Origin of the sequence: Siphonobacter sp. SORGH_AS_1065 (assembly GCF_030818595.1) — a bacterium.
Classification (GTDB): domain Bacteria; phylum Bacteroidota; class Bacteroidia; order Cytophagales; family Spirosomataceae; genus Siphonobacter.
Genome location: NZ_JAUTAM010000004.1, coordinates 461374 through 519044 on the forward strand (window position 1 = coordinate 461374; position 57671 = coordinate 519044).

A 57671-nucleotide genomic window follows, 5' to 3' on the forward strand; every position below is an offset into this window, starting at 1 on the left:
GGCCATGAGTACAATCAGAGCTGTTTGCCGGAGCAAGGCTGATTTACCGGCCATGTTTGGTCCCGTAATCATAATGATCTGTTGCTCTTCGTCATCCAGCCGTACGTCGTTAGGAACGTAACTTTCGCCAAGCGGTAACTGCTGTTCAATAACGGGGTGACGACCCGCCGTAATCTGAATCGCGTTTCCGTCATTTACTGATGGTTTGACGTAGTTATTTTTTCGGGCCGTTTTAGAAAAACTTAACAACGCATCCAGCACGGCCAATACCTGAGCATTCTGCTGAATGGGACCCACGTATTCACTTGCCGTTTGTATTAACTCATTGAAAATCCTTTGTTCAATCACAAAGATTTTATCTTCTGCGTTCAGAATCTGATCTTCGTATTCCTTCAGCTCAGGCGTAATGTAACGTTCCGCATTTACCAAGGTTTGCTTTCGAATCCATTCCGCCGGAACCCGGTTTTTATGAGCATTCGTTACTTCTAGGTAATAACCAAAGACCTTGTTATAGGCAATTTTCAGGGAAGTAATTCCGGTATTAGCAACCTCCCGATTCTGAATATTGACCAGAAAATCCTTCCCGGCATAAGCAATCTGGTGTAATTCATCCAGTTTTTCATCAATACCGGATTTAATCATATTGCCCAGATTCGTTACCAATGGCGGATCTTCGCGTAATTCCTTTTCAATTTTATCCAGTAGGAATTCGCAGGGATTAAGCTGCTCAGCGTATTTTTTGAGTAGCGGCTGCGTCGCACTTTGTTGTAATAACCAGTTTCGAATCGGAGCGATGTGTGTTAAAGCCCGCTTGAGAGCCTGCATTTCGCGGGGATTAATCCGACGTACGGCTACTTTGGAAATGAGACGCTCCAGATCACCAATCTGTTTCAGATGAAGGTCCAGTGTTTCAGCTAACTCGTTGTCGTTCAATAACAGTTCGACCGTATTTAGCCGTTCCTGAATAGGTTTTAAATCCTTGAGCGGTAAGACCAGCCACTTGCGTAGCATCCGAGCACCCATCGGGGTGAGCGTCTGATCGAGGATATTGATCAGCGGAACGCCATTTTCCTGCTGGGCCGACACCAATTCCAGATTTCGAATGGTAAAGCGATCCAGCCAGACGTATTTTTCTTCTTCTAAGCGATTCAGTCTGGTAATGTGGCTGATTTCCCGGTGTTCGGTTTCGGCCAGGTAATGCAGAATAACACCCGCCGCCACAATCCCTTCGGACAGATTCTCAACGCCAAACCCTTTCAAGGTTGTAGTCTTGAAATGCCCGGTTAATAAAGGATAGGCAAAATCCTGAGTGAAGGCCCAGTCTTCAAGCTGATAAGTATTAAACTGGTCACCAAAATTTCCCTGAAATTCCGCTTTGTTTTTCTTGCAGAATAACACCTCCGCTGGACTAAAACTTTGCAGTAATTTCTCAATATAAGCTGCATTTCCCTGGGTCGTCAGGAACTCTCCCGTTGATACGTCAAGAAAGGCGATGCCAATGATATCTTTGTGAAAATGAACGGCAGCCAGGTAGTTATTCCGCCGAACATCCAGTACATTATCGTTGAAAGAAACACCGGGAGTAACCAGCTCCGTTACGCCCCGTTTCACAATACCCTTTACCGTTGCCGGGTCTTCCAATTGATCACAAATGGCTACCCGTTGCCCCGCCCGTACCAGTTTAGGTAAGTATGTATCGAGGGAATGATGCGGAAAACCGGCGAGTGGCGTCTCCCCTGAACCACCATTGTTTCGTTTAGTGAGGGTAATCCCTAAAATCTTGCTGGCTCGCACGGCATCCTCGCCAAACGTTTCGTAAAAATCACCCACCCGGAAAAGTAAAATAGCTCCCGGATACTGGGCTTTGATCTGATTATACTGACGATTCAGAGGGGTTTCTTTCTCCGGCTTCACGGTACCTTCCTTCGCTGGACGAGCCATAATAATGGGTAATTAAGAGCGTTCTAGCCGCATTACTTTTCCTAATAGAAGGGCAGTAACGGGCGAAATTAAAATGGGATAGAAAACAAAGATAGCTACTGATGACTATGCTTTACAAGGTCTTTTTTGTCTTATTCCCGCAAAATTTCCCCACTAATCCTCTTTCTGGGAAATACCCTATTCGTCCGATTTTTTTAGAAAAAGGGAACTTGTTGGGGAATAATATTGTAATTTTGCAACCAAGTTGCAGAAGCTATGAAATCGATTGTATATGCGTCCACGTCTTTAGTCACAATTATCGCTCACTGGTTATGCTGCCTATTGCCTTTGATGGCGGCAGTCATGGGCCTGAGCGGTTCTTCGTCGATTTTAAAGTGGGCTTTGGATTACCGATGGTATTTGGTGGGAGGGCAAGTCATTTTGATGAGTTGGTCTTTTTATCATTTATATTTTCAGCATAAATCAGATACGCGTCTGAAGTGGGAAAAGGCCACGTTCTGGATGTTACTGATTTTCTCCATTGCCGCCTGGAGTATCCCTCACGAATGGTTGATGTCTAACGATCAGAAAATGGCAACGGCCCAGGTGCAGCGGGTTTTCAATGCTCGTAAGCTTACTTTAGCTCTGGATGACGAAACTACGCCACAAATGGTAGAACAAAGCCTGGAAAACGTGACTGGTGTCCTGCAACTCAAACCTCTCAACGCAGGCGTCATTTCGGTACGTTATGATTTTCGGCAGATTAGTAAAGATGAATTACTCGAACAACTTCGCCGAAAAGGTTTGCAGTTGTCTGAAATAAGTTACCAATAATCGCGATCTCCGCGTAGCTTTGATTTTCGCTTGCTATACATCGTTCACTCATCCGAACTTCTGATTATGCGTAAACTTCTTCTCCCCCTTTCGGCCCTGACCATTGGGCTTATGATGGCTTCCTGCCAGGAAAAAGAAAATCCACAATTGAAAGAAGCCGCGGCCATTCACAATGAAGCCCATGAGATCATGGAAAGCATTGAGCCTGAAATCGCTTCGCTGGATAGTCTTCAATCACAGTTAGCTAACAAAAAAATAGCCGTTACGGATACTGCTGCGGTAGCTGCCAGTATCGCGTCCCTGAATAAGGTCAAAACTGATTTCAAGGAATGGGAGGAAAACCTAGTGACGGTTCCCGGCGTTGAGCATGAACACGAACATGAGCATAAAGACGGCGAGCACGAACACCATCACCACGAACACAAGAAAGCTCCTGATGCTACACCAGAGCAACACCTTGAAATTCAGAAAGAAATCAAGAAAAATATTGAGCAGATTCAAAGCGAACTGAAATCCGCGAAAAGTCAGGCGGAGGCTTTACTGAAACAATAGTTTGAGAATAGGATAATGTTTGAATGTTTGAATGTTTGAATGTTTGAATGTTTGAATGAAATAAAATTTTATCAAATCTTTCAAACGCCTCATTAATAAAACGCTGATTCCGTGGTTTTGCCATTGACTCAGCGTTTTTTCGTTTTATACTTTAGCTTCGTAGTGATTATTGATGATAAATCGGATGGACGAATTATACATGCAGCGAGCCCTCGAACTGGCTCAGTTAGGACAGGGATCGGTATCGCCAAATCCGATGGTAGGTTGCGTTGTGGTTCATAATAACCGGATTATTGGAGAAGGTTGGCATCAAAAATACGGTCAGGCTCACGCGGAAGTGAATGCCTTGAATGCTGTAGCGGAACGTCATTTACTACCCGAAGCAACGGTTTATGTCACCTTAGAACCCTGTTCCCATTTCGGAAAAACGCCTCCCTGTGCTGACCGGCTGGTAAATGAAGGGGTAAAAAGGGTGGTTATCTGTAATGATGATCCCAATCCGCTGGTCGCCGGACGAGGCATTCAAAAATTACGTGACGCTGGTATTGCAGTGACAACGGGCGTATTAGCCGCTCAGGGACGACTCATAAACCGTCGATTTTTCACGTATTTTGAGAAAAACAGACCGTATATTATTCTGAAATGGGCCGAAACCGCTGACGGTTTTCTGGCCGGGCCCGATTACCAGCCTCTGCACATTTCAAATGCTCTTTCCAGAAGGTTGCTTCACAAATGGCGAACGCAAGAGGATGCCTTTCTGGTCGGAACAAATACGGTTCGTTATGATAATCCGCAATTGAATGTTCGGCTCTGGAAAGGGAAAGATCCCGTTCGGGTTACGCTGGATCGAACCTTGAGTTTACCTCCCAATGCTCATTTTTTCGACGACTCTCAGTCCACGCTGATTTATAGCACTTCAGAGCGGCAGGCTACATCTACTACGGAGTGGGTTGTGCCAGAAGAATGGACGATTTCTTCCATCACGAAGGATCTTCGAAAACGTTCGATTCAAAGTCTGGTCGTTGAAGGCGGAACCCGACTATTGGAATCATTCATCAACGAAAATCTCTGGGATGAGATTCGAATTTTCCGTAGCTCCAATCGCATTCATGAAGGGATAGCAGCTCCCGCTTTTTCAGCCAAACCCGCCAGCCATGAGTTTCTACTGAAGGATGAGCTAACGGTTTATTTTCAGGATTCTTTCTAGGATAGAGCACTCGTAGTAGCTGGGCTCTGCCAAATGGTGGAAGTAAGGGATTCAAATCCATCTAACTAAACGAAAACCTCGGATTAAAATTCAGGTCCATCCAGACCGGGTCCATCCAGTAGGTAACCCCGATGCAACCCCGGGTTTTACCCGGGGCTATCTATGTTGAACCCCTCCGGGGTTATGGTTCTCATTTCCAGACCTCTCCCCACTACGCTCTTTCGGATTTGTAATCCGAAAGCCATCTGTTAGGGATTTATAATCCCTAAAGTAACATTGACCGTCTCTACTTCTGGCAGTCGCTTGCCCTTGTCGAGTAACTCAGATTCAAAACAATAAATATCTCAACAAGAAACCCCGGATTTTCATCCAGGGCTATTCAGGTTAAACCCCTCCGGGGTTAGTATTCTCATTTCCAAACGTCTCCCCTACCTTTACGGGTTTTCACTTTTCAACTGAAAACTGAAAACTGAAAACTGAAAACTGAAAACTCAAAACTCAAAACTCAAAACTCAAAACTCAAAACTCAAAACTCAAAACTCAAAACTCAAAACTGCAGCGGCGGCCACTCAAAACGCTAACTATTCCAGATTTCCCAGGATTTTTCTGCCTGTAACTCCAGCATTCGGTAGCCGTTATGCGTAGCAGCACCCTGCTCAGCTCCTTTTTTCATGAATAAGGTTTCTTCAGGGTTATAGACCAGGTCATACAAGAGATTTCGATCCGTTAATCCTTCGTAAGGCAAGTCTGGGCACGTGTCCACCTTTGGATACGTACCCAGCGGTGTTGAGTTAATGATCAACTGATACTCCGAAAGTAACCCTTCGTTTAAATCCGCGTAGTTGATAAATTCAATGGAATCTTTCCGGGAAACGGTCTTGTAGACAATTCCTAAATCTTCCAGTGCAACTCGAACCGCTTTGGTAGCACCCCCATCCCCCAAAATCAGGGCTTTGTGAGGCTGTAACTGCTGAAAAGGCTCCCATTGCTCCAGCGACTGCCGAAAACCCCAGTAATCAGAGTTGTAGCCCTTCAAATCGCCATTTGACAATACCTTGATTACATTCACCGCACCAATTCGCTCGGCTAAGGGATCCAATTCGGTTAAGAAAGGCAATACCTCTTTTTTATGCGGAATCGTTACGTTTAATCCTTTGAGTTCGGGCCATTGAGCCAGTAAGGCGGGTAAGCCATCTGCTTCAGGTAGCTCGAAAAGTTCGTAAACGTGAGTCTCCGAAAGTCCTTCCCGCTGGAATTTTTCAGTAAAGTAGCGTTTGGAAAACGAGTGTCCCAGCGGGTAACCAATCAAGGCGTATAAGTTCATCGTGCGTTTAGGGTTTTGCTTGCTAGTTAATAAAAAAGCGTAAAGTCGAATGAAACATCCGGCCTTTACGCTTTCAAATAGTGCTAATTAGGCAGCTTTCTTCGTCAGGAATTTTTCCTTCACAATACCCCAGAGGATGGGTAATACCGAAAGTCCAATGATTCCGAAAACCACAATTTCAAAGTTTTTCTTCACAAACTCCAGGTTGCCAAAGAAGTAACCCAGCAAACTAATACTCGTTACCCAAAGGACTGCTCCTGAGATACAGAAGAAAATATAACGGGCATACGTCATACTACCCGCTCCGGCTACGAAAGGAGCAATCGTCCGAACGATAGGTACAAAACGGGCAATGATCACCGTTTGTCCGCCGTACTTGGCATAGTATTCTTCAGTTTTGTACAGGTATTCCCGTTTGAAAAACAGAATTCGTTCGCGAGAACGGATGATGCCTGAAAAATACTTTCCAATGAAGTAATTGACGTTATCACCCAACAGAGCTGCTAAAATTAAAAGCGGAATAATTACCCAAACGGATAAATCGTTGGTATCACGGGCGGCCAAAGCTCCTGCGGCGAATAACAAAGAATCGCCGGGTAACAAAGGCATGACAATCAGGCCCGTTTCTACAAACACAATCAGGAAAAGAATTCCGTAAACTAGTAATCCGTACTCCTGAATCCAAACATCCAGGTATCGATCCAGGTGCAAAAGGAAGTCTAGCAGTCCTTTAATAAGTTCCATACAATAAAGTTGAAAGACAGATTTTAGTGAAATGGGAAATTAACAATCTTTATCCAGATTGAGAAAATGCGAGAAAGTATCTCCGCGTAAGCCCAAGCGAATGGTTTCTACTGAAATGACTTCATTAGGAGCAATGTTTCCCAGGTTAACGTTGGCTCCCAGCAATTGGACAAACCAAACTTGCTGAGCTTTTTGAGGAGCCTCCCAAATGACATTTTCAGCGGGAACCTGAGTCAGAATTTCTTCCACCAGCCCCTGACGAACTTCACCTGAAGAGCGGAATAAACCTACATTTCCCCCTTCACGAGCTTCTCCGATTACCTTCCAGGCACCGGCAGCCAGCTCAGCATTCATGAGCTGAATCCATTTATAAGGAGGAATAATTTTGGCTTCATCTTTAGACCCTACTTCTGAAAGAACCGTCACCTGCTTAGATAAGGTGCTGATATACTGAAGTTTTTCATCCTGAGGCATATCAATAGATCCATCAGAAACTTCGGCGTGAGATAAATCGAAGTTATCCAACAGACGGCGGTAGTCTTCAAATTGTCCCCGGATCACGAAAGCTTCGAAGAGGGTTCCACCAAAATAAACCGGAATACCTGCGTCCTTGTAAACTTTCAATTTCTCCTTGAGTTTCGGAGTAACGTATGAGGTTGCCCAACCCAGTTTTACAATATCTACGTGGTCGGCGGCAACGTCCAGGAAATCTTCTGTTTGTCTGATACTTAACCCTTTATCCATAGCCATAGTCAGGCCGTGCGTGCGGGGCTTCTGGGTGCGGTCAGGGATTTGATCTAAATGGTAATTCATACGGCAAAGATTGCTTTCACGAGAAAGTGCAAAAGTAGCCTTGTCCAAGCGATTGACAAGTAAACATGAATAATTCTATGGAAATGTTTTTTCTGGGTTGGCTTTATACTTAACGATTCAGCGAGTTTAGAGTTTTAGAAAATGTATTCTTTAACCTTTAGATAATAGCTAAATATCGTCCATATTATACTATTTATCAGCACTTTATCATAAATTAAAACCTTAATAACACCCCCTAAATGCAAGCTATAGAACTTGCTTATTAATTTTAAAATTCTACTTACAAAAATTAGAAAAAAGCATCGGTCATGCTCTCTCCTGTAAAGATCTATCAGGACAGACAGCACTTACACAAACGAAGAGAAGACGCATAAATTCGTCCTTTAATAGTCTGGTTATCAAAGCTTATACTGGATAAAAGCTACTCATTTCTACCTATTTTTTTCCTCAAACCTCCCCATTCTTACTTTTGGAATATTCTTTTTTCTATAGACTATACAACTCACGTTTAAAGTCATGAAAAAGAACATAATTGTACTCTCAACCGCCCTTGCCCTTATGGGTCTCAATGCCTGTCAAAGTAGTCGTTCAACACCTTCAGGCGATCGTCGTTCAGACTCGTTGTCCACTGCTTCAACGCAGATGAATAACATGAACAACAGCAGTAATTTCAGCACCGCACCGGGTGCCAGCACACCTGCTACTACGAATACGGGTGTAGTCGAACAAGCGGGAATGGTACCTAACAACTCTTTTGCCCGCTCCGATAACCGTGATCAAAAAACAACCGCGAGTCAGCCTAATGTTAATAACTCTACGAGTTCAAACTCGTCTATCGTGAGCAGTACGGCCATGAATCGTACAGCCGCTGTACCAGATCGGGTTGAATCGAATAGTGTTAGTAAAGAGTCGGCTCCGACAGTCAATAGTTACCTGAGTCAATCTTCGCGTTCAGGAAATACTTCGGGTAAATCACTACCTAATAATCCAGAAAATAGCGTAGCTCCTCCTACTGCTGATTCGTTGCAACGCTCGCAAGCCATGACGACACCCGGCCAACGAAATGGCGTAAATGCCACCGAAGCCATGACGGCCATGAACGTTAATACCGAACGCTCTATCGCTAATACTACTTCGGGCTCTGGTAATTTAATGACTAGAGTAAGTCAGCAATTAGACGCAGTGGATCGGGAATTAAAAAATTCGCCTTCACAGGCTCGCCGTATGGAGCTTAATAAAAAGCGTCAGATGTTGGTAGGAGCTTTAAATAAGCTTCAGGAAGTAGAGCAGACGCTCTCCAAAATGGAAGTAAAATCAGGAACCGCAAAAGAATAATTCTGCTCGTCAAAGCACCCCTGGACTTACACCTGAAGTATTTATGCAGGTGTAAGTCTTAAGTATTTATCCAACGGTTCACAGAATTTTATATTATGTGTAACAACAATTATATTATTTTTATAGCCTATTAATTCAATATCTTAGTATATAATGCTAATTATATACTAATAGTCAAAACAATATTCCGATAATAGTTCGATTAACAGAATCATAGTTATTTGCATACAACGTAATACACGTAAACATTATTTAATAAATTTATCTATTTTTGTAATGTTCGGATGTTTAACGACGTCTGAATGTCTGGTTGGATTTGAGAGCGATCTCAATTCAATCCAAAACAGACAAAGGTTGAAGGTTGAACGTTATTGGGCAGTGGCTTTGCAACTGCCCAATTTTTTTTAATCTAAAATCACTTGAAAAGTATACTTTACCGCTATGAAAGTTTTACTCATTCTCAGTCAGTTTGTTTTTACACTAGGTTTGACATCCCCTCCCAAACAAGAACCACTTGCCATTACGATTACCAATCTCAAGAATACGCGTGCTCCACTTAAAATTGCTGTATTCAGGAAGACTGATGAATTTCTGAAAAAGCCCTTCAAGTCCTACACGCTCGAACCGAACGGCGGCTCCTCTCCAACGCTTTTTGCCGACGATCTACCTTACGGCGAATACGCGGTGGCCATCTTTCAGGATGAAAATAAGGATGGAAAGCTTAACACCAATCTTCTGGGAATCCCCAAAGAACCCTACTGCTTTTCACAGAATTATCGTCCTAAGATTAAATCTCCTAAGTTTGAATCCTGTAAATTCATTTATTCAGCTAAGGACAACCGCATGTACTTACAGTTGTTATAATGCATTAACATTGAACCGTTAGTACGACAAACGGCTTTTCGTTTTCTACCTTTGTCTCATGAACTATTACGAACTACAGCTTCACGTTTCGCCGGGTTTTGCGGATATTTTTGTGGCTGAACTGGCAGAAATCGGTTTTGATTCCTTCGTAGAAGAGGATACGTATATTCTGGCGTACATTCCAGAAGAAGGTTTTCACCCTGAACCCATTCAGGAGATCATTCAGCGGTATGAATCCATTACCGGCCCGCTGGAGTATTCCATCAAGTTTATCGAAAAAGAAAACTGGAATGCGGAGTGGGAGAAAAACTACACGCCTATCGACGTCGAGGGCCGCGTGCTGGTTCGGGCCAGCTTCCACGAACTGGATGCCTCTAGTTTTGAGTATCAGATCGTTATTAATCCCAAAATGTCTTTCGGCACGGGTCATCACGAAACTACCTGGATGATGCTGGCTCATCAACTGGAAATTGATCAGGAAGATAAGCTGGTGCTGGACGTGGGTTCGGGCACGGGCATTCTGGCTATCATGGCCGGGTTACGCGGAGCGTCCTACGTTTCTGCCTTTGACATTGAAGAATGGGCTACCGAAAACGCCATTGAAAACGTAGCTCTCAACCATTTAAACGATATCGTTCACGTTCGTCAGGGCACTATTGAAGACGAACCCGCCGCCTTGTATGATGTTGTTCTGGCTAATATTAACCGGAATATTCTTTTACGGGAAATTCCCATCTACAAGGAGTTTATGAAACCCGGTGGGGTTTTGGTCGTCAGTGGTTTTTACGAACAGGATTTGCCTGAGATTGAAACCGTTGCACAGTCCGTTGGTCTGGAATTAGCCGTTACTAAAACCCGAAATGGCTGGGCAGCCGCTCGTTTCACGTATGTGGTTTAACCGTCCATTTTCAAACATAAGTCATTCATAATCAATACAAAAAAAGCTTCAATGGTATTATTGAAGCTTTTTTTGTTGCCTTCTTGGCGAAAACCCTTCAGTTTCACGTTTAAGAAAAGAATCGTACTGGAAACAGAAACAGCTTTCGACTGTTTTCCAGGGTATGGAAGGCCAACCCTTTAGTCTTATGCGAGTAGCACTACTTTTTATTTTTTGCCTGACGATGCATGTTTCATTGGCTCAGCAGGTTAAATTTTCCGATCAGCCCGAGCCTTTTGCTCAGGACGTTCAGACTGTTCTGACCTCGTTTGGGCAAGCTCAGTTGGGAGCCGACTTCAATACGGCCTGGGCCAGCATGAGTTCAGATCAGAAAACGCAGGTAATGGCTCTTACTAAAGCTATGATTGCGAAAAATATGAAGCAGCCGCCTTATTTGCTACCCTGGTTTCAGACTTTGAACGCAGCCGTGCAGACGCAGCAAATGAAGGGCACGGATTTAAGTAACTTCCTAACAGTCACCGAAAAAACCTTTAAGTCCAGCGATAGCAAAGGCTATCTTAGTTACCTCAATTTTTCGCGGCTGTTTTTAACTTCCCGACAACTTTTTACGTCAAACTTTAATAAGCTTTATACTTCAGGCGGCAAGTTTAATTTTCGTTTCATTGACCAGCCGCTCGATTATCGCACTTCAAAAACGGACGAGGCAGCCAAACCCACCACTCCTACCGAAAACAAACCCGCTGACGAGCCTACAGATGATGGCTGGGGCAATACTACTAGCTGGGATGATTCCAGTTGGGACACGCCCGTAGCCGTTACCGAGGCCGTTAAGGCTCTTCCACAGCCCCAAACGCTCGCTGCCGGGCCCGTACTTGATTTACAGGATGCTTCCTTTTCGATGGTCACCGCTCAGGATTCGTTTGTGGTTGACAAAGCGACACTGAGTTTAGGGATCAAAGAAGGATTAATCTATGGTAAGTCAGGTCATTATACCTGGAATATTGGTGAATTGAATCAGGCGGGCGTTGATCTGAAATCCTATAAAATTTTAGTAAAGACGCCACGATTATTCGCCAATGAAGCCACTCTGACCTATAAAGAACGGTTGAGTACCCCCGTGAAAGGAAACTTCCGATTTGAAAGCCGGAAGCGTCCCGCGAATGCACCTGTTACCCAGCCTCAGTTTCAGTCGGAAGAGGCGGATGTAGAAATCAAAAACCTGGGGAAAGACCTTACGTATCGCGGAGGCTTTGCTCTCATTGGGTCGAAAGCTTACGGTGCTGCCGCCAACGGGAAACGAGCTATTATTACCGTTCAGCAGGATGGGCAAGTAGCCTTCAAAGCACAGAGTAAAGGTTTTGAGTTAAGTGATTCACTGATTTACAGCCCCGCAGTGCAGTTTACGGGCTATTATCCCACGGGCGATACACTTACGCACCCTTCCATTCGCATGACGTATAACACCCAGACCAAACAGTTGCGTCTGGCTCGTCAGGAACGCGGGGGGTATCGCAGTGCATCCTTCAGCGATAGTTATCACGGATTTGCCATTCGGGCCGATGCGGCCAAATGGAGTTTACCCAGCAAACACCTGGAGTTTGATATTATTTCGGGACAAAATGCCGTCCCTGCCCGATTCGAATCGGTGGATTATTATGAATCCACCCAATACGAAAAACTGACCAGTCCGCAGGGGTTTCACCCCGTTACCATTCTGGCTAATTGCCTCAAGCAAAAAGGCATTTCGGCTATTACCGTGGACGAACTCGCGGCTCATTACAAACGCGATGGCAAGCTTATGCGGGACGCTTTGATTCCGCCCATTGAGCAAGGTTTTATTGACTATAATCCTGATACCGATCAGGTCAGGCTCAGTTCGAAAGGTCAACATTACTTGCAGGTAGCCTTGGCGAAAAAGGATTTTGATAACCTCGCCATTCTCTCCACACAGGCTGGTTCTGATCGGGATAGTTTAGCCAATGCTTCCATCAATTTCAAAGATAACTTCCTGACTATTCGCGGTGTAGCTCCCTTCAAAGTAAGTGATTCACTGAAGATTTTCATTCGTCCCGCCGACAAGGTAGTTCGGGTAGGTAAAAACCGCTCGTTTGTTTTCAATGGCGAAATGAAGCTGGATAATTTCCGCTTTAAAGGCCGCGATCTTAATTTTAATTACGAGCAGTTTTACGTAAATCTCGATAAACTTGATACCGTAACCTTCGTTCCTCAACAGATGAAAGGAAAGAAAAACTCGAAGGAAATTGGTCAGGATTTGAAATACGGTTCGGGTAAACTTTACCTCGGAAAGCCCAATAATAAATCCGGGAAAAAACCCAGTGCTCCGCGACTGGTTGTGCAGGATGGGGTTAACATCTACTTTGATGATACCACCCGACTCGCCGGAGCGTATAACCGAAAGGTTTACTTCAAAATTCCCAAAATTGATCAGGACAGCTTAACAAGTAAGGACATTGAGTTTTCAGGAACCTTCTACTCCGATGGGGTTCTGCCCCCCATTCAGACGAAGTTGATTACCATGCCCGATAACTCCCTCGGCTTTGCCTATAAAGTCCCCGAAGCGGGCCTGAAACTGTACGAAGGCAAGGGTAATCTGAAAGTAACCGGCACGCTGACAATGGACAATAATGGACTGAAAGCCGATGGCGTCTTAAGCACGTTGACGACCTCGCTGGAAGGCAAACAGTTTGTGTTAACCCCCGACTCGGTCGTTAGCTTTACGGGTACTTCCGGGCGTATCAAGGAAGGAACCGTTGGCAAAGCTTATTTCCCCGAAGTAGCTTTCAAATCCTACGAAATGAAATGGTTACCTAAGGTAGATAGCCTGGTTATTACAGAAAAAGAAAGTTCGCTGGACTTTTATAATGGAAGTTCACAACTGAAAGGAAGCTTGTTAGTGCGTTCTACCGGACTGTTTGGCGAAGGGGTAATGAAGCGAAAAGATTCGGAAATCAGCTCCGAAAATTTCTCCTTTAACAAAAACCAGTTCATAGCTCAACGGGCTCAGATTCAGATTGGCACTGGGGAGAAACCTGCCCTGTTGGGCCGGGCTGTAGACGTCACCTTCAATACAGCAGCTCAGAATGCCCTCATTCAAACGCCCAAAAACGCGACGCTGGAAGATTCGTCAAGTCTGTTTTTCCCTTACGCGGCTTACACTACTACCATTAACCGGGCCGACTGGGACATTGCCAAAAAGAAGATTACCATGAAAGGTAATGTAAACAGTTCGACTTTCATTTCGACGAATCCATCGCAGGAGGGGCTGGCCTTTAATGGAGCGGAAGCACTGTACGAAATTGATAAAATGACGTTGAATATTAAGGGGGTTCCTTACATCAAGTCAGCGGATGCCAAGATCATTCCTAACAAAGGGCTGGTATCCATCAAACAGGATGCAGAAATGATTCCGTTGAAAAAGGCTCGCGTAGTGGCGGATACAGTTAATGAATTCCACCATTTATCCGACGGAAATATTCAGATTCTTTCAGCTAAGAAATTCGAAGGGGATGCGATTTACCAATACATCCGTTCCAAAGGCGATACGACTAAGTTAAAAATTGATGCCTTCGAATTCCGGGAAGTCACTAACAGTCAGGCCGTTGCTTCGGCTAAACCAAGTCGTAAGAATAAAGCCGAAAAAACCGTTCATTCCGGTCTGAGCTATGGAACAGTGGCCCGCTCAGGAGTTAGCGAAGAGAATAACTTCCTGCTCACGCCCCGACTGGCTTACAAAGGCGATATCACGATGGTAGCTGCCAATCCGGGCCTCACCTTCAAGGGAGCCATTCAAACACGCCTGAAAAGTAAAATTGCCGAGCCCTCTTGGATTCCCTTCGAAGGTTCTACGGGCGACAGTCTGAGTTTGAGCGTGGATGGCCTGAAAGCCGAAGATGGTCAGACCCCTCTGTATACGGGTCTGCACTTTGGTGGCGAAGGTTTATACCTGAGTTTCCTTTCGCCAAAAGTTAATCCTCAGGATGCGGACATTTTCACCGCCAGTGGTCGTTTGCGGGATGATGTCAAGACGAATCAGTTAACAATTGCCAGCGACGTTCGGGCGAATGACGAAACACTGGAAGGTCCGAAATACGTTCTCAATGACAATAAAAAGATAATTACGTTTGAGGGGCCTATTCAGTTATTCTCGCCGGCTACAGCCGTACAGTCGGCAGGTTACGCACGGCTCGTTCCCGATTCCACCAAGTATCTTTTCAATACCTTATTAGTATTGAATACGTCCATTCCGGCGGCGGTAATGAACATTGCCGGAGACAAAATTGTCAAAACCAATCTGGACGAAAAGATCAGCGAGGAAGCCGCCGAGCCCGACTTTGATCGTTTATTACTGAAAATTGCAAACGTGGCAGGTGGCAAAACTGCCGAACAATTCACGCAGAAATCGACCAATGGAGCGAACGTTCCGCTGGCTTCCCTTTCGCCGAAATTTGCAGCTACAGCGGTGTTATCTAATCTGAGTATGCGGTACAATCCCGAGAATCAGGCCTTTTATAATGTTGGGAAAATCGGGGTATCTAACCTTGGTACCACCGACATTAACGGGCAGTTTGACGGAGCCTTGGAAATTCGGAAAAATCCAGGTGGTATGGATGACTTGTTCTTCTACCTTGAGCTAAATCCAGATGTCTGGTATTACCTGGCATTGGTTCAGGGCACTACGGAAGTGTATAGTTCGGATCAGGATTTCAACGGACAGTTACAGGCTAAAACGGGCAAGGATAATAAAATCAGAATCGCTTCGGAGGAAGATAAAAATAACTTCGTAGACCGTTTCAGCACCATGTATCGCCCTCGTTCGAGCAGTCAGCCCCGTAAACCGAAACCCGTAGTAGCGGCTCAGCCCAAAGAGGAAAAAGCAGAGCCGACAGAAGCCCCTCAACAGGTTACGGGCGAAAAACCCAAAGCAGCTAAAAAAGAAGCCGTTACCGAAGAGAAAGTAGCCGCAGAATCGGACGATCAGCCTGTAGAAGAAATTCTGGAAGACCCGAAAAGTAAAAAATCCAAAACGAAGAATAAAAAGGCAATCGTGCAGGCTCCGGTGAAAAAGCCGGTAGCCAGCGATTCTACCAAAACCAAAAAGATTACTTCGCTTTCAGAAACCGAAGAAGCCGCTCCGGTAAAAAAACCGGCAGAAAAGAAAACGGGTTTTTAGTTTGTAAAAGAGACGGGTGAACACTCGTCTCTTTTTATGATTACTTAGTTAAGGCTTTATCTTTACGAGCCGCTTTATACCTCTTTACACTATGAATGTTATTGTTACCGGAGCCGCTCAGGGCATTGGTTTTGAAATTTGTCGGCAAATGGCTCTTCGCGGAGCTTCCGTTTTGCTGAATGACATTGACGAAATCATGGCTCAGCATGCGGCGGCCCGAATTCGGTCAGAAGGCGGAAATTGTCAGATTCTAGCGGGCGACGCTTCCGATGTTGAATTCATCAAACGACTGGTTCAAACCGCAGTTACCCAGTTTGGATCGCTGGATATTTTAGTAGCCAACGCGGGAATCACTACCTTCGGCGACTTCTTTGAGTACCAGCCCGAATCCCTTCAAAAACTGCTGGATCTCAATATTCGGGGTAACTTTTTTCTCACGCAACAGGCCGCCTTACAAATGCGAAGCCAAGGTCAGGGGGGACGAATTTTATTGATGTCTTCGGTAACAGGACAGCAATCGCATGCGTATCTTGCGGCATATGGCATGACCAAAGCAGCCCTTCAAATGTTGGCGAAGTCACTGGTAACGGAGCTTTCGCCCTATGGTATCACGATCAACTGCGTAGCTCCCGGAGCAACCCTCACCGAACGAACACTCGATGACCCAGATTATACCTCCACCTGGTCGCGGATTACGCCTCTGAAAAAACCCGCTACGGTAGCAGACATTGCAGCAGCAGTCCTGTTCTTAACTTCGCCCGAAGCGGGGCATATTACGGGCCAGACACTCGTGGTAGACGGCGGCTGGACCAGCCTAAGTCCTTCTCCTTATTAAAAATACTTCGGCACTGTCTTTTTAGAATCGCCTATTCTTAACGTATCTTCTCCATCTATGCAATTTGACTTAAAGCAATTTCACGAACTCACTGTCCAGGAATTGTATGAAATTTTAGCACTTCGTTCCGAAGTGTTTGTGGTTGAACAGAATTGCCCTTATCAGGATATTGACGGAAACGACCCCAAAGCCTGGCATTGCCTGGGCAAGGATGACGACACCGGAAAGCTTATTGCTTACACCCGTCTGTTTGATCGCGACGTTTGTTTTAAAGGCTATACAGCCATTGGCCGCGTAGTTACCTCTCCTGCCGTTCGTAGTTCAGGTTTAGGCAAGCGTTTGATGGAAGCTTCCATTGCCTACTGCCGCCGCCTGTTTGGTCCACACATGATTAAAATTGGAGCTCAGACCCATCTGGTGAAGTTCTATACTTCTTTAGGCTTTATCTCTACAGGAATGGAATATATCGAAGACGGCATTCCTCATACTTACATGACCTATCAGCATCATTCGAAGATTTCGTAAGTACCTCCTGATCATACCCGTAATTTGATTGAATCAAAGTACGGGTATGATTGATCTATTTTCCTTTCAGAGACCGTCCAAGACCCTCGCAGTCGCTCGGCTCTAGCCGAGTGACAATCTAGCTTGGCAGGCCTCTGGCCGATGGTGGCAAGTCTGTTTTTGTTAGGGAAGTTGTTCTCTGACCCGCTACTCATTCGCATCCTACCGGCCAGAGGCCTAAAGCTAAGTGGTCACTCGGCTGGAGCCGAGCGACTGCGGGGGATCGGAGAAATTATTCACGTTTAGGCAGTCGCTCCGAAATCAACAAAAAATCCCGAAAGCTGAGCTTCCGGGATTTTAATTTTTACGTCAGTCTATGGTTATTCAGCCGAAGCGACAACCTGTATTTTTTGTGTATTGGTGAACGTACGACCATAGGCATCTTTTGCCCGAACCTCAATCGTATGATTGCCTTCCGCCATATTACCGGGCAGAGCTGCCTTCCATAAGTGCGTACAGGTTACCGGATTGGATGGACGCATCCCCTTCAAAGGTTCCGTAGCCTCATCCCAGCGTAAGCGAGTTTTCAACATGATGGGGTCGGGTTCTGCCACCTGAGTCATGGCTTTCCAGCTTCCATCATCCAGCCGATATTCCAGTTGATCTTTTTCACTGCCCTGAAAGAAGTTAGCATACACCTCGCCCTTTGCCGACTGGCGACGAGCAATCACTTTCGGAGCATGAATGCCAATCTTATAATCTTCCGGCTGTCCTGCTACGCGGTAATCAAAGGCATATTCATTCCCTTTGAATGAAAGGAACATATAACCTTTCGGGGTGCCATCCCGCATCATGGAAACGGGTACCCCTTTCTCGTTCATTTCACCGGAATACCAGTCGCCCGAGGTTGTTCCTACGTTGTACTCGTGGTGCGGTTTTTCACGGGTAAATCCTTCTTCCTTACCAAAGAAATGGTGTAACTGGAAGTGCGTATGTGCTGAAAGGGAGAGCGTATGAGGAAAATCCTTCAGAGCGTTAAACATCCGCTGACGGTCTTCCGGGCGAAACTCTTCAATGGGAGGAATGTGGTAACAGAAAACGATCAGTTTGTCTTTAGGAACTAGTTTCAGATCATTTTCAATAAAGTCTAACTGGTCGGGACGCAAACCGCCCAAATACCCTTTCCCGTCCCGAGGATCGGGATAGAGGATGTTATCCAGCACGACAAAGTGAACATCTCCGCTGTTGAAAGCGTAATTGTTCGGACCAAAAGCGGCTTCGAAGCTTTCATCCGACAAACTATCCGCCTGGGCATCGTAGTTCATGTCGTGATTACCCATGACATTGAACCAGGGCAGCCCCAACTGCTGGATGGCTTTCTTATAGGAAGGATATAGTTCAGGATTATCCCCTACTTCATCCCCCAGACTAATGCCGAAACGAACACCTTCGGTTTTGGTCTTTACTTCGTCGATAATTCCTTTCTTGAAAAAGCTTACCTGCTCTTCGGAATATACCTGAGGATCTCCGAAAACCAGAATTTTGAAATCAGTAGGTTCGTTTTGCTTCATTAACGCAAAATCCACTGACTTAGAAAGGGCTCCCGTGGCTACTACTCCCGCAAATTTCGTTTTGGGCGAGCCTTGCGGCTTGTGATGACGGTAAAACTGAGGCAGATTAAACTCATTCACCGGCAGACGATACCCGGAGGGCTTAATCACGAAAATGGTCTGATCCTGACCTAAGGGTAACTCGTATTTACCCTGAGCATCGGTCAAAACTACCTCACGACCATTAGATACGGCCACTTTCGCAAGTCCTGCTTCTTTTTTATCCTTCTTGCCGTTACCGTTCTGGTCTTCATACACAAAGCCTTTTACCTGGCCCTGAGCAAAAACTGAACCCCACAACAGCGTACCAATTCCGCACGCAATCAGTCGATTTAACATAGAATTTTATTCAGAAATCAGAGGAACGTGTTATTCAATCCAGTCTTCTTCGTCAGAAATAAAGTCGTACTCTTCAAGCAGAAACTCCATCATTTCTTCGAGAATCTCATCGAGCACACCCGACTGAGCAGGCTTGCTATCGTACCAGCGAACGATGGCTTTTTCGGTAAGAACGGGCTGATCTTCTTCGTTTTTTTCAACGCGAATCAAAAACGAAGGTTGTTCCGTGTGCAGGACGTAATCAACGTCTGTATCAGCGGGCATTGATAATAAAAACTTGGGAAGCATGGCGTAGTAATGCATGTGTTTACCCCACAAAATTGAAGCGTTAATCCAGGCTTAACCAAGTTATTTTTTCGTTAAGCGGCTTCATAATCTTTTAATATTGAAATACTTCTAACGAACGACACCAAAAAAATAGCCCCGGATTGTCATCCAGAGCTATTTGAAATGTGCAGACTTCCTCACCGTTGAGGCAGAGCGTTAAAACTCTACCACAATCCCCACCGAGGCGTAGTTAATCCAGTTAAACGTATACACACGATCTACATCCGCTCCTCCTTCTACCACCCGGTAACCCAGTTTCAGGTTTGCCTGCTCGCCTAACGCATAGGTAATACCACCAAAAATATCTTCCGCCCGTCCCTGTTTCGAACCCAAGGCATCGCCTTCAATCAGTAAGCCCCAGCGTTCGGTAGGTTTCCAGCCTGCATAAAAGTTAATGAGGGGGACAAAACCAAAATTATCAAAATACGTATCCTGTCCTTCGTTCTTAAAACGCACCTTCGCATCCCGAATTTTGGCCGTCAGACCCGCCCCTATTCGCCAGTGTTCATTGGCCACAAAATCATAGCGGTACGTCAGGCGGTAGGAATTGAATGTATAGTCAACCGTAACGGGACGATTAGCCGCAAAAGTGGTAGCATTAAAACGAACATCCTGCGAAAAATTCCCGTCATAACGAACGGTCAACGGTGCATATAAAGCTGAAATATGATGGCGGTTATCAATAATGTAATCGGCCCGGAGGCGGAAGAATACTTTAGGTTTTACATTCAGTTCTTTGGCAATATCCACTAGCGTACCGCCCTGATTGGGTATGCGAATCTTGTTATAATTTGTTCCTAAAACCAGCCCTGATTCTACATCCAGGCGGATCTGAGCATGGACCGTTGTCAGACCTAGTAAAGCGAAGCACAGCAAATAAATCTTTTTCATGACGAGAAGTAATAGTTTAGAATCAGTGAATTTATTTCCAAAAAATGCTAGCCAGAACGTTCATTCAGGGAGTTACCAGAACTAAAACCCCCGACAATGGATTGATATAACGCAAGAAGAAAAAGACGTAAAGCTGTCTCTCACCATTTTACGTAAATTTTAATCTTATCCTTAGTCGAGAAAATATGCAGTATACGGATGCGATATATGGTTCCTATGAAATTGAGGGCGTTTGTGCGGAAATCATTCAGAGTAAACTATTCCAGCGATTAAAAACCATTCATCAGGGCGGGGCTAATTTTCTGGTAGACAGCCGCTTACAGCATACCCGTTATGAGCATTCCATTGGTGTTATGTTACTAATCAGGAGGCTTGGTGGTGACGAAAAAGAACAGATTGCAGCCCTCTTGCACGACATTTCCCATACGGCTTTCTCGCACGTAATTGATTATGTCTTGGACATTAGGGACGAATCTTTTCACGAAGAATGGTACGAAACCTTTGTCTCTTATCCTGAAATTTCTTCTATTCTTCAAGCAAACGGGTATACTTCCCAGCAATTCATTCAAGAAAATTTTCCCTTACTGGAACAGCCTTTGCCCCGATTATGTGCCGACCGGGTGGACTATACTTTACGGGATTTGTATCACGCTGAGTTAATTAACTCGACTGAAATTGATTTTTTTCTTTCCCACTTATCAATTCATGAAAACCGAATGGTAGTAACTTCCAAAGAGTCTGCCCGTTGGATCAAAGCCAGCTACACTATTCTGAACGAAGATTATTTTCACAAAAAAGAAAACCTGTTTGCTAATCAGAAATTTGCGGAGTTATTAAGAGAAGGATTAGGTCGGAAATTATTACTGGAAAGTGATTTTTTTCAGGACGATCAGCACATCATTAATCTCCTCGAATTCGATATGTATACCAAAATAAAGCTGGAACGAATCAGAACTATGACCGATTTTGATCCAGCGATACCAAGCACTATTATCGTCAAGAAAAGAGAGTTAAATCCCGAAATAATTCAGGGAGGTAAGACTTATTTTCTTAACACGATTCCTTCCTGATGTAATACTATTTCGATTCGTAGCAGAAGTTCAACCTTCGCTTTTATCTAGTGTTTGTACTTGATTTACAGAAAGCTTACACCAGAAATGTGATTCATCACGTGCCTTATGAACCGTAAAGTACAACTTTTGCAACCCTAAACATTACTAGAGGTCTTTCAATGAAGATACCTGAGCACGTAGCAACGAGTCAGCGGCCATTTGCCTTTTAATTTCCTGAAGTAACTCCGGTGAAAGTTGGGGTTGCCGACTGATAATATCCACACCTTCGGGCGTGAATAAGGTCTTTGAAAAGTAAATCACGGCCCATTGCCCTTGAGGGTCGATTAACCGAACCTCCCATTTGCTTTTCAGTAAACCCAATAAGCCTTTTCCCCGCCAAATAAAGGCATTGGGTTTCTTCTCGTCAGGATAATCATAACCCGTAATCGTTTTTTTCTTTCCTTTTTTCTGATACTTCACCTCGTCGAGCAAGACGCCGGGCTTTTCAGGAACGGGGGTATAGGTGAAGGTGGGGTTATGCTTATTGCCTTTCAGCCACATGGGGAAATTGGTACTGCAAATGAACCAGGTTCCGACGATAACTTTTAGTAAAGAATCCATAGCTGATGGAATTGCGGATAAAACAGATTTAGATCGTAGATTCGCCTATCATTCAAACTTCCCTTATGAAAAAACGATACCTGACCCTTCTCCTCTTCGGTTCGGTTCTTACCAGCAAGGCTCAGACTTTATACCAGCCTCCGGTGTTTACGGACCCAGACCGTCTCGAAAAAATTAAAAGTGCTTTACCTGCCATCGAAAAACAGGTAGAGGAAGAATTTCGGAAAAATAACTTCCCAGGCTTAACCTACGGCATTGTTGTCGATGGGCAGTTGATAGACAGCCATAGTTTCGGTTTAACCAACCTCGCTCAGAAGACGGCAGCTAGCTCAAAATCGCTCTTCCGAATTGCCTCCATGACTAAAAGTATTACGGCCATGGCTATCATTAAGCTACGCGATGAAGGCAAGCTGCGTTTGGATGATCCGGTTCAGCAATATATTCCTGAAGTCAAAAAAACGCCTGCGTTAACCGTCGATGCTCCGGTTATTACGATTCGGCATTTGCTAACCCACGCGGCTGGTTTTCCCGAAGATAACCCCTGGGGTGATCGCCAGCTTGCCATTGCCGACGCGTATTTTCTGAAAATGCTGGGGAAAGGCGTTTCTTTGTCAAACCCTCCCGGTATAACGTACGAATACAGCAACATGGGTTTTGCCATGTTAGGCCGCATTATCACCGTCGTTACCCAAACGCCTTATCAGGAATACATTACTAAGGAAATTCTTAAACCCTTAGGTATGACCCATACCGTATGGGACTTTTCTAAAGTTGAGCCTGAGTTACTGGCTCACGGGTACCGCTGGGAAAACGAAAAATTTGTCGAAGAGAAACTATTACCGGATGGTGCCTACGGAGCCATGGGCGGTTTATTAACTTCGATAGAAGATTTCAGTAAGTATGTCTCTTTTCATTTGGCGGCCTGGCCCGCTCGCAGTGAAGCCGGCACCGGCCCGATCCGTCGGAGTTCGGTGCGGGAGATGCAGCAACCAGCCAATTTTGCTGGTTTAAGTACCTCTCTAAAAGCCAACGGCACGCCTTACTCCGTTTCCTCAGCTTACGCCTATGGCCTTCGCTGGACCCGGGATTCAGACGCGATTACTACCGTTGGGCACAGCGGAGGCTTACCCGGCTTTGGCAGCAACTGGCGGATTTTACCCGAATATGGCATCGGCGTCATTACCTACGCTAACCTTACCTACGCCAACGCGGGCCTGATTAATACCAAAATCATTGAAACGCTTCTGGCCTCGGCTGATTTGAAGAAGCGACAATTACCTGTTTCCAAAATCCTGAATCAGCGAAAAAAAGACCTGGTTTCGGTGCTGAAAGACTGGAATCAGGCCAGCCATTACCCCATTTTTGCCGAAAACTTCTTTCCTGACAAATCACTGGCTTTACGCAAAAAGGCTTCCGAAGAGTTATTCAGCAAAGTCGGAAAAATTGTAAAAGTAGGCGATTTGATTCCTGAAAATCAGCTACGGGGCACTTTCATCATGGAAGGTGAGCAAGGAAAAGTACTGGTGTATTTCACCCTATCCCCCGAAAACCCGGCCCTAATCCAGCAGTTGGATTTACGAGAAGTGAAATAAAGAGTTGTTGGAATAAAGTTTGAGTGTGTTTGATTATGGTTTGAATGCCTTTGGTCAATGGGTTTTAGAGTTATGTAAACTCTTTTACTGATGAATTTAATCATGAGATCAAACCTCCCGAAACAGTTCTAAAACATCATCAAACCATAATCAAACACACTCAAACCTTAAACTCCACACAACACGGCAATTTACATTTTCTCAAACCTTACTCCCCTTTGAAACGTTAAACCTCAAACTAATTCAAGTCACATGAAGTACAGAGAATTAGGCGAATCAGCCTTGCAGGTATCAGCTATAACGTTTGGTGCCTGGGCCATTGGCGGATGGATGTGGGGCGGAGCCGATCGAAAAGAAGCCGTAGAAGCCATTAAGGCCTCACTCGATGAAGGAGTTACCTCCATTGACACTGCTCCCGTATATGGTATGGGGGTTAGTGAAGAAATCGTTGCAGAAGCACTTCAGGGCGTTGCCCGTGATAAGGTTCAGATTCTGACCAAATTTGGCATGCGTTGGGACGTGAAGCAGGGCGATTTTGCTTTTCACACGCAGAACAACGATGGCCAGGAAATTGACGTCTATAAATACGCTGGCAAGGATAGCGTCATTCAGGAGTGCGAAAACAGCCTTCGTCGTCTGAAAACGGATTATATCGACCTGTACCAGATTCACTGGCCCGACAGCACCACACCGATCAGTGAAACGATGGAAGCCCTGGACATTTTACAAAAACAGGGAAAAATCCGGGCCGCCGGAGTTTGTAATTATTCCACGGCTCAGTTTATGGAAGCCGAAGAAACGCTCTCGCTGGCTTCTAATCAGGTACCTTACAGCATGGTAGAGCGTTCCATCGAAAAAGAACTGGTTCCTTATGCCATGGCTCGGCAGAAAGCAATTATTGCTTACAGCCCCCTGCAACGAGGCATTCTGACGGGTAAAATCAAGCCTGGGCATCAGTTTGGCGAAGGTGATACCCGCTCGGGATCAAGATTTTACCAGCCTGAGAACCTGACAAAAATCAACGCTTTTCTCGACGAAATTCGTCCAATGGCTCAAGAGAAAGGGGCTACTTTGTCTCAGTTAGTCATCCGCTGGACTATCGAACAACCCGGTATTACCGTTGCTTTGGTAGGTGCCCGCAATGCGGAACAAGCCATCCAGAATGCTCAGTCGATTCACATTTCATTATCGCCGGAAGAGATAGGTGTCATTAACAAGCACCTCTCCACTTTGAGCCTGATTTAGATAGAATTACGTTTCTACGCCGAAGTAGGCAAGTGCCCACTTCGGCTTTTTTTGCCTCCCTGAGCCATTTTCTGCGTTTAGTACAATTCTTATTTATATCCATTCTATTCTTACTCTTTTGCAAAAAAACTGTCCAATAAGCTCACAGAGCATTGCGACGGTTTGGGGAAAACTACTATTTTTGCCACATCACTATTCAAAGTGTAGTTATAACATTTCCAGTTTGTAACTTCTCATTGAGAAAAAACCTCTACCCGTTACAGCGTACGTAAAGAAGTGTTTCATAGCTTTCTACGCCGTAACCTCAATTAGCGAAGGCATGATCCCAGAAGTTGTCCAGAAAATTCCGCTTCAATATTACATTTACCTCGCTTCGGCCTTATTCATTATCGGCATTATTGGAGTGCTTACCCGTCGCAACGCCATCATTATTTTTATGTCGGTGGAGTTAATGCTGAATGCCGTTAATTTGTTACTCATCGCTTTCTCAACGTACCGTTCCGATCCGAATGGGCAGGTGTTTGTGTTTTTTATTATGGCCGTCGCCGCAGCGGAAGTGGCCGTTGGTCTGGCCATTATTGTTATGCTGTATCGAAACATCCGCTCGCTGGATGTGGGCTTGATGAATAAAATCAAGTGGTAAATCCTTTGTTTTCGGCCCCTCCACTAACGAGTAAGCAGGTACGTCTTTACCTCCACTGAACTATGAATTTAGCCTTATTCATTCCTTTATTACCCTTCCTCGGATTCCTAATTAATGGGTTAGGCTTCCGCCGGATACCTAAATCTCTGGTAGGCCTCATCGGAACCGGAGCTTCGCTGGCTTCTTTTGTGATCGTAGCAAGCCTATTCCTTAATTTTTCGGGCGAAGCTCAGACCATTCCTCTTTACGACTGGTTTACGGTTGGTAACCTGAATATTTCCTTTGCTTTTCAGATCGATCAGCTTTCGCTGATTATGATGCTGATTATCACCGGAATTGGCTCGCTCATTCATCTTTACAGCATCGGTTACATGCACCACGATGAAGGGTTTGGCAAGTTTTTCGCTTTCCTGAATCTCTTCCTTTTCTTCATGCTCCTGCTGGTGATGGGTTCTAATTACCTCATCATGTTCATTGGTTGGGAAGGCGTGGGCCTTTGCTCGTATTTACTCATTGGTTTCTGGAATCAGAATCCAAGCTATGGTTATGCCGCCCGCAAAGCCTTTGTGATGAACCGAATTGGGGACTTAGGCTTTCTGATTGGGATTTTTCTGATCATTAACCAATTCGGAAGTCTGGAATTTTCCAGTGTTTTCCCAGCCGCGGCTCAGTTAAGCATTGGCGATCAGGGAATTTTCTGGATTACCATCTGTCTGTTCATCGGAGCAATGGGTAAGTCCGCCCAGATTCCGCTGTATACCTGGTTACCCGATGCCATGGCAGGTCCAACGCCCGTGTCGGCACTGATCCACGCGGCCACGATGGTAACTGCCGGAATTTACATGATTGTTCGCTCCAATATTCTTTATACCCTCGCTCCTGATACGCTTCACCTCATTGCCTGGGTAGCTCTGGCGACGGCTCTATTAGCGGCTTCGATTGGCCTCTTCCAGAATGACATTAAGAAAGTACTGGCCTACTCTACCGTCTCTCAATTAGGATATATGTTCCTGGGTCTGGGCGTTGGAGCGTATAGCTCGGGCTTCTTCCACGTGATGACTCACGCGTTCTTCAAAGCTTTGTTATTCCTTGGTGCAGGCTCGGTTATTCACGCCATGAGCGACGAGCAGGACATTCGTTCCATGGGAGGCTTACGCAAGAAACTGCCCATTACTTTTCTGACGTTTTTATTAGGAACCATCGCTATTTCCGGCATTCCTCCTTTTGCGGGTTTCTTCTCGAAAGATGAGATTCTGGCTCATGTATTCGAACACAGTCCACTCATGTGGGGCCTGGCGGTATTTGGTTCCATGATGACGGCCTTTTATATGTTCCGTCTGCTTTTCCTGACGTTCTTCGGCGAGTTCAGGGGAACGCACGAACAGGAACATCACCTGCACGAATCACCCCTTACCATGACCTTACCGTTAATGGTGCTGGCAGTTTTATCCGTATTAGGTGGCTTCCTGAATGTGCCCGCCATCTTTGGTGGTTCCGCTAAACTCGACGCTTTCCTCGACCCCATTTTCGAACTTTCCAAACGGGTTAATCCCGAAGCGTTTGCAGGGGTTCATCTGGATCATTCAACGGAGTTAACACTCATGGGCGTTTCAGTAGCCGGAGCTGTGCTTTCAATCATTGTAGCTTTTGTCCTATACGTCAGTCGTAACGCCGTTCCCGAACCTGACGAAGAAATCACGGGCCTTAAGAAACTCATCTACCATAAGTACTACGTCGATGAGATTTATAACGCCGTTTTCGTCAAACCAACGCAGGCCTTATCCGGCTTTTTCTACCGCATTACCGACCAGATCATTTTAAATAAGGGGGGCGTTGAAGGTCTGGGTAATTTTGTTAAAGGCCTTTCCAATGAGTTCCGCCTATTACAGACCGGTACCACCAGCTTTTACCTCTTCATCATGGTGACGGGTATTGCTGCCATTCTCATTTATAGCCTTCGGTCTTTGATTTTCAACGCATAAGTAAAATAAAGATATGCTTACCCTCATCCTGATACTGATTCCTCTGGTCCTGGCAGCGGTTTTGCTGGGTTTACGTGGCGGAGCCGTCAAGCGAGTGGCTCTGATCGCCTCACTGGTTGAATTAGCCTTAGCCGTTTACGTTCTTTCCATCTTTAAAGCCGATACATCGAGTCAGTTTTCCTTAAGCTATGACTGGATTTCATCCGCTGGTATTCAGTTTGCTATTGGCATCGATGGCATTAGCGTACTGCTGGTATTACTCAGCACGTTACTAGTACCGCTGATTATTCTTTCCACCTTTAATCACAGTTACCGCAACCCTTCCGCCTTTTATGCCCTCATTTTGATGATGCAATCGGCCCTGGTTGGGGTTTTCGTGGCAAAAGATGCCTTTCTGTTTTACTTCTTCTTCGAAGCAGCCCTGATTCCCATTTATTTCATTGCGGCTTCCTGGGGCGGAGAAAATCGAATTCCGGTAACGTTCAAGTTTTTCATTTATACCATTTTCGGTTCATTATTCATGTTACTGGGCCTGGTTTATCTGTACCTCCAGACGCCTGGTTCGCATAGCTCTTTACTTTCAGCTTTTTATGAATTAAAGCTTTCAGCCGCTCAGCAGAGCGTATTGTTCTGGGCTTTGTTCATTGGTTTTGCCATCAAAATGCCCGTATTCCCTTTCCACACCTGGCAGCCTGATACGTACGTAGAATCGCCCACACCAGCGACTATGCTACTGGCCGGAATTATGCTGAAAATGGGTACTTACGGACTCATCCGAATCGTATTACCCATCGTTCCCGAAGGGGTTCAGGAATGGGGACTGGTAGCGGTGATTTTATCCGTAACGGGCATTGTATACGGTTCTATTATTGCCATTCAGCAACAGGATATGAAACGGCTCGTAGCGTATTCATCCTTCGCTCACGTAGGTTTGATGGCGGCAGGTATTTTCTCCTTAACCCTCGACGGGTTACAAGGCTCCCTCATTCAAATGCTTGCTCACGGTATTAATGTGGTCGGGCTGTTTTTCATTATCGAAATCATCTTCAGCCGCACGCAAAGCCGGGATTTGAGCCAGTTAGGAGGCATTACTCAAAACTCTCCCGTATTGAGTGTCTTCTTTATCATCATGGTATTAGGTAGCGTAGCCCTGCCTTTGACGAATGGTTTCATTGGTGAATTTCTGCTGCTAAAAGGCGTCTTTACTTATAATACCTGGATCGGTATCGTAGCCGGAACAACCATTATTTTCGGTGCAGTCTATATGCTTCGTATGGTTCAGAAATCCATGTTTGGACTGCAAACCACCGCTACCGAGCAATTCACGGATCTGAACCTTAATGAAATTCTGGTTCTGCTTCCGCTGGCTGTTTTTGTATTCTGGATTGGTCTGTTTCCTAATGCATTTCTGAAACTAACCGAACCAGCCGTTGCCGAGTTGCTACGCACCCTGAAGTAAGACGAAGCGGTATTTTTTCATTTACTCTCAAGCATTCAAGACATGCTCTCGATCATATCTCTGTCTCTTTTTGGCATATTAAATTTATTCCTTGGCTTCCTGAAATCCCGTCGGATTTTGCTGCCTGCTACGCTTGTTTTTCTGTTCGTAGCTCTGGCTCTACTTACGCAGGAATGGAACCAGCAGGCTCTATACTTTTCGGATATGCTACGGGTGAATAACCTGTTCGTCAGCTTCTCGGTCATTGTTCTGCTTACTACGGTATTAGTCGTCGGGATTTCCAGAAATTTTGGCGACGATATAGAATATACGCACCCAGCCGAATATTATTCCATTATTCTTTTTTCGGTCACGGGTGCTTTGATGATGATTGGTTTTGAAAACCTCATCATGCTCTTCATTGGGGTTGAAATTCTATCGGTTGCCATGTACGTTCTAACCGGAACGGACAAACGGAACCTACGTTCCAACGAAGCCGCTTTAAAATATTTCCTCATGGGCTCATTCGCCACGGGTATTTTACTCTTCGGATTAGCCATGATCTATGGAGCCACGGGTTCTTTTAAACTCGGAGCCATTGCTACTTATGTACAAACGGCAACCCAGTATCGTTCGGTTTCTCCCCTGCTCTACATCGGGTTACTGTTGCTGTTTTTTGGGATGTTATTTAAAGTGTCCGTAGCACCGTTCCACTTCTGGACCCCAGACGTATACGAAGGAGCACCTACGATCTTTACGGCTTATATGTCAACCGTGGTTAAAACGGCTGGATTTGCGGCTCTTTACAAACTCGCTTCCGTCGCTTTTGCCAGTTCTTATGGTTTCTGGGCCCAGACACTGGCCGTACTAGCCATTTTAACCTTATTAATCGGAAATATTACAGCCGCGTATCAGATCAGTTTCAAACGCATGATGGCTTATTCCAGCATTTCTCATGCGGGGTATCTGCTGCTGGCCGTAGTTGCTAAAGTGCCCAGTTCTCAATCGGCTATTCTTTTTTACTCACTGGCCTATTCGCTTGCCACTATTTCTGCCTTTGGGGTATTAATCGCTGTTTCGGAGCGAAAACCTTATGAAGGAAATCCCGACGAACGTTATGATGCGTTTAACGGTCTGGCTAAAACCAATCCGCTACTAGCTTTTATTATGACCGTTTCGATGCTTTCTCTGGCAGGGATTCCACTAACGGCAGGTTTCTGGGGTAAATTTTTTATCTTTTCCGCAGCGGTTCAGGCTAATCTTACCGCCCTGTTAGTCATCGCAGTATTGATGTCATGTGTCGGCATTTATTATTATTTCAGGGTAATAATTGCCATGTATTTAAAACCAAGTGACAACGAAGGAGTTATCGTAAGCAGTGGATTTAAACTAACTTTGCTGTTCACTACGGTTCTGACGCTCCTATTTGGATTATTCCCGGACCTGGTGAATAGATTCTTTTAGATATTAACGTCAATTTTCAACACTTGAAAACAACCCTCGCTCAACCTTTGGAGAAAAAAAAGTCTAAATTACTTAACATTCGTGATTTAGTTGCTTACTTTCTAGTTGCCGGAACCGGAGCTGCCGTTCAGATTATTGCTGGTGGTTATTTCCGGGAGTTTATGAGTTACAATGCTTCTGTTGCCTGCGGTTACGTAGTCTCTTTCGTTGTAGGATTTACCTTAACTAAACTTTTTGCCTTTGATGCCAAGAAATCAGGCCAGACCCGGCGGGAGATGGTCAAGTTTGGGCTGGTTGCGGTTGTTTCTTTCTTCATTACTGTAGGTGGATCAAGTCTGGGTTTTCACTTACTGAATGCTTCCCATCCCGGTGATCTCTATTACCGCATTCCACTGGATTTTCTTTCTGAAAAATCACGCAACATCAATGTGAAGGAATTTGGCGGGCTACTGGTTGGGATGGGCCTTAGCTTCGTAAGTAACTACATACTGCATAAAACCTTTACTTTCAAATCAACCGGCTTTTACGACCGAATCAAGGATTATCTGAAAGGTATTCCTGAATAACGCCCTTCTGGTTACTCCTCCGTAATAAGCGTTTTAAAAAATTTATCAAATTTTAAGGTTTCAGGAGCTAATTAATATAACTATTTGAATAATTCATAGTGCACTATAAAGATAATGTGTGCTTTTTGTTAAAATCCTTAAAAAAACCTTAAAAGCCCACTTGCTTTATTCAGAATTCGGGTTCAACTTTGTCTCGGCAATAAACCCTAAAATCATCACAAAAATGAAAAAATTGTTCGCCCTGTTCCTTCTTGGCACAATGGTTTCTCTGGCAGCTTGCCAAGAAAAGAAAACTGATTCTGCTGAATCTGCTGATTCTTCTGCTGTAGTTGTTGATACTACTACTGCTGTTGACACAGTTCTTGCTGTTGACACTACTGCTGCTGACACTGCAAAAAAATAATTTTGTAGATTAGGAACACAGCCAAAGCCTTGCCTTCAGGTGAGGCTTTGTCGTTTTTTACCGGATGGAATCTCTCTTACGCCAGCATCTTCCCTCCCTTGCCGTTTCTTATTGCCTGCAACTCTGGCAGGAACATCCTTTTCATTTCCACGTTTCTCGGCCCCGACGCACGAAGTTTGGTGACTATAGCTATTGCTCCAGCAAAGGTCATCGCATTTCAGTGAACGGTAATATGAATGCCTACGCCTTTCTAATTACCTATCTCCATGAAGTGGCTCACCAGCGGGTGTGTCTGCAATGGGGAACCCGCGTAGCCCCACACGGAAGATCCTGGAAAAAAACGTTTCGGGAATTACTAAAGCCGGTCATGACGGAATCCATTTTCCCCGTTGATATTCTGGCACCTTTACTGGACTATTCCCGCGATCCGAAGGCAGCTACGGCCTCTCATTCTCCCCTATACCAGGCTCTGAGACGATACGACCGACATCCCGAAGGAACGTTACGGCTTTCAGAGGTACCGGAAAATCAGATTTTCTTGCTGGGGAATCGTACCTTTATGAAACACCAGCGACGCCGAACCCGGTTTTTATGCACCGATCAGCAAAACGGTCGTCAGTACACCATTCCGGCGGAAGCCCTGGTTCAGCTCTCTGATGTACGACCTGAGTAAAATCAACGTTATTGATACGTCCGGTTTTCTGCCTTTATGATTCGATTGTTTACTACCCTATTCTTTATCCTTTTCCTGAGTGCTCTGGTCAGGGCTCAGTCGTCCGTATTAGCTAACGGTCCCTGGCTAAAAATTGGCGTAACTCAAGACGGAGTTTATAAAATTGACGCCACCACTCTTCGAAAATCCGGTTGGAATCCCACACAGATTAATCCCCAGCATTTGCGATTGTATGGCAATGGAGGAGCCCCGTTGCCTCAGGCTAACCAATCGCCCCGCCCGATGGATTTACTGGAAAATTCCATTCTGGTAACGGGCGAAAGCGATGGGTCTTTCGATGCCAGCGATGCCCTTTATTTCATTGGAAAGAGTCCTCACGAAATAAAACTGGATACCCTAGCCGGAAGATTTTCACACCAACTTAATCCCTATTCGGATACTACTTTTTACTTTCTTACCGTCGGCAATACCCCTGGAAAACGAGTTCAGCTAGCGACGGGTTCTGGATCAGGCCCCCTACTAACCACCTACGATGATTATATTTTTCACGAAGTAGAAGAAATGAACCGGGTTAAATCGGGTCGCGTCTGGTACGGTGAAAGTTTTTATGTTTATACCGACCGAACCATTCCCTTCAGCATTCCCGGAGCCTTACCTAATCAGCCCCTCTGGGTTACCGCTGCTACTCTGGGTTATTCTTCTGTTCCAACGAATTTTACTTTTTCCTTAAATGGTCAAAGCGTTGGTTCACAAACCATCCGGGCCACCACTTACGAACGTTATGATTTTAAGGGAATTGATGCCGTAAATACCTTTCAAACGACCTTAAACAGCGTGCCTTCAGATGGCAAGTTTTCCATTCAGGTTACCTACAATCGAAATGGAGATAATGCTGCTCAGGGGGTTTTGAATTACCTCGGCATTCAGTTGCAGCGTTCGCTTCACTGGCAGGGTTATAACTTTCAATTCCGTTCGCTGGCGAGTCGAAATTTGCCCGCAGTGCAGATGACCATTGCCAATGCTCCGGCAGATGTACAAGTCTGGGATCTTAGTACCCAAACGTTGCTGAATGTTTCGAACGGTACCTTCAGCTACCAGCCCGGTGGCCAAGTACACGAATGTATGGCCTTTACGTATGCTAAGAGTCTTTTGCCTGTCTCCCTGCAAAGCATTCCCAACCAGCATTTACACCAGCAGGAAACGCCGGATTTACTCATCATCACGGCTCCGGCTTTACGAGCAGAAGCTGAACGGCTGGCTGATTTTCGCCGAAAAAATGATCAATTACGGGTGCTGGTGGTCTCAACGGAGGAAGTCTTCCATGAGTTTTCTTCCGGGAAACTGGACCCAACGGCTCTCCGGGATTACGCCAGGTATCTCTATCAGAAAAAGCCGGGTACCTTAAAATATCTGTTATTGTTTGGCGACGCGACTTACGATTACAGAAATATTCTGAAGGAAAATCAGGGCAAGTCTTTCGTTCCGGTGTATGAAAGCCGGGAATCGCTGCATCCGATTTATAGCTACTCTTCGGATGATTACTTTGGCTTTCTGGGAGATGCGGAAGGCGAATGGACGGAAGATTACGCCGGAGATCAAACCGTTGATATTGGCATCGGGCGTTTGCCAGTCAAATACCTTTCTGAGGCCAAACAGGTTGTTGATAAACTCATGCATTACGAGGACCCGGCAACCCGAGGGACCTGGCAAAGCAAGTGTACTTTCGTAGCTGATGACGGGGATTACAACGTTCACGCCGAAGATGCAGAGCGATTGGTTCAATTCCTTGAAAAAACGCCTTACCAAGCCGAGAAAATCTACCTGGATGCCTTTCCGCAAATAGGAACGGGTTTGGACCAGAAAAGCCCCAAAACAAATGAGGCAATTACTTCAGCCATGAACGATGGTCGACTGCTGGTTGCCTTTGCGGGGCACGGCGGTGTATCGGGCTGGACGCAGGAACAGATTCTGATGTTACGGGATATTCTCGGCTGGCGAAACCGCGATCATTTACCACTCTTTTTAACTGCCACCTGCGAATTTGGTCGTTACGACGATCCAGGAGTCGTTTCAGGGGCTGAATTGGCTTTATTGAATGCTCAGGGCGGTGCCATTGGATTAATCACCACTGCTCGTCCCGTTTTTGCCAGTTCTAATTCGCTGGTAAGCGAGGCGTTTATGAAAGCCGCCTTTCAACCCATCAACGGCGTACTGCCTCGACTGGGCGATCTCATCCGTCAAACTAAAAACAATAGTCTGGCGGGCCGAATTAATCGCAATTTTGCCCTTCTGGGCGACCCTTCCATGCGGTTAGCTTATGCCAGCGATTCCCTGAAAATCCAAAGCCCTGATACATTACGAGGCGGCGGGCAGGTTACCCTATCCGGCTCGACTTCGTTTGATGGCGAAGGCTGGCTGGAGGTTTACGATCAGGAAAGAACTTATCAAACTCTGGGCGATGAAAATCCGAAATTCAGTTATAAGGATCGGAAAAGTTTGCTTTATAAGGGCAAAATCAGCATCACCCAAAAGCAATTCAGCAGCAGTTTTATCTTACCTACGTCATTGGAAACCGGATCGGGCCGGGCATTGATTCGAGTATACGCTCAGGCCACTGACGGAAAACGAAGTGCTTTAGGAATAGCCAGACCGTTCATTAATGGTAAAAATTCAACCCCCATCACTGATCATACAGCTCCCATCCTAAGTTTATACATGAATACAGATGATTTTAAAAACGGTGGAGAAACGGATGACAGTCCGATATTATTCGCTCAATTAGCGGACGATTCAGGGCTTTCGTACACGGAATTAAACCCTATTTCTGCGGTTTTAAATGATACGTTAACCATCAATCTGAATTCCTATTACTTCCCGGAAAGTAATAAATTGGGTCAGGTAATCTATCCTTTTAAGCATTTACCCCCTGGTTCCCACCGCCTTCAGGTGCAGGCCTATGATGTATTTGGAAATCGGGTTAATCAAAGCATAGAATTTTACGTAGTTCCAAGTACGAAAACGTATCTTCGCAACGTTACGGCTATGCCAAATCCCTTCACGCAAAAGGCTCGTTTTACCTTCGAACATGATTTTCAGGACGATGATACCGAAATTACATTCTATCTGTACGATCTTTCCGGTCGATTGCTCCATCAACAGAGCCTTCAAAGTTACGTTACGCCCTCGCCGTACGAAGATTTAGTACTTGAAAAACCAGAATTGAATACGGGTTTATACATTTATCGTATTTTTGTACGCTCTCTTTCTACGGGGCGTTCCCTAACTGGAGGCGGAAAGATTTCCTACATCAAATGACTTTTGTTAGTTTTGCGATTAAATACATCCCACGAATGCGTAGTTATCATCGCCTTAAAACAGGTCCTGTCTCTAGTATACTTTCACCGGAAGGCGTAGCCCCGGCCCCTCAACGTTTAACCCAATCTCGGATGAAAAGACTTAAAACCCGTATTTTGACCGTTGCAGCCTTCATTAGCTCCTCAACCTTAGCAATGGCTCAAAGCGGTAGCACAGTGATTGGGCAAGTCAACAGTGATCGAATTCCTATTCCTGCTGTTCCTTTTGTTAATATTACACCCGATGCCCGCTCTGCCGCCCTCGGTGATGCGGGTGTAGCTCTTAGCCCCACCGATCCCAGCGGAACGTACTGGAACGTGTCAAAATTGGTTTATGCTGAACAGGATGCCGGTGTTTCTGTTTCCTATACACCCTGGCTTCGTAACCTGATCGGTGATATGTGGCTGGGCCATTTTACTGGTTATAAAAAAATTGGTAAAAACCAGGTAATTGGTCTTTCCCTTCAGTATTTTAATCTGGGTAATATCATCTTTACCAACGACCAGGGCGTAACTACGGGTAGCTTCGATTCAAAAGAATACGCAGCCACGGGTTCTTACGCTCTGAAACTGTCGGATCAGTTATCGTTGGGTATTAACCTGAAATACATTAACTCCAACCTTACGGGCGATCAGGTAGTAGCAGGCGTGGCTTTACGTCCTGGTCAAACCGTCGCGGGTGACATCGCTTTATTCCGCAATGGCTACAGCCCCGAGAAAAAGTGGTTTGCCAACTACGGATTAATGATCCAAAACCTCGGTGGTAAAATTAACTACGGTGGAACGGCTCAGGCTCCTTACTTCATTCCTACAAACCTGAAATTAGGTACGGCCATTACCAACCGTCTGGACGATAAAAATTCATTAACCCTCACGGTTGACTTGAATAAATTAATGGTACCAACGCCCCCTCGTTACGACGTAACCACGGGCAAGCCTTTAGATGGGAAAAAACCAGTGGCGGACCGTAGCTTGTTTGAAGGCGTATTCGGTTCTTTCACGGATGCTCCCGGTGGCCTGAAAGAAGAACTTCAGGAAGTAACCGTTTCGGCGGGTCTGGAATACAACTGGAACAAAATTCTGGCGGCTCGTCTGGGTTACTTTTACGAAAATCCTAACAAAGGAAATCGTAGCTACGTAACGGCAGGTTTTGGCGTTCACTACCAGCAAATGGGTCTTGATTTTGCTTACCTTTTCCAGGGCGGCGGTCAGATCAATCCGCTCAACAACACCCTGCGGGTAACGTTATCTTACCTCTTCAATAAAAAACAAAGCATCGGCGAAGCTCCCCGGGACGATTTCTAGGATTCTTTTACCCGATTTTTTTAAATGGCATTCTACGGGGTGCCATTTTTTATTATATCCCATGATTTCTATTTCGAGAGAAGTAGTACCTTGGCTTTTCGCCCACAGGAAAACCAGCTATCTGACTTCCTGAAGAGATTAATAAAAGATGATGATGCAATTAGATCGTACGCAAGCTCCTGATTTTCACCTGACGGATACCGTTTCTCTGCTTCCAGTTCAAGCCTATACCCTTGATAACCATATTCCGGTGTATGTCATTGACGCCGGTGAACAGCCCGTTACCCGCGTAGAATGGGTGTTTGAAGCAGGCGGCTGGGATGAAGCGTTACCCAATGTTTCAACCTTTACTTTACGGATGCTGAACGAAGGAACCCAGCAGTACACAGGAGCCGAATTAGCCGAATTCTTTGATCAGTACGGCTCATTTCTGGAATTAGGTGCTTCTGCTGATCGTTCTACCGTAACCCTGTACGCCCTTCGAAAACACCTTCCAGTCCTGTTACCCCGCATTCAGGAGTTATTACAGGAAGCTACTTTCCCGGCCGAAGAACTGGAAGTGCAGCGAACCATTGCCTTGCAGAATCTTCAGGTTAATGAAGAAAAAACGTCATTTCTGGCCTCTCGGGGCTTCCGCGAAGCCTTATTTGGGAAAGATCATCCGTATGGTAAGAACCAGACGCAGGAGAACCTAAAGGCTTTCAGCCGGGAAGATTTGGTTACGTTCTACCAAAATCACATTGCGGGTCATGCTTTTCAGCTTTTCATTTCGGGACAGGTTGACGAACGAGAAGTAGCATTAGTGAATGAGATTTTTGGTCAGCAGGCACTTCTTCCCCAACCCGAACGTCGGTCTTTTGAGCTGCCTATTGATGCAAATCCAGCGAAAGTCCTCATTGAGTTACCCGAAAAGACTCAATCAACCCTTCGCATGGGTAAACGTATGATTAATCGCGTTCATCATGATTATTATAAAGTGCTGGTTACCAACGAAATCTTTGGGGGTTACTTTGGCTCCCGCCTGATGAAGAATATCCGGGAAGAAAAAGGCTTTACTTACGGTATCTATTCGCAGATGAATAACTTCGCTCAGGCGAGTCAGTTAGTGATTGGCACCGATGTTAATAAAGAATTTACCAGCCAGACGCTGGCCGAAATCAAAAAAGAAAGCGAACGCCTGCAAACGGAACTCGTTTCGGAAACGGAATTACAAACGGCTCAGAATTACATGATTGGGCAATTCATTGGCTCTCTAAATACGCCTTTTGAAATTGCTGATCGGCACAAGGTTCGCATTCTTAATAACCTGCCCGATGATTATCATTTACGATTCATTGAGCGAATTAAAGCCGTTACGAAGGAGGATGTACTGGCCATGGCCCAGGCTCATTTCCAATGGAAAGATTTGGTTGAAGTAGTAGCTGGAGGCAAATAAATCCACTACTTTAGAGACGATCGTCTAACATTTATAATCGTTGGATCTGTGTCACAAATACCTGAAGAAAGCGTCTATAACGCTAAGCATTACCAACGCTTTTTTCACGTATCCACGTTGATAACGCGGACTAATAGTGCAAAACTCTATTATTGCTGCCAGCTTTTTCGCTGGCAGCCCTCTTATGAAGTGGAGAAAGCCACCATCCACAGAGGCCTTCACTTTGCTCTGAATAATAGACTTAAGATGAATAAAGGTAAGATCCTACCTGCCGTTAGAATAGAAACAAGAGGGCCCTATTTTAGTCATGTTCGGGCAGGCTCTTACGCTTTATTTACTATCCAATTTACCCGTCCGAAAAAGCTCGTACAGACTTTGAGCAAAAATGAGAATAAGAATGATGGGTAATAAGTGAGCTCCCCAGATGAATCCTTTCCCCGTGAACTGGTAGGTTCCCGAAGAAAACTGGATAAAAACATTCATAAACGCCATTGAGGCAATAACCAGCATCAAAGCCAGTACTAATACACCCGTTCGGATGGGTAAGTATTTTTTGACGAGTTCACTCACCAAAATCGACAGGCCTACCAGAATAAGTACAAAAACCAGAGCCCGGGAAAAGGTTTTAATATACGCGTATTTATATAACCAGATGCCAATACGCCCAATCAGATTAGGATGGGACAGTAACCAAGCATCCGTTACAGCTAGTACCAGATAAAGCAAAAAATGGGAACGAAATCGCATTAGAGTTGAGAGTTTTGAGTTTAGGGTTTTGAGTTTAAAACATTCAAACTCAAAACCCTAAACCCTAAACATATTAGTTATTCTTCCTGATAAAGCACTTGGGTTACGGTTTGGCCGACGGCTTTCATGACGTTTTTGTCGATTACCTCCATGTTATCCTTGTGCGTATGATGATAATCTCCAAAAGTCTTCGGATTGTTTACTTTCATTTCCACAATGTCTACCATCGGAATCTTAGCTACTTCATTGACCGCTACGTGATCGTCGGTTAAGCCGCCGCCTTGTACGGGCAGGAAGTATTGGTTATACCCCAAACGTCCGGCTATATTCCAAATATTCTGAACGATGCTCGGGGCATACTGTAAAGAATAACTTTCCTGAGGGAATTGAGCCCCTTTCGCTCCTACCAGATCCAGCAGAATGCCATAGTAAGCGGAATAACCCGGCTTATGCAGATTTTTCGCCCAGTACTGCGAACCTAAGGCCCAGTTTGATCGCTCCTGCGAAGGCTGCATTCCTTCTTTTTCACCCCAGTCTTCGATGTCAAAGAAGATAATATCAATACCCACGTTTGGTAGCGGTTTCGCCTGAAGGTTACGGGCAATTTCCAGTAATACCCCTACGCCACTACCGCCGTCATTGGCTCCGTCGAAAGGTTTGTTTTTATACTGGGCAACGGTGTCTTTATCCGCAAAAGGGCGGGTATCCCAGTGAGCCGTCAACAAAATGCGTTTGGCCGCATCGGGGTTGATGCTGCCAATGATATTACGGGCATTAAGCTTGGTTCCATCAAAAGCCGTTTCGGTGAATTTCTGTTCGGTCACCGCGAATCCGTAGCTTTTCAGCTTAGCAACCAGCCAGTCGCCGCAAGCCTGATGAGCTTTGGAATTAGGAATTCGTGGGCCAAAATCTACCTGTTTCTGAACAAAAGCATAGGCTGAATCGGCGTTGAAGGTAGGAGCCGGAGCTAATTTAGGTTCTTCGGTACTGGTAGTGCTTTCGCTTTTTCCTGATTTATCGTCACAGGACTGAACCAGTAAACCCGTTGCCCCAAGAGTAAGGAGCAGAGCCAGAGTTGATAAACGTTTCATGAGGTATGGTTTGAAAATCGGCGTAGAGAGTTTCTCTACGCCGATGCCTTTATTCTTCGTAAGCCCAGTCGATCTTGTGTTTGAGATCTTTAATAACCAGACCATTCTGTTTAAATACGGAACGAACCTGATCCACTTTATCGTATTGCTTCTGCGTTTTGAAATCACGATACAAATCCAGCAGACCATCAATCAGCGGCTCAAACGCCTGGTTACGTTCTTCCTCCAGACCCAAAATATCCGCCAGGAAGGTCATATACGTAGTCTTCAGTTTGTTGAAAACCTCTTCGCCTAACTGAGCGGGCTTCACCTGAAGCATGTATAACTGATTGATTTTCTTCAGCAACGCAAACAAATGAGCAATGGCAACTGCCGTGTTCAGGTCGTCATTCATGCCTTCATAAGCACCTTCGATGGCCTTCTCTACTTCTTCAACCTGTTTCACATCCACAGCAATGGTTTCGTCTGCCATAAATTCCATATCGCGAATCAGCCGCAGGCCATTAATTAAACGCTTATACCCTTTCTGAGCTGCTTTCAGAGCTTCGTTAGAAAAGTCCAGCGTTGAGCGATACTGACTTTGCAACATGAAAAAGCGAACCGTCATCGGCGAATAAGCCTGTTCCAGCAAATGGTGACTTCCCGCAAATAACTCGTTCGGTAAAAACGAGTTACCCAGAGATTTGGACATTTTCTGACCATTAACCGTCAGCATATTCGAGTGCATCCAATACTTCACGGGTGATACTTCATTCAGTCCCGTGCCCTGAGCGATTTCGCATTCATGGTGTGGAAATTTCAAGTCCATACCCCCACCGTGAATATCAAATTGCTTTCCTAAGTATTTGGTACTCATGCAGGTACATTCCAAGTGCCATCCGGGAAAACCGGACCCCCAGGGACTAGGCCAACGCATAAGGTGATCGGGAGCGGCTTTTTTCCAGATGGCAAAATCCAGCGGGCTTTTCTTTTCTCCAATCCCATCCAGATCGCGGGTTTCGGTTAATAAGTCCTCCAGAATCCGACCTGACAATTTGCCGTAATCTTTATGTTGCTGATTATAGCGTTCAATATCAAAATAGACCGAACCATTCGATTCGTAAGCTAAATTTTTATCAAGCAATGTCTTTACAGCTTCAATCTGCTCGACAATGTGCCCCGTAGCGGTTGGTTCTATGCTGGGAGGCAGAATATTAAACTGCTCCAGCACTTTATGAAAGTCGTCAGTATACCGATGAACGATTTCCATTGGCTCAATCTGCTCAAGGCGAGCCATGCGACCAATTTTGTCTTCGCCCTCGTCACTATCGCCCGTTAAGTGTCCTACGTCGGTGATGTTCCGCACGTAACGAACTTTATAACCGCTGTGACGCAGGTAACGTACCAGGGTGTCGAACGTCAGGAATGTGCGAACGTTTCCTAAATGAACGTAATTATAAACCGTTGGACCGCAGACATATAAGCCAACATGTGGCGGATGAAGGGGTTGAAAAACTTCTTTCTCCCGGCTAAGGGTATTGTAGATTTTCAGGGATTGCATGCAAAAAATAATTGAATGAGATCAGTACTGAAAAATCAGCACATGCGAATAAGAACCGTCGAAGATTACAGACCGTTCCAACATCGTAATACGCGGTAAGAAAAAGAAGCTTGTGCCACGTCATAAAAGGTTTGATTGCAAAAGTAAGGAAAAGAGTTTAGGGTTTTGAGTTTTGGGTTCAGAGTTTACGAGAATTTGAAATACTAAGCTCATTTACAGAATTGTAACTCATGCACAAAGCACCTCTCTTTGGCAACCACACAACGCAAAACCCAAAACTCTAAACCCAAAACCCCAAAACTCCCCTATCTTTGACCCAGGTTTCTTTCCCGATATCGTTATGCTTTTGTTTGAAGTCGGTACTAACCCTAGTGCCCAACGTGAGTTTTTGATGTTTCCCGTTCGTTTGTATCGCCATGATTTGAACTGGATTCGCCCTTTGGATCAGGACATTGAAGATGTTTTCGATCCGAAGAAAAACAAGATGTTCAAACACGGTGAATGCATTCGCTGGATTTTACAGAACGAAGCCGGACAAACCATCGGTCGCGTGGCTGCTTTTATCGATTATGATAAAGCTCACAAAGAAGACCAGCCTACGGGCGGCATGGGCTTTTTTGAGTGCATTGAAGATGAAAAAGCCGCCTTTTTGCTCTTCCAGGCTTGCAAAGACTGGCTCGAAAGCAAAGGTATGGAGGCGATGGACGGCCCCATTAACTTCGGTGAACGTGAGGCCTGGTGGGGCTTAATGGTGCAGGGCTGGGACTTCGAACCTACCTACAAAATGCCATGGACGAAGGAGTATTACATCGCCTACTTCGAGAAGTACGGCTTTCAGGATTACTTCAAGCAATTTGTCTACACTTCTCCCATTCGGGAAGTAGTCGTTTCTCCTAATGTGGAGGAAAAAGCTCAGCGGGTCTATGCAAACCCCGAGTTTACCTTTCAGCACATCGAAAAGAAAGACCTGGCTAAATACACCGAGGATTTTCGCAGTATCTATAATAAAGCTTGGGCCAAGTTTCCGGGTGTAAAAGAAATGAGCATCGAACAGGCCCGCTCGCTGGTTAATTCGATGAAGCCCATCATTGATGAACAGTTAATCTGGTTCGCTTACGCAGGCGGTGAAGCCATTGCTTTCTTCATCGTCATTCCTGATTTGAATCAGATTGTCAAGCATTTAAACGGCAAATTTGGGTTATTACAGAAACTGAAACTGTTGTATCTGCTGAAATGGAAGAAAGTAGTTACCCGAACCTGCGGCCTTATTTTCGGCGTCATTCCTGATTATCAAGGGAAAGGCGTAGAATCCGCCATCGCCCTACGTTTCCGTCAGGCAGGTCGTGACAATCCTGATTACCAATACGATACCATTGATATGAACTGGGTGGGTGATTTCAATCCCCGCATGAATCGCTTCGTTTCGCAACTAGGCACCCGCATTGATAAGAGTTACATTACCTATCGTTACCTCTTTGATCGCACGAAAGAATTCAAACGTTGCCCACGGGTTTAGTTTGGTTCAGAGGCACCGCAATGAAGGTTACTTCCCTGAGACGGAGGTAACCTTTTTTATTGGCTATTCCTGAAAATTAAAATTAGATCCCTGATTAAACTTCCTCGGCCGGAAATCAGTCTCAATACCGTACCATCTTCCTGACTATGAGCTTATTCTTTACTACATCTCGTTTTTAATAAATCGATGAAAAGTAACCTCAGTCAGCTAAAGCATTTATACCTGCGGGCGGGTTTCGGAGCCAGCCCGGCAGCGTTACAGGAAGCCAGCCGCCATTCGCTTTCCAAAGCGGTGAATCATCTTTTTGAAGATTCCCAAACCAGCTCTCCACTGCATGTGGCAGATCCCCAGCAATTGGGTTACACCCGTAAAACGCTGCTGGAAATGGTCATGCAAAGAGATAGTTTATCGCAGGATCAGAGAAAACAGATGGCACAGCAGATTCTGCGGGAAAATCGGGAGCAGATTGGTGACATTAACTACGCCTGGGTGAATCAAATGGGTTCAGGGAAGGAAGCTTTACGAGAAAAAATGACGCTTTTCTGGCACGGCCATTTTGCCTGCCGCAGCCTGAATCCAGCTTATGTTCAAAAGCAGAATAATGTCCTTCGCGAAAACGCTCTGGGCAAATTTGGGGACTTGCTCGGAGCCATCTCCAAAGATCCTGCCATGCTTCAGTTTCTGAATAACCAGCAGAATCGCAAGCAGAGTCCAAACGAAAATTTTGCCCGGGAAGTCATGGAGTTATTTACGCTGGGCCGGGGTAATTATACCGAAAAAGACATTAAGGAAGCCGCCCGCAGTTTTACAGGTTGGGGCTTTAATGGTCGGGGCGAGTTTGTTTTTCGGAAAAATCAGCACGACGATGGCCCGAAAACCATCTTCGGAAAAACCGGAAACTTCAGCGGAGAAGATACCCTGAATTTATTACTGGAACGACCCGAAACGGCTACTTTTCTGGTAACTAAAATCTATCGCTTTTTTGTAAATGACCAACCCGACCAGGCCATTATCAATCACTTAGCTCCGCGTTTTCATCAAAAGGAGTACGACATCAGTTGGCTAATGAAGGAAATTTTTTCTTCCGACTGGTTTTACGACCCCAGGAATATTGGTACAAAAATTAAATCTCCCGTGGAGTTTCTGGTCGGCTTGCAACGCACGTTTGGATTAACCTACGGTAGCAAGCAGTCCGTCTTGTACATTCAGAAAGCTCTGGATCAGGTACTATTTTACCCACCTAACGTAGCAGGCTGGCCGGGTGGCACGGCCTGGATTGATTCCTCCAGCTTGCTTCTGCGGATGAAGTTACCCGAAGTCATCTTCAATTCGGCTGAGCTAAACTTCAAAGCAAAAGCCGACGGCGATGTAAATACCGATTACCTCACGCAGAAAAAAGGACGACAGTTTGAGCAGGCCGAACTCAACTGGCAAGCTTTTGGCACCGCCTTCGAAGGCCTTCAGGGCGAAGCTTTGGTAACCGCCTTAAGCACGCACTTACTGCAACGTCCACTTCGCTCAGCTCAGCAAAATCTGATTCTGAAGCGAAAAAAAGAATCGGAATTGAAAGATTATACGCTGGCTTTACTTACCCTGCCGGAGTACCAATTGGGTTAAACTTTCCACCCCTAGACATAATGCTTTATGAATCGTAAAGAATTTCTTCGTCAATCGGCTCTGGCTACGGTAGGCACCTGGCTTATTCCCGACTTTGTTAAAGCGTATGAACAGCATCAGTTGGGACAGACGCCTTCTTCCCGGAAGACGCTGGTAATCATTCAGTTTTCCGGTGGAAATGATGGATTAAATACCATCATTCCTTACCGAAACGATATTTATTACCGCGAGCGGCCCAAACTGGCCATTCCTGAGGGTAAGGTCCTGAAAATTAACGACGAGTTAGCCTTTCATCCGGCTCTGGAAAAACTTCGCCGTTGGTACGATGACGGGCGTTTTTCCATTCTCAATAATGTGGGTTACCCTAACCCTGACCGTTCGCACTTCCGGTCGATGGACATCTGGCATACCGCCAGTAACTCTAATGAATACCTAAAAACAGGCTGGATTGGGCGTTACCTCGATTCTCAGTGTTCTGGTCAATGCCAACCCTATCAGGCTCTGGAAATTGATGATCAGTTAAGTCTATCCATGAAGGGTGATCAGGTAAAAGGCTTAGCAGTGTCAGACCCGAAACGCCTGTACAATCAGACGCAAAACAGTTTTTATCAGCAACTGGCCCGGGTTAATCACGAAGAATATGAAAACGTGGATTACCTCTATAAAACGCTGGCTGAAACGATTTCTTCCGCCGATTATATTCATGCCAAGACGAAAGTTGCCAGTTCTTCCACCACCTATCCATCCCACGAATTAGGTCGTCGAATGAAAACCATTGCTGACTTTATTCGCAGCGGCGTGGACTCTCGGGTCTATTACGTATCGCACGGCAGTTTTGATACGCATGTGAATCAACAACCTCAGCAGCATAACTTATTAACTCAATACGCCGAAGCTCTTGACTCCTTCTTACAGGATTTAAAATCACAGGGTCAGCTTGATAACGTGGTCGTTATGACCTTTAGCGAGTTTGGTCGCAGGATTAAACAAAATGCATCGAACGGAACGGATCACGGAGCCGCCAATGTGCTATTTCTGGCAGGCTCGTTGCTGAAACCAGACTCCAGTCTGACGGCTTCCCCTAACCTGACGGATACGGATCAGGGAGATTTAAAGTATACCATTGACTTCCGCGATGTGTATGCCACTTTGCTGGATCGCTGGCTGGATGTTCCATCAGAAGCAATTTTGGGACGAAAATTTGCAGGTCTGAAAATGGGGTAATCTCCTCGATATCGCCTCAAAAAATCGTATTTTTGTACATGCTTCAAAAAACCCGCGGCTTAGTTCTTAATTACCTGCGTTACCGAGAAACGTCGATCATCGTCAAGATTTATACCGAGGAATTCGGCGTTCAGACCTATATCGAGAATGGAGTTCGGAGCAGCAAAGGCAAAAACAAAATTGCTCTTTTTCAGCCCCTTACCTTATTGGATTTAGTTGTCTATTTCAAAGACAGTGCCGGAATTCAGCGGATTTCCGAAATTAAGGTCAACCACCCGTACAGTACAATTCCTTTTGATATTACCAAGTCAACCATTGCCCTTTTTATTACCGAAGTACTCAGCAAAACGCTGAAGGAAGAAGCGGGTAATCCACGGTTATTTCAATTTCTTCGGGAAAGCCTAATCTGGCTGGATCAGGCAACCGAAGGATACGAAAATTTTCACCTCTGGTTTTTACTTCGGCTGAGTTTTTATCTGGGTTTCGAACCCACAACGGGCCAGCAACTGGCTCAGGAGTTAAGACTGGCAGGTTATCCCATCCACGACGAGTCGGAATTACGGAAATTGGATGAGTTGAATGTAAACCCTGAAATCCGCATAGGTCGATCATCCCGCAACTATTTACTGGAAATGGTATTGAAGTTTTATGAACTTCACGTCGATGGTATGGGTGAAGTTCGGTCCCTGGAGATTCTGCGTACGGTTTTTTCCTAATATTATTTACATTACTTAAAAACCTATAAATCAGTCTATTTAGTCGTTGTTAATCTAAATAATGCTACTACTAGAGAGAAACGTAAAACAAATTTCAACGGTAAGCTTGTCCGCTCGCTGAAATATTGCTACTTTTGCGTTCCAATTTTTGAAAAGCACTGATTTAAATAACGCAATAAGCTCATGGCTAAGAAAGGCAACCGCATTCAGGTAATCCTCGAGTGCACCGAGCAAAAGACTTCTGGCGTTCCTGGCATGTCACGATATGTCACGATGAAAAACCGGAAGAATACTACGGCTCGTATTGAACTCCAGAAGTACAACCCTTTCCTTAAAAAGCATACGCTTCACAAGGAAATCAAGTAATTTCAGACCCCAGTTATTCGTTGTTTAGGTGGTTCCTAGTCCGGCGATAACTGTCAACTGGTTAGTGATCCACTGTATAACATTTTACTGAAATGGCAAAGAAAGTAGTAGCGACCCTGAAAAAAGAAGGTGGCGTTAAATACGCTAAAATCATCAAGGCGGTGAAAAACCCAACCACAGGTGCTTATACCTTCAAAGAAGAAATCGTTCTTCAGGACGAAGCTCAAGCAGCTCTGAAAAACTAGTCTGCTGAGACTCAAAAGTCTTATTATGATCCTCCGAACGTTCTTCGGGGGATTTTTTGTTGTAGATTTGGAGTATTAGTGACTCAGACTACTTCAGTTGACCAAAATAGCCGGGTCCTAAGCATAGATAATCAAACCAAAAATGGGCTTATTCGATTTTTTCACGAAGAAAAAGGAGCAAATCCAGGAAGAACAGGCCGAGTCGCTGGACAAAGGTCTGGAAAAAACCAAAGATGGCTTTTTCTCTAAACTCAGCCGGGCCGTCGTCGGAAAATCCAAAGTAGATGACGAAGTGCTGGATGAACTGGAGGAAATTCTGATTTCTTCGGATGTGGGGGTAGAAACCACCGTCAACATTATTCGCCGGATTGAAGCCCGCGTTGCCAGAGATAAGTTCATGAATACCAGTGAGCTGGATTCCATCCTTCGGGAGGAAATCGCAGCTTTGCTGTCTGAAAACCAGTCTACCGATATTTCGGGAGATTTTGAAACGCCCCTGGGCACCAAACCCTACGTCATCATGGTAGTGGGTGTAAATGGTGTGGGGAAAACGACGACCATTGGTAAACTGGCCGCCCAATATCACAAAGCCGGAAAGAAAGTGGTGTTAGGAGCAGGTGATACCTTCCGAGCCGCCGCCGTAGAACAGTTAAAATTATGGGGTGAACGCGTAGGCGTACCCGTAATTGACCACGGCATGAACACCGATCCTGCTTCGGTAGCTTATGATGCCGTGAAACAGGGTACTGAAACTGGAGCAGACGTTGTAATCGTCGATACCGCCGGACGTTTACACACGAAGGTGAACCTGATGAACGAGCTTTCGAAAATCAAGCGGGTTATGCAGAAATTCTCTGTGGAAGCTCCACACGAGGTATTACTTGTGCTTGACGGCTCGACCGGACAAAATGCATTTATTCAGGCTCAGGAGTTTACGAAAGCTACGGAAGTGACTTCGCTGGCCATTACCAAACTCGACGGTACCGCTAAAGGCGGCGTAGTGATTGGTATTTCTGATCAGTTTAAGATTCCTGTAAAATATATTGGCGTAGGTGAGCGAATTGAGGATTTACAGGTATTCAATAAAAAAACCTTCGTCGAGAGTTTATTCAAAAAATAACTCCCATTACGAAAACCACAAAAGCTGCCGGATTATCTGGCAGCTTTTTTTAGTTTTGAATCATACCTATGAAAATTCCGGTTCAAAATATCTATTATCTGCTTTGTTACGCCTGGGACAAACTCGACGAACGTGAACTGGTTCATGTCGCCGCTGACGACCAGATTAGTTTGCTGGATTTACTAATTGAAGTATTAATCACAGCCACTCATCGTCTCTTCAGGCAAGGTTTGTTTCATGCGTATCAATCAGAAAAGGTACAACTGGCGGGCATTCGTGGGAAGTTATTACTGACGGAAAGCTTACAGAAAAATGAATTTCGGCAGGGAAGAGCCATCTGTGAGCAGGATGTTTATTCAGCGAATCAGCCCGTAAATCAGATTCTAAAGACGACGCTCAACTCTTTATTACGTCTCCCCTCTTTACCACAACAGTCCCGCATTCGTCATCTGCACATCCGCATGACGGATGTCGAGGAAATCAAACTCAACGAAACGATTTTCACTAAGGCAAGCATTCCAAGGCATCCTTCTACTTATCGTTTTGTGCTGAATGTGTGTGAATTACTTTACAAAAACTTACTAGTTAACGAAGAAAAGGGTACCTACCAGTTCAAGGATTTCTGGCGGGACGAGCGGCAAATGGCGGTTCTTTTTGAAGCATTCGTTCGAAATTTCTATCGTCACGAATTACCACAATGGAAAGTACGACGGGAAACCATTCACTGGAAATTAACCGCCAGTGAACAGGATCGCACGTTGTTACCTCTCATGCAAACCGATTTAACCCTGGAGCAAAAAGATCAGAAAATCATTCTGGATACGAAGTATTACGCCGAAACGTTTCAACGACATTTTGAATCCCGCAAGGTACATTCGCCGCATTTATACCAGTTGTTTGCTTACCTGAAAAACTATCCGGCTTCCGGCAAGCTTCGGGGCATTTTATTATATCCAACGGTTACGCAATCCGTTTCCGCTTTCTTTTCCGACGAAGCCCATCAGATTCAGGTGCAAACGCTGGACTTAAATCAGCACTGGTCGGGCATTCACCGGGATTTACTGGGATTAGTTGAGGTTAAAGATTAAATGTCTAGCGTAACCCTTGCCATCCTTTTACTATCTGTCTGGGCATCTGAATTAATGGGTTAGCCTACAATTAGTGCTGCCAGCGAAAAAGCTGGCAGCGGTCACTTCGGATATTCGTTACTAGCAACCACTTCGCAATAACGATTCAGAGGCCTATCTAATACAATGCTACCAGAATAAAAGGCGGGCTATACCGATAGTGGTTACGCTAGATGTTTAATTGTTAACATTGCCGCTGCCAGCTTTTTCGCTGGCAGCACTACCTTAGGATAATCAATTCAGGTACTAGGTATATAACTGATTGTTAATATCAGCGAAAATCATTTCTTCGCAGGGTCTTTCCACTCGTTCAATTCCACCAAGTAACCATCAGGATCGGGTAAGTAAATCTGTTTCACTCCATCAAAACGAACCTGAGCGTGATAAGCTAAGCCCTTACTTTTCAGAAAAGCTTCTGCTTGATCCATCGACTCCACAAAGACAGCAAAGTGAGAACCATTTCGATCATTATTCACCGGAACTGTACGACCGGCCAATAAATGTATCTGCTGATCTGGGCCAATTTTAAACCAGGAGCGGATCGCTTTGAGATTATCAGGGACTTCCAGCCGCTCAAGACCCAGAATTTCGGAATAGAATTTGGTAGAAGCAGGTAGATCAGCCACTTGCAAAGCCAGGTGATTATGTTTGACAATGCCTAATTTCTCCTGAGCAAAAGCAGCCCTACTCATACCTGTGAAGCAGATTATGATAAAAAGGAAACGAAATAACATGTGACTATAGATTTGAGAGGTATAAAAAAATCGTTACCTGAATTTTGACTCTCAGATAACGACTTTGTAAAAAGCTAAAACTCTTACTTATCAAGGGATAGGTAATACTTTGCTTTCTTTGAATGTCGACAAAATTACCATGGTTTGCGTGCTGGCTACTTCTTCGATTTCGTTGATTTTTTCCAGCATCAGGCGTTGATACGAAGCAATATCCTTTGAAATCACCTTTAACAGGAAGTCGCCAGAACCCGTGATGTGGTGGCATTCTACTACTTCGGGAATTTCATTGATTTTCTCAACGAAAGAATCTGTTACCTGCTTTTTGTGACCAACCAGCGTAATCTGAACGAAAGTCGTTACTCCCAGCCCTACTTTCTCACGATCGAGTTGAGCGTGGTAACTCTGAATAATCCCTGACGTTTCTAATTTCTTTACCCGTTCCAGCGTTGGAGCAGGCGATAAACCAATTTCTTTCGAGAGTTGAGCATTGGTAATTTTTGCGTTGGATTGCAGTATTTCAAGGACTTTGCGATCAATGTGATCCAGTTTCTGAAGTGTGTTCATATGGTAGTACGCAGTAAGCGAAAATATTATTTGGTGGATAGCCTGACTTTCGCTGGCAAATTTCATAAAAATACCGCGGATAAGCACAATCGTAAAATATAATTTTTTTTAATCCTAAAAAATTAGTGTAAAATCCCAATAAAAAAGCTATCTACTAAACAAATATGTTTCCTTTATGAACTTGATTTTCAGCGTAGAAAGGCCCTTTTTCTTCAAAGGGCTGCAAATGTCGTCTATTTTCACTGGCTTTTCATAGCATTTAACGGAATAATTAATTAAACTGCTTTCGTTGCCTTATTTTTTATTTGGTTACGTAATTATTAAAAAATTAAGATTTTCTCTTTGTCCTTTTCCGTGCCGACATGCGGGTTCCAGGCCTTACCTTTGTAGGGATCATCTATTTATTACATCCTTGTTTTTTCGAGAAGTCCCCGGTTTATCAGATTTAAAAAACACCCTGATTCAGTCCGTCAAGAGTCAGCATGTTGCCCACGCCCAGCTATTTCATGGGCCTTTAGGCAGTGGGAATCTGGCTCTGGCTCTGGCTTATGCCACGTACCTGAACTGCGAAGACCGGCAGGAAGACGATTCCTGCGGGCGTTGTGCTTCCTGCGTGAAGATGAAAAAACTGGCTCACCCGGATGTACATTATATCTTTCCGGTAGCGGTAACCAAGAAAATCAAGAATAATGAATCGGATGCTTTTATGCCCTTGTGGCGGGAGTTCATCGACGCTCATCCTTTCGGCACGCTGTCCGACTGGTTGACGTTTATTGGCGTAGAAGGGAATCGGCAGGGTAATATTTCGGCGGAAGAAGCCCGTAACGTTATCCGAAAAATTTCACTGAAAGCCTACGAAGGTGAATACAAGATTCTCATTCTGTGGCAACCTGAGTTACTGAATGTCTATTCGGCCAATGCTTTGCTGAAGATTCTGGAAGAACCACCCGCTAAGACCATTTTCCTACTGGTTTGCACCGATGCCAATCGTCTACTCACCACCATTATTTCCCGTACCCAACGCATTGGCATTCCTGCCTTTACTGAAACGGAAGTATCATCTTATATTCAGCAAAAACTGGGAACGGAAGAAAAGCAGGCTCGTCACGTAGCGTACCTTTCGGAGGGAAATCTGGGTTATGCTCTGGAGCTAGCCAAAGGTGAAGGCAACGAGCAACATCCCTGGTTTGCTCAGTGGATGCGGCATTGTTACCGAGGCATTCCAGCCTTTGGTGATATGCTAAAACTGGCCGATGAGTTTGATAGTCAGCCCAAAGAGCAACAAAAAGGGATGATGGAATACAGCCTGAGCGTCTTTCGGGATCTGATGCTCTGGCAAAATGGCGTGGAAGCTCTTGTGCGACTGGAAGGCGATGAGCTTACCTTCGTTCAGAATTTTTCGAAAGTAATTCCCCCCGAACGCTTACCTCTGATTACAGAGGAGTTGAACACAGCCTTTTTCCAATTGGAAAGAAATGTTCGGGCTAAAATGATTTTTCTGGATTTGTCATTAACACTGGCCAAACTTCTTCGGAAGTAAGGGCTGTTTGATAGCATACACGTATGAAAGTTAGAATTGGATCACGAGGATCGAAGCTGGCCCTCTGGCAGGCCGAATACGTGGCCGAACAACTCCGGCTGGGTGGTATGGAACCCGAAATCGTAGTGATTGATACCAAAGGCGATAAAATTCTGGATCGCTCTTTATCTAAAATTGGTTCCAAAGGCGTTTTTACGGAAGAGCTGGAAGAACAACTCCGAACGGGTGCCATTGATATTGCCCAACACTCTGCTAAAGATTTACAATCTTCGCTGGCAGATGACCTGGAAATCATCGCCTTCACACCCCGCGAAGCCGTCAATGATGTATTAATCAGTTTCAATCCAGAGTTATCGCTGGAATCGGGTGAAACTTTTGTGGTAGGTACTTCCAGCACGCGTCGCGTCGCTACGCTGAAACGGTATTACCCGCACATCAAAGTAGTAGACATGCGGGGTAACCTGCAAACTCGTCTGGATAAATTGAAAAGCGGTGTTTGCGATGCCCTTATTCTGGCTTACGCCGGTGTGCACCGCATGGGTTACGAAGAATACATTGCCGAGCATTTATCAACGGAAACCTTCACGCCCGCCGTCGGTCAGGGTAGCGTAGCCATTGAATGTGCTACTAGCCTGGACGCAGATAAAAAAGCACGCATTCGTGAGTTACTGAACGATCCCGTAACGGAAAGCTGCATTCGGGCCGAGCGTATTTTTCTGGCTACCCTACAGGGCGGTTGCAGCATTCCAGTGTTTGGACTGGCATCGCACGTGAATGGTCGCATTAGCTTAACGGCTGGGATTGTCTCACTGGATGGTCAGAAGGAGTTACGCCGCACCGAAATTGCTGATACCGCTCAGGCGAATAGTATGGCTCAGAAACTGGCCGATAAAATCGCCTCTCAGGGAGGTAATAATATGGTAAGAGAAATACGAGCCAATTTATAATACCATGCGAAAATCATCCTCTATGATGGGTCTCGGGTTAGCTTTGTTGCTTGCTCTCCCAAGCTTTGCTCAACGCAAAGGAAAAACTGGTAACTATTGAAACCAAATACGGCCCTATTCGGCTGATTTTGTTTGATCAGACGCCTAAGCATAAAGCCAACTTTTTGAAGTTAACAAAAGAGCATTTTTACGACGGCATATTATTCCACCGTGTCATTCCGACTTTCATGATTCAGGGCGGTGATCCTGAGTCGAAAAAAGCAACGCCCGACGCGATCCTAGGCTCGGGAGATATGGATTATACCATTCCGGCAGAGTTCGTGCCCGAATTGTTTCATCAACGGGGTGCTGTAGGTGCTGCCCGGGAAGATAACCCGGCCAAAGCCTCTTCGGGTTGTCATTTTTATATTGTTCAGGGGAAAACCTATGATGAGGTAACCCTGGAAACGCAGGCTAAACGGGCCGGTCGTCCTCTTACCGATGCTCAGAAAGAAGTTTATAAAACCAAAGGAGGCACTCCCCGGTTAGATGGGAATTATACCGTATTCGGACAAGTAATTGACGGAATGGCCGCCGTGGATAGCATTGCAGCTCAGCCCCGAAATGAAGCCGATCGTCCTAACGTTGATATTTCGATGATGAAGGTTACAGCTAAAAAAATGAGTAAGAAAAAAATAACCCGTCGATATGGTTATGTTTTTGCCCGTTAACTTCTCTACTTTACAGGTCTGTCTACGCTTACTTCAACTATGACTCCCAAAAAGATTTTAATTACCGGAACCAATGGCCTACTGGGTCAGAAACTGATTACACTTTTACATAAAAACCCAGATGTTCAACTGATTGCTACCGCTCGCGGGGCCAATCGCCTGCCCTTTACGGATGGGTATGAATACCGGGAAATGGACATTACCGATGCTGCTCAGGTAGCTGAAGTAATGGAAGCCGTTCAGCCCCACGCGGTTATTCATGCGGCAGCGATGACGAATGTGGACCAGTGTGAATTCGAAAAAGAATTATGCTGGAAAATGAACGTGCTGGCCGTAGAATATCTGGTAGAAGCCTGTAAAAAGTATGATACCTTCCTGTGCCATGTCTCTACCGATTTCATTTTTGACGGTGAAAACGGTCCCTATCCCGAAGACGCCATTCCTAGTCCCTTAAGTTTCTACGGCTGGAGTAAATATGCGGCTGAAGAAGTGGTGAAACGCTCGAATATTCGCTGGGGCATTGCCCGGACGGTTCTCGTCTACGGCATTGCGGCTGACATGAGTCGGAGTAATATCATTCTTTGGGTGAAAAAATCACTTGAAGAGGGAAAAACGATTAAGGTAGTTACGGATCAGTTCCGCTCTCCAACGCTGGCTGAAGACTTGGCGATGGGTTGCTGGCTGATTGCAGATAAAGAAGCTTTAGGCATCTATAATATTTCCGGAAAAGAGGTAATGACGCCTTACGAAATGGCGATTGCCACGGCAGATTACTTTGGCCTGGATAAATCATTTATTACCGAAGCTGATTCGAGCACCTTCACGCAACCCGCGAAGCGTCCTCCCCGTACAGGATTCATCCTTGATAAAGCTCGGAATGTGCTGGGTTACGAACCTCGTAGCTTTACCGAAGGCATCGCTATTTTGGCTGAACAAACTGCTGAACGCGTTTAACGTAGACTGATTACCGACGCAGATGAAACAGGGTATTCGGAACGGAATCCTGCTTCATCTGCGTTAGGTGTATACCATGAAAACCATTGAAGAGCAATTGAACATCTGGGGTCGCGAGCGTCGTCCCTGTTTGTTTGTGCTTGATTTTGAGCTTCGGCGGCCTCTACTCTGGCCCCTGGCCGAAGTGCCGCAGGATTCGGTTTGGTATAATCTGAACGGAATTTCAAACACCTCAGAAAACATCTCCGCTTCTTCGGATTTTTATTTTCACAAATTCCCCCTCTCTTTTGAGGAGTTTGATCAGAAGTTTCAAAAAGTACATCGTGAATTATTAGCCGGGAATTCATTTCTGACGAACCTAACGGCTCGTACTCGCGTGGAGACGAATCTGAGTTTTCAGGAAATTTTCCAGCGAAGTGAGGCGAAGTATAAGGTGTGGTTACGTCTTCCGAATGATTCTGACGTAGAGGAAATCGTTTGTTTTTCGCCGGAAATTTTCGTTCGTGTTCAGGATGATTCCATTTCCAGTTATCCCATGAAAGGAACGCTGGATGCGGCCCTGCCTAATGCTCGGGAGCACTTGTTAGCCGACGAAAAAGAACGCTACGAACATGCCACTATCGTGGATTTGATTCGGAATGATCTGGCTCAGGTAACAACTGAACGTTGGGTAGAACGCTTTCGCTACATCGATGAAGTGCAAACGCACGATAAAACACTATTGCAGGTAAGCTCGGAAATCAAAGGTCGGTTACCCGAAAACTGGACCGACGCATTAGGTACTTTGCTCCTGCGACTATTACCCGCCGGTTCGATTACGGGGGCTCCCAAACCTAAAACGGTAGAGATCATTCAGCAAGCCGAAGCCGAACCACGTGGGTATTACACGGGAATTGTCGGCATTTTTGATGGTAAAAATCTGGATACGGGTGTGATGATTCGTTTTCTGGAGCAAACTTCGTCAGGCACTTTTTTCCGCTCCGGCGGTGGCCTTACCTTCCGCAGTGAATCGATGAAGGAATACCAAGAGTTGATTGATAAGGTGTACGTGCCGATTTGGTGAGTTTAGTGTTTGACATTTTCTGTTTACAGGTAATGCAAACCCAAATTGTCCTTTAGGGCGATCTCTCCGCCGTAGTTGGTGTCCTCACCAGCCACGGCGGGAGAGTTCGCGTTTTAAAGGCAGATTCCTAAAAAGAGAGAAACACCCGGATTATCATCCGGGGCTATCCAGCCCGGGGCTATCCATATTGAACCCCTCCGGGGTTATACCTCCCATTTCAAACAAATCCCTTACCTTTATGGGTTTTCCCTTTCAAACCCTAAACCCTAAACCCTAAACCCTAAACCCTAAACCCTAAACCCTAAACCCTAAACCCTAAACCCTAAACCCTAAACCCTAAACCCTAAACCCTAAACCCTAAACCCTAAATGCTTCTAGAAACCATTCGCTTTCATCAGGGAGAACTGGAAAATCTGTATTACCACCAGCAACGGATTCATCGGAGTCGGAAGGAATTGTTTGGTCTGAATGATCGCTGGGATTTAGAGGAGATGATTCCCATTCCTGAAAATCTTGATGTTGAAGGGACTTACCGGTGCCGGGTGATTTACGGGTCAGAGGGTATTACACTGGTTGAATTCATTCCTTACACCATCCGCTCCATTCAAAGTTTGGAGTTAGTTACGGCTGATGCATTGGAGTATAACTACAAATTTTCCGATCGTACCTCTTTGAACGCGTTAACTGCTCAGGCCAAAGCTGATGAAGTGTTGATTGTAAAAAATGGGTTGATTACCGATACGAGCTACACAAATATTGCTTTATCCGACGGGCAGGAATGGTATACGCCGCACCAGCCTCTACTGTTAGGAACACGGCGGGCAGCTCTGTTAGCCAGCGGAATTATCATTCCTGAACGACTCTCCGCTGACGATTTGCGTTATTTTAAAGAAATCCGCCTTTTCAACGCTATGATCGAATGGCATCAGGCTCCTACTTTGCCTGTTTCAGCCATTCGTTAGTGATTAGTTTGTGGGTGTTTGTTATTCGTTTATCGCAGCTCTTTTACTAGTGTAAGCCCCCTCTTTGTCATTCAGAGCAAAGCGAAGAACCTTGTTGTTTTAGTAGCATCTTTGTTATCATTAAGTCACTTTTCACAACCTTAGTAAGTGCTCTCACTTCGTTCGAGACGACAGGCTGGAATAGATAACTTATTAAAACTCTCCACTTTTTCTGCCCTACTTCCGTTTCTTTGGCTCGTAGATGATCCGAATGAAAGAACTTACCGGATCGGAATTTTTCAGCGAAAAGCTGCTTACAAACCCTACCAATAGATTATTCTTCAGAGCAACGCGTACCTGCGGACGAATCGCGTTTTCATAGACAGGACCATTCTGACTATGGTATAACTCTACGCCAACAAAAGCCTTGCTATGCGGAATAACGTAATGCAAAGCCAGGTTTACTTCATACCCCGTTGGCTCCAGCGATTTCCCCCATTTTTTCTCCCCGCCCAGAGCCGCGTATACCAGCGTGTGTACCTGCGAGCCCCACTTTTTGGCCGCAACCATAAACGGAAAGCCTAATTCAGCCGAAAACAACTTTCCCGACTCATGATTGATTAATAACTCATTGGTATAACCCACCGCCAGCGAAGTTTGCCAGGGCTCTATCACCGCGTACGTCCATTGCAGGGAAGTTTTCAGACTTTTCATATTCAAACTACTGCTCGGGATATCGTCTGCCATGGGTACCTGAGCCTGTAGCGGCACTTCTACTTCCAGGCCCAGCCGGTTAATGGGAGCAAATTCATATTCGACGAAAGGATGCCAGTGAGCCGCCCCGCCGTGCTTGCTGAAGGAGGTTCCTACGTTCCATTCCCGTTCGCCTTTGCGGGCTCCTAAATCACGTACCAAATCCAGGTATAGAGGTTCGGCGTGAGAGATTTTA

The 57671-nt window shown here is 45.3% G+C and carries 50 protein-coding genes (2 of these 50 only partly in view); 36 read left to right on the forward strand and 14 right to left on the reverse strand.

The genetic code is table 11. The annotated features are described in order from the left end of the window. Positions 1 to 1941 carry the 5' portion of a DNA mismatch repair protein MutS gene (mutS, locus tag QE390_RS02645; protein ID WP_307140984.1) on the reverse strand. 699 nt of this gene lie to the left of the window's left edge, so only the first 1941 of its 2640 coding nucleotides appear in the window; its start codon is at positions 1939 to 1941; its stop codon lies off the left edge, out of view. A gap of 255 nt (positions 1942 to 2196) precedes the next feature. Between mutS and QE390_RS02650 the strand changes: the two genes are divergently transcribed. The 3 genes from QE390_RS02650 to ribD all read left to right on the forward strand — a co-directional run bounded on the left by QE390_RS02650 (position 2197) and on the right by ribD (position 4513). Beyond that, a complete protein-coding gene (locus QE390_RS02650; RefSeq protein WP_307140985.1) occupies positions 2197 to 2754 on the forward strand; it encodes a hypothetical protein in 558 nt (185 codons plus the stop codon). A gap of 66 nt (positions 2755 to 2820) precedes the next feature. Next, a complete protein-coding gene (locus QE390_RS02655) occupies positions 2821 to 3306 on the forward strand; it encodes a hypothetical protein (protein ID WP_307140986.1) in 486 nt (161 codons plus the stop codon). Between the two features lie 184 nt (positions 3307 to 3490). Continuing rightward, positions 3491 to 4513, forward strand: a complete 1023-nt coding sequence (ribD, locus tag QE390_RS02660; RefSeq protein ID WP_307140987.1) for a bifunctional diaminohydroxyphosphoribosylaminopyrimidine deaminase/5-amino-6-(5-phosphoribosylamino)uracil reductase RibD — start codon at positions 3491 to 3493, stop codon at positions 4511 to 4513. Positions 4514 to 5090: 577 nt separating this feature from the next. Here the strand turns inward: ribD and QE390_RS02665 are convergent. The 3 genes from QE390_RS02665 to QE390_RS02675 form a co-directional block, all read right to left on the reverse strand. Beyond that, positions 5091 to 5837, reverse strand: coding sequence for a shikimate dehydrogenase (locus QE390_RS02665; protein ID WP_307140988.1), 747 nt, complete (start codon positions 5835 to 5837; stop codon positions 5091 to 5093). Between the two features lie 87 nt (positions 5838 to 5924). Next, complete coding sequence (locus QE390_RS02670) at positions 5925 to 6581, reverse strand: DedA family protein (protein WP_106635202.1); 657 nt, start codon at positions 6579 to 6581, stop codon at positions 5925 to 5927. A gap of 39 nt (positions 6582 to 6620) precedes the next feature. After that, the gene (locus QE390_RS02675) at positions 6621 to 7394 is read right to left on the reverse strand and encodes a phosphosulfolactate synthase (RefSeq protein WP_106635201.1); all 774 of its coding nucleotides are present in this window, start codon (positions 7392 to 7394) and stop codon (positions 6621 to 6623) included. 516 nt (positions 7395 to 7910) lie between these two features. Here QE390_RS02675 and QE390_RS02680 point away from each other — a divergent pair. The 6 genes from QE390_RS02680 (at position 7911) to QE390_RS02705 (ending at position 17042) form a co-directional block, all read left to right on the forward strand. Continuing rightward, a complete protein-coding gene (locus tag QE390_RS02680) occupies positions 7911 to 8729 on the forward strand; it encodes a hypothetical protein (RefSeq protein ID WP_307140989.1) in 819 nt (272 codons plus the stop codon). Between the two features lie 441 nt (positions 8730 to 9170). Continuing rightward, positions 9171 to 9593 (forward strand): DUF2141 domain-containing protein, encoded by a 423-nt coding sequence (locus QE390_RS02685; protein WP_106635199.1) that lies wholly within the window; start codon positions 9171 to 9173, stop codon positions 9591 to 9593. Between the two features lie 58 nt (positions 9594 to 9651). Next, positions 9652 to 10491 carry a 50S ribosomal protein L11 methyltransferase gene (prmA, locus tag QE390_RS02690; protein ID WP_106635198.1) on the forward strand — a complete coding sequence of 280 codons (840 nt, stop codon included), beginning with the start codon at positions 9652 to 9654 and terminating at the stop codon, positions 10489 to 10491. 187 nt (positions 10492 to 10678) lie between these two features. Further along, positions 10679 to 15682, forward strand: coding sequence for a hypothetical protein (locus QE390_RS02695; RefSeq protein WP_307140990.1), 5004 nt, complete (start codon positions 10679 to 10681; stop codon positions 15680 to 15682). Between the two features lie 91 nt (positions 15683 to 15773). Next, a complete protein-coding gene (locus tag QE390_RS02700; RefSeq protein ID WP_307140991.1) occupies positions 15774 to 16517 on the forward strand; it encodes an SDR family NAD(P)-dependent oxidoreductase in 744 nt (247 codons plus the stop codon). 57 nt (positions 16518 to 16574) lie between these two features. Next, positions 16575 to 17042: a GNAT family N-acetyltransferase gene (locus QE390_RS02705; RefSeq protein ID WP_106635195.1), complete on the forward strand. Its 468-nt coding sequence runs from the start codon at positions 16575 to 16577 to the stop codon at positions 17040 to 17042. A 359-nt stretch (positions 17043 to 17401) separates the two neighbouring features. Here QE390_RS02705 and QE390_RS02710 read toward each other — a convergent pair whose 3' ends face one another. From QE390_RS02710 to QE390_RS02720, 3 genes are all read right to left on the reverse strand, one after another. Continuing rightward, positions 17402 to 18970: a calcineurin-like phosphoesterase family protein gene (locus QE390_RS02710; protein WP_307140992.1), complete on the reverse strand. Its 1569-nt coding sequence runs from the start codon at positions 18968 to 18970 to the stop codon at positions 17402 to 17404. 30 nt (positions 18971 to 19000) lie between these two features. Continuing rightward, positions 19001 to 19273, reverse strand: coding sequence for a hypothetical protein (locus QE390_RS02715; RefSeq protein ID WP_106635193.1), 273 nt, complete (start codon positions 19271 to 19273; stop codon positions 19001 to 19003). Between the two features lie 180 nt (positions 19274 to 19453). After that, on the reverse strand, positions 19454 to 20188 hold the full coding sequence (locus tag QE390_RS02720; protein ID WP_307140993.1) for a hypothetical protein: 735 nt from the start codon (positions 20186 to 20188) through the stop codon (positions 19454 to 19456). A 185-nt stretch (positions 20189 to 20373) separates the two neighbouring features. On the opposite strand from QE390_RS02720, the gene QE390_RS02725 reads away from it, so the two are divergent. Next, on the forward strand, positions 20374 to 21258 hold the full coding sequence (locus QE390_RS02725) for an HD domain-containing protein (RefSeq protein WP_307140994.1): 885 nt from the start codon (positions 20374 to 20376) through the stop codon (positions 21256 to 21258). 147 nt (positions 21259 to 21405) lie between these two features. Here the strand turns inward: QE390_RS02725 and QE390_RS02730 are convergent, their stop codons facing one another. Then, entirely contained in the window at positions 21406 to 21861 is a 456-nt protein-coding gene (locus QE390_RS02730) for a lipocalin family protein (protein WP_106635190.1), read from the reverse strand. 65 nt (positions 21862 to 21926) lie between these two features. On the opposite strand from QE390_RS02730, the gene QE390_RS02735 reads away from it, so the two are divergent. The 12 genes from QE390_RS02735 (at position 21927) to QE390_RS02790 (ending at position 37960) form a co-directional block, all read left to right on the forward strand. Further along, complete coding sequence (locus tag QE390_RS02735) at positions 21927 to 23453, forward strand: serine hydrolase (RefSeq protein ID WP_307140995.1); 1527 nt, start codon at positions 21927 to 21929, stop codon at positions 23451 to 23453. Between the two features lie 252 nt (positions 23454 to 23705). Then, positions 23706 to 24698 (forward strand): aldo/keto reductase, encoded by a 993-nt coding sequence (locus QE390_RS02740; RefSeq protein WP_307140996.1) that lies wholly within the window; start codon positions 23706 to 23708, stop codon positions 24696 to 24698. Positions 24699 to 25017: 319 nt separating this feature from the next. Then, entirely contained in the window at positions 25018 to 25341 is a 324-nt protein-coding gene (gene nuoK, locus QE390_RS02745) for an NADH-quinone oxidoreductase subunit NuoK (RefSeq protein WP_106635187.1), read from the forward strand. Positions 25342 to 25403: 62 nt separating this feature from the next. Next, positions 25404 to 27323, forward strand: coding sequence for an NADH-quinone oxidoreductase subunit L (gene nuoL / locus QE390_RS02750; RefSeq protein WP_307140997.1), 1920 nt, complete (start codon positions 25404 to 25406; stop codon positions 27321 to 27323). 13 nt (positions 27324 to 27336) lie between these two features. Next, positions 27337 to 28782, forward strand: coding sequence for a NuoM family protein (locus tag QE390_RS02755; RefSeq protein ID WP_307140998.1), 1446 nt, complete (start codon positions 27337 to 27339; stop codon positions 28780 to 28782). Between the two features lie 42 nt (positions 28783 to 28824). After that, entirely contained in the window at positions 28825 to 30225 is a 1401-nt protein-coding gene (locus tag QE390_RS02760) for an NADH-quinone oxidoreductase subunit N (RefSeq protein ID WP_307140999.1), read from the forward strand. A 23-nt stretch (positions 30226 to 30248) separates the two neighbouring features. Further along, a complete protein-coding gene (locus tag QE390_RS02765; protein WP_307141000.1) occupies positions 30249 to 30791 on the forward strand; it encodes a GtrA family protein in 543 nt (180 codons plus the stop codon). Between the two features lie 118 nt (positions 30792 to 30909). Continuing rightward, on the forward strand, positions 30910 to 31194 hold the full coding sequence (locus tag QE390_RS02770; RefSeq protein WP_307141001.1) for a hypothetical protein: 285 nt from the start codon (positions 30910 to 30912) through the stop codon (positions 31192 to 31194). Positions 31195 to 31258: 64 nt separating this feature from the next. Then, on the forward strand, positions 31259 to 31867 hold the full coding sequence (locus QE390_RS02775) for a hypothetical protein (RefSeq protein WP_307141002.1): 609 nt from the start codon (positions 31259 to 31261) through the stop codon (positions 31865 to 31867). Between the two features lie 36 nt (positions 31868 to 31903). Beyond that, positions 31904 to 35182 (forward strand): type IX secretion system sortase PorU, encoded by a 3279-nt coding sequence (gene porU / locus QE390_RS02780; protein WP_307141003.1) that lies wholly within the window; start codon positions 31904 to 31906, stop codon positions 35180 to 35182. Positions 35183 to 35313: 131 nt separating this feature from the next. Further along, positions 35314 to 36525, forward strand: a complete 1212-nt coding sequence (gene porV, locus QE390_RS02785) for a type IX secretion system outer membrane channel protein PorV (RefSeq protein ID WP_307141004.1) — start codon at positions 35314 to 35316, stop codon at positions 36523 to 36525. 148 nt (positions 36526 to 36673) lie between these two features. Continuing rightward, positions 36674 to 37960 (forward strand): pitrilysin family protein, encoded by a 1287-nt coding sequence (locus tag QE390_RS02790; protein WP_307141005.1) that lies wholly within the window; start codon positions 36674 to 36676, stop codon positions 37958 to 37960. A 330-nt stretch (positions 37961 to 38290) separates the two neighbouring features. Here QE390_RS02790 and QE390_RS02795 read toward each other — a convergent pair whose 3' ends face one another. The 3 genes from QE390_RS02795 to cysS all read right to left on the reverse strand — a co-directional run bounded on the left by QE390_RS02795 (position 38291) and on the right by cysS (position 41338). Further along, a complete protein-coding gene (locus QE390_RS02795; RefSeq protein WP_106635178.1) occupies positions 38291 to 38707 on the reverse strand; it encodes a hypothetical protein in 417 nt (138 codons plus the stop codon). A 77-nt stretch (positions 38708 to 38784) separates the two neighbouring features. Then, positions 38785 to 39798 (reverse strand): M28 family peptidase, encoded by a 1014-nt coding sequence (locus QE390_RS02800; RefSeq protein ID WP_307141006.1) that lies wholly within the window; start codon positions 39796 to 39798, stop codon positions 38785 to 38787. Positions 39799 to 39847: 49 nt separating this feature from the next. After that, positions 39848 to 41338: a cysteine--tRNA ligase gene (cysS, locus tag QE390_RS02805; RefSeq protein WP_307141007.1), complete on the reverse strand. Its 1491-nt coding sequence runs from the start codon at positions 41336 to 41338 to the stop codon at positions 39848 to 39850. A gap of 340 nt (positions 41339 to 41678) precedes the next feature. On the opposite strand from cysS, the gene QE390_RS02810 reads away from it, so the two are divergent. The 8 genes from QE390_RS02810 to QE390_RS02845 all read left to right on the forward strand — a co-directional run bounded on the left by QE390_RS02810 (position 41679) and on the right by QE390_RS02845 (position 49230). Continuing rightward, positions 41679 to 42854, forward strand: coding sequence for a hypothetical protein (locus tag QE390_RS02810; protein ID WP_307141008.1), 1176 nt, complete (start codon positions 41679 to 41681; stop codon positions 42852 to 42854). Positions 42855 to 43040: 186 nt separating this feature from the next. After that, a complete protein-coding gene (locus QE390_RS02815; RefSeq protein ID WP_307141009.1) occupies positions 43041 to 44471 on the forward strand; it encodes a DUF1800 family protein in 1431 nt (476 codons plus the stop codon). A gap of 27 nt (positions 44472 to 44498) precedes the next feature. Beyond that, the gene (locus QE390_RS02820; RefSeq protein ID WP_307141010.1) at positions 44499 to 45695 is read left to right on the forward strand and encodes a DUF1501 domain-containing protein; all 1197 of its coding nucleotides are present in this window, start codon (positions 44499 to 44501) and stop codon (positions 45693 to 45695) included. 38 nt (positions 45696 to 45733) lie between these two features. Then, positions 45734 to 46411, forward strand: a complete 678-nt coding sequence (gene recO / locus QE390_RS02825) for a DNA repair protein RecO (protein WP_106635174.1) — start codon at positions 45734 to 45736, stop codon at positions 46409 to 46411. Positions 46412 to 46594: 183 nt separating this feature from the next. Further along, positions 46595 to 46777: a 50S ribosomal protein L33 gene (gene rpmG, locus QE390_RS02830; RefSeq protein WP_106635173.1), complete on the forward strand. Its 183-nt coding sequence runs from the start codon at positions 46595 to 46597 to the stop codon at positions 46775 to 46777. Between the two features lie 92 nt (positions 46778 to 46869). Beyond that, on the forward strand, positions 46870 to 47022 hold the full coding sequence (locus QE390_RS02835; RefSeq protein ID WP_106635172.1) for a DUF4295 domain-containing protein: 153 nt from the start codon (positions 46870 to 46872) through the stop codon (positions 47020 to 47022). A gap of 142 nt (positions 47023 to 47164) precedes the next feature. Continuing rightward, entirely contained in the window at positions 47165 to 48142 is a 978-nt protein-coding gene (gene ftsY / locus QE390_RS02840; protein WP_106635171.1) for a signal recognition particle-docking protein FtsY, read from the forward strand. A 68-nt stretch (positions 48143 to 48210) separates the two neighbouring features. Then, a complete protein-coding gene (locus QE390_RS02845; RefSeq protein WP_307141011.1) occupies positions 48211 to 49230 on the forward strand; it encodes a hypothetical protein in 1020 nt (339 codons plus the stop codon). 320 nt (positions 49231 to 49550) lie between these two features. Here QE390_RS02845 and QE390_RS02850 read toward each other — a convergent pair whose 3' ends face one another. Continuing rightward, complete coding sequence (locus QE390_RS02850) at positions 49551 to 49961, reverse strand: VOC family protein (protein WP_232793550.1); 411 nt, start codon at positions 49959 to 49961, stop codon at positions 49551 to 49553. Positions 49962 to 50093: 132 nt separating this feature from the next. Then, the gene (locus QE390_RS02855) at positions 50094 to 50567 is read right to left on the reverse strand and encodes an Lrp/AsnC family transcriptional regulator (protein ID WP_094808287.1); all 474 of its coding nucleotides are present in this window, start codon (positions 50565 to 50567) and stop codon (positions 50094 to 50096) included. Positions 50568 to 50979: 412 nt separating this feature from the next. Between QE390_RS02855 and QE390_RS02860 the strand changes: the two genes are divergently transcribed. From QE390_RS02860 to QE390_RS02885, 6 genes are all read left to right on the forward strand, one after another. Then, the gene (locus tag QE390_RS02860) at positions 50980 to 52107 is read left to right on the forward strand and encodes a DNA polymerase III subunit delta' (RefSeq protein ID WP_307141012.1); all 1128 of its coding nucleotides are present in this window, start codon (positions 50980 to 50982) and stop codon (positions 52105 to 52107) included. 23 nt (positions 52108 to 52130) lie between these two features. Beyond that, entirely contained in the window at positions 52131 to 53054 is a 924-nt protein-coding gene (gene hemC / locus QE390_RS02865) for a hydroxymethylbilane synthase (protein WP_307141013.1), read from the forward strand. Between the two features lie 65 nt (positions 53055 to 53119). Further along, positions 53120 to 53764, forward strand: coding sequence for a peptidylprolyl isomerase (locus QE390_RS02870; protein WP_307141014.1), 645 nt, complete (start codon positions 53120 to 53122; stop codon positions 53762 to 53764). Positions 53765 to 53803: 39 nt separating this feature from the next. Beyond that, entirely contained in the window at positions 53804 to 54718 is a 915-nt protein-coding gene (locus QE390_RS02875) for an SDR family oxidoreductase (RefSeq protein ID WP_106635165.1), read from the forward strand. Positions 54719 to 54794: 76 nt separating this feature from the next. Beyond that, positions 54795 to 55781, forward strand: coding sequence for an aminodeoxychorismate synthase component I (locus tag QE390_RS02880; RefSeq protein WP_307141015.1), 987 nt, complete (start codon positions 54795 to 54797; stop codon positions 55779 to 55781). 368 nt (positions 55782 to 56149) lie between these two features. Further along, positions 56150 to 56743: an aminotransferase class IV gene (locus QE390_RS02885; protein WP_307141016.1), complete on the forward strand. Its 594-nt coding sequence runs from the start codon at positions 56150 to 56152 to the stop codon at positions 56741 to 56743. 216 nt (positions 56744 to 56959) lie between these two features. Here the strand turns inward: QE390_RS02885 and QE390_RS02890 are convergent, their stop codons facing one another. Beyond that, a protein-coding gene (locus QE390_RS02890) for an HAEPLYID family protein (protein ID WP_307141017.1) crosses the window boundary here: on the reverse strand, positions 56960 to 57671 show its 3' portion. 98 nt of this gene lie beyond the right edge of the window; only the last 712 of its 810 coding nucleotides appear in the window; its start codon lies beyond the right edge, outside the window — the gene reads right to left on this strand; the stop codon is at positions 56960 to 56962.

Bases quoted from the DNA above. Each gene is read 5' to 3' on its own strand.
- QE390_RS02650 (WP_307140985.1), top strand. From the start codon at position 2,197: ATGAAATCGATTGTATATGCGTCCACGTCTTTAGTCACAATTATCGCT.
- QE390_RS02655 (WP_307140986.1), top strand. From the start codon at position 2,821: ATGCGTAAACTTCTTCTCCCCCTTTCGGCCCTGACCATTGGGCTTATG.
- ribD (WP_307140987.1), top strand. From the start codon at position 3,491: ATGGACGAATTATACATGCAGCGAGCCCTCGAACTGGCTCAGTTAGGA.
- QE390_RS02665 (WP_307140988.1), bottom strand. From the start codon at position 5,837: ATGAACTTATACGCCTTGATTGGTTACCCGCTGGGACACTCGTTTTCC.
- QE390_RS02670 (WP_106635202.1), bottom strand. From the start codon at position 6,581: ATGGAACTTATTAAAGGACTGCTAGACTTCCTTTTGCACCTGGATCGA.
- QE390_RS02675 (WP_106635201.1), bottom strand. From the start codon at position 7,394: ATGAATTACCATTTAGATCAAATCCCTGACCGCACCCAGAAGCCCCGC.
- QE390_RS02680 (WP_307140989.1), top strand. From the start codon at position 7,911: ATGAAAAAGAACATAATTGTACTCTCAACCGCCCTTGCCCTTATGGGT.
- QE390_RS02685 (WP_106635199.1), top strand. From the start codon at position 9,171: ATGAAAGTTTTACTCATTCTCAGTCAGTTTGTTTTTACACTAGGTTTG.
- prmA (WP_106635198.1), top strand. From the start codon at position 9,652: ATGAACTATTACGAACTACAGCTTCACGTTTCGCCGGGTTTTGCGGAT.
- QE390_RS02695 (WP_307140990.1), top strand. From the start codon at position 10,679: ATGCGAGTAGCACTACTTTTTATTTTTTGCCTGACGATGCATGTTTCA.
- QE390_RS02700 (WP_307140991.1), top strand. From the start codon at position 15,774: ATGAATGTTATTGTTACCGGAGCCGCTCAGGGCATTGGTTTTGAAATT.
- QE390_RS02705 (WP_106635195.1), top strand. From the start codon at position 16,575: ATGCAATTTGACTTAAAGCAATTTCACGAACTCACTGTCCAGGAATTG.
- QE390_RS02710 (WP_307140992.1), bottom strand. From the start codon at position 18,970: ATGTTAAATCGACTGATTGCGTGCGGAATTGGTACGCTGTTGTGGGGT.
- QE390_RS02715 (WP_106635193.1), bottom strand. From the start codon at position 19,273: ATGCATTACTACGCCATGCTTCCCAAGTTTTTATTATCAATGCCCGCT.
- QE390_RS02720 (WP_307140993.1), bottom strand. From the start codon at position 20,188: ATGAAAAAGATTTATTTGCTGTGCTTCGCTTTACTAGGTCTGACAACG.
- QE390_RS02725 (WP_307140994.1), top strand. From the start codon at position 20,374: ATGCAGTATACGGATGCGATATATGGTTCCTATGAAATTGAGGGCGTT.
- QE390_RS02730 (WP_106635190.1), bottom strand. From the start codon at position 21,861: ATGGATTCTTTACTAAAAGTTATCGTCGGAACCTGGTTCATTTGCAGT.
- QE390_RS02735 (WP_307140995.1), top strand. From the start codon at position 21,927: ATGAAAAAACGATACCTGACCCTTCTCCTCTTCGGTTCGGTTCTTACC.
- QE390_RS02740 (WP_307140996.1), top strand. From the start codon at position 23,706: ATGAAGTACAGAGAATTAGGCGAATCAGCCTTGCAGGTATCAGCTATA.
- nuoK (WP_106635187.1), top strand. From the start codon at position 25,018: ATGATCCCAGAAGTTGTCCAGAAAATTCCGCTTCAATATTACATTTAC.
- nuoL (WP_307140997.1), top strand. From the start codon at position 25,404: ATGAATTTAGCCTTATTCATTCCTTTATTACCCTTCCTCGGATTCCTA.
- QE390_RS02755 (WP_307140998.1), top strand. From the start codon at position 27,337: ATGCTTACCCTCATCCTGATACTGATTCCTCTGGTCCTGGCAGCGGTT.
- QE390_RS02760 (WP_307140999.1), top strand. From the start codon at position 28,825: ATGCTCTCGATCATATCTCTGTCTCTTTTTGGCATATTAAATTTATTC.
- QE390_RS02775 (WP_307141002.1), top strand. From the start codon at position 31,259: ATGGAATCTCTCTTACGCCAGCATCTTCCCTCCCTTGCCGTTTCTTAT.
- porU (WP_307141003.1), top strand. From the start codon at position 31,904: ATGATTCGATTGTTTACTACCCTATTCTTTATCCTTTTCCTGAGTGCT.
- porV (WP_307141004.1), top strand. From the start codon at position 35,314: ATGAAAAGACTTAAAACCCGTATTTTGACCGTTGCAGCCTTCATTAGC.
- QE390_RS02790 (WP_307141005.1), top strand. From the start codon at position 36,674: ATGATGATGCAATTAGATCGTACGCAAGCTCCTGATTTTCACCTGACG.
- QE390_RS02795 (WP_106635178.1), bottom strand. From the start codon at position 38,707: ATGCGATTTCGTTCCCATTTTTTGCTTTATCTGGTACTAGCTGTAACG.
- QE390_RS02800 (WP_307141006.1), bottom strand. From the start codon at position 39,798: ATGAAACGTTTATCAACTCTGGCTCTGCTCCTTACTCTTGGGGCAACG.
- cysS (WP_307141007.1), bottom strand. From the start codon at position 41,338: ATGCAATCCCTGAAAATCTACAATACCCTTAGCCGGGAGAAAGAAGTT.
- QE390_RS02810 (WP_307141008.1), top strand. From the start codon at position 41,679: ATGCTTTTGTTTGAAGTCGGTACTAACCCTAGTGCCCAACGTGAGTTT.
- QE390_RS02815 (WP_307141009.1), top strand. From the start codon at position 43,041: ATGAAAAGTAACCTCAGTCAGCTAAAGCATTTATACCTGCGGGCGGGT.
- QE390_RS02820 (WP_307141010.1), top strand. From the start codon at position 44,499: ATGAATCGTAAAGAATTTCTTCGTCAATCGGCTCTGGCTACGGTAGGC.
- recO (WP_106635174.1), top strand. From the start codon at position 45,734: ATGCTTCAAAAAACCCGCGGCTTAGTTCTTAATTACCTGCGTTACCGA.
- rpmG (WP_106635173.1), top strand. From the start codon at position 46,595: ATGGCTAAGAAAGGCAACCGCATTCAGGTAATCCTCGAGTGCACCGAG.
- QE390_RS02835 (WP_106635172.1), top strand. From the start codon at position 46,870: ATGGCAAAGAAAGTAGTAGCGACCCTGAAAAAAGAAGGTGGCGTTAAA.
- ftsY (WP_106635171.1), top strand. From the start codon at position 47,165: ATGGGCTTATTCGATTTTTTCACGAAGAAAAAGGAGCAAATCCAGGAA.
- QE390_RS02845 (WP_307141011.1), top strand. From the start codon at position 48,211: ATGAAAATTCCGGTTCAAAATATCTATTATCTGCTTTGTTACGCCTGG.
- QE390_RS02850 (WP_232793550.1), bottom strand. From the start codon at position 49,961: ATGAGTAGGGCTGCTTTTGCTCAGGAGAAATTAGGCATTGTCAAACAT.
- QE390_RS02855 (WP_094808287.1), bottom strand. From the start codon at position 50,567: ATGAACACACTTCAGAAACTGGATCACATTGATCGCAAAGTCCTTGAA.
- hemC (WP_307141013.1), top strand. From the start codon at position 52,131: ATGAAAGTTAGAATTGGATCACGAGGATCGAAGCTGGCCCTCTGGCAG.
- QE390_RS02875 (WP_106635165.1), top strand. From the start codon at position 53,804: ATGACTCCCAAAAAGATTTTAATTACCGGAACCAATGGCCTACTGGGT.
- QE390_RS02880 (WP_307141015.1), top strand. From the start codon at position 54,795: ATGAAAACCATTGAAGAGCAATTGAACATCTGGGGTCGCGAGCGTCGT.
- QE390_RS02885 (WP_307141016.1), top strand. From the start codon at position 56,150: ATGCTTCTAGAAACCATTCGCTTTCATCAGGGAGAACTGGAAAATCTG.